We start from the raw sequence: 57,671 nt of genomic DNA on the forward strand, positions 1-57,671 counted from the left end.
ACTGCTCAGATCCTTCATTTAAAATCGTAAGAATGCGATCTGTTGCCCCTCTTGCTTTTTGGACATTTGTGAAGAACTCAGCAATTCGACTAAACGGAACAACAATTTGAAATAAATATAAAATAAATGCCACAAGCTCACCAGGCGTAATGTAACCATTCGACATACGAAAAACCCCGTATGCAATAATCAGGATAAAGACAATATTAAAAGTTAACCTCATTAATGGCATGAGATATGCTTGGATTTTTGATTCCTTAACACCAAAATAAAATAGCTTTTCAATATCCGCATTGCCATTTTCCTGTTCTATCTTTTCTGTTCCATATGCCTTAACTAGTCGGATTTCAGCTAATATTTGGGAAATTAACGCTGTAAAACCAGCCATTCGTTCTTGAGATGCCTTTGCTATTGCTCTCATTTTTCTTCCAATAGGAATAACAATGAGAAACATAATTGGAACCGCAAGCAACATCATGATCGTCATTTCCCAATCGATATAAAATAATATAATCACTGCACCGATAATTGCTACTATACTGGTTAGGAACGTAATCACTTGGTTAGACAGAACATTCATAATTGTTGTCGTATCATTTGTAATCCGGCTGATTGTTTCGCCCGAGCGGGTCCGGTCATAAAATGGAATCGGCAAGGTAAGGACTTTTGCCCATAAAAATTTACGTAAATTAGCAACAATTCTCTGTCCAATTAAACCTAATAAATAAATAGAAATACCTAGCGAAACAACCTGTAAAAGAAAGACAACGATTAATAGTATAATGAGTGTAAGATCTAAACTTTCTACTGTTAATATATCAATTAAATCTTTCGTGACCCAAGGAATAAATAGTCCTGCACCAGTTTGAATAAGGCTTAGAAAAAAGGCTGTAATGAAAAGAAGCCTAGGTGGTTCAGTCTTACGAATCAGCCAAAAAAACTCCTTCCATCCTCCCTTTATTTGATCACTTCTTTGTTTATCCATTGTATTCTCCTAGTTTACTTATTCATAATTTATCCATGATTATTGTTAAACATTTACAATCTTTTCATTCTCACATGAAGCAACATTCATTACTTTTCGTTCATCCTATCAATAATGATATACTAACTTTGACAAGGAGGCTATATTTTGAAACGGTTACTCGTCACTGGATACAAAGCACATGAACTCGGAGTATTTAATAAAAAACATCCTGGAATTCACTTTATAAAACAAGCACTGGAAAACCAACTAATTTCATTACTTGAAGATGGTTTGGAATGGATCATTATTTCAGGTCAGTTAGGTGTAGAAATTTGGGCTGCTGAAGTTGCTATCGAATTAAGGTTGGAATATCCACAGTTGCAACTTGCCGTTATCACACCGTTTATCGATCAAGAAAAAAATTGGAATGAAGAGAAACAAGAAGACTATCACTACATTTTAGCAGAAGCAGATTTTGTTGATAGCATTACAAAAATCCCTTATGAAGGTCCTTGGCAATTTCGAGAGAAAAATAAATTTCTATTGCGTAATTCTGATGGACTATTAATCGTTTATGATTCTGAAAAGGAAGGCTCACCTAAATATATCTATGAAGCCGCTCTTAAAGAGGTGGAATTTGAAAACTACACCTTGTTAACTATCAATTCATATGATTTACAAGTGATTGCTGAAGAGGAACAAATGAAACAATGGGATCAATAATACTACCACTTTTCACCTCCTTATTCTCAAATTATAAGGAGGGATTCTTTTATAATTTTACACACTTTTTTACACTTCAAGCTGTAATACTTTTGTAATAACCCTTCACGAGATCAAGTAGGACAAGGCTTCACCTCTTTCTTTCCAAAACTTCCCTAATGATATGACTCTAGAAAGCTGTTAGCCTAGTAAACGTATTCCCACGGGAATCAATTGGACATCTAGGAGGTTTTACAATTGAAAAAATTTATTCTTGCTTTGTCATTACTAATTTCAGCTACATTTATCGGTGAAACTGCTGAGGCTGCCACTACGCACACAGTAAAAAGCGGTGAATCTCTATGGAAAATTTCTATGAATTATGGAGTAACTGTCGATTCTATTAAAAAAGTTAACAATAGATATCATAATGAAATCTATCCTGGTGAACATCTGAAAGTTCCAAAAGCATTAACAGCGTATGAAAAAGATTTATTAGCTAGACTCGTAACTGCTGAAGCAAAAGGGGAACCGTATGCTGGTCAAGTTGCGGTTGCTGTCGTCGTGTTAAATCGAGTTGATAGTAATCTGTTCCCAAATACGGTACATGGTGTTATTCATGAAGTATCGAATGGTCACCATGCTTTTTCACCAGTTAAAAATGGTATGATTAATCAACCAGCAACAGCATCAGCCAAAAAAGCTGTTGAAGAAGCAATTGCATTTCGAGGACAAGGAAATGGTTCATTATTCTTCTATAACCCTGCAACAGCGACGAATAACTGGAATGCTACTAGACAAAAAACAGTAACGATTGGAAATCATGTATTTTCAAAATAACGAAGAAGGATGTCTCATAAGCGTAACTTATGGGACATCCTTTTTTTTATAAAAAACATCCCTTCAAGTTTATTCATTTCTAACTTAAAGGGATCTTTATCGAAGTTATAATTCTTTTTCAGTCTGGTTATTTTGTTCCGCTATAATCTGTGCTTCCTCTTCCTCATTCTTTTTGTTTGCTTTTCGTAATAAATGAACTGTAAGCCAAGCTCCCATCATAAATAAATACATGACGATAAAGGCATATAAATATCCACCTTCAGATGGATTTGGCGGAGAAAAAATATCCACTGAGAAACACTACCTTTCAGTCTAATAATTATGCATAGTCCTATTATAACAAAGCTATGTCTTGGATTCCTAGCTTAAACTATTTACAATATACATAATTTGATTCGATAAAGAATAGATACTGCAAAAGCGAGGAAAGATAAATTAGGTGCGTACTATGTTAGAGTGGGAGGAATAATAATGGAGACCAATGAACAAAGAATAAATGAATTTTTAAATAAAGCCCAAGCGACTGTTGATCGAGCTCTCAATGAGTTAATGGAAGTGAATATTATTCGAGAAAATGACCCTACTGAATATTCAGAAGCGCAACGTGATCTACAGTTATTAAATGATGAAATAGAAGAGCTAATGAACAATTATCCAAACGAACGTGAGAAGCTGCATGAAGTGAACCAACAAATTAACGAAATCCAGAAAGTTCTTGTCCGAGGGGAAATCATCAATGATAATGACTGAAGACTAAAAAAGACTCCTTATTAAGGAGTCTTTATGGTTTCAATTCATTATTTTGTTACGTTAGCAGCTTGTGGTCCACGGTTACCTTCAACGATTTCGAAGCTAACTTCTTGACCTTCTTCTAAAGTTTTGAAGCCTTCGCCTTGGATAGCTGAGAAATGTACGAATACATCTTCTTGTCCTTCTACTTCAATAAATCCAAAACCTTTTTCTGCATTAAACCATTTAACTTTACCTTGTAACATGTTTTTCCTCCTGTGTGGCTCTTGCCACAAATAAATTACTACCCTTGCTCTTAAAAATCTGTAAGACGAATAACTTCGAAGATTTAAACTTAAGAAACAAAAATAATTACCCTTAGTTTATCATAACAAAATCTAAATAACAAGTAGATCTTTAGAAACGATAGTAAGTTTTGAGTGTATTTCCATACATTGTTAATGTGATACTGATGGATGATTTTTGTTTTCTTTAGTAGCCAATTGCTCAGGTAAAAATTGTGTAGAGGAGCTCGTATCCCTTTCTCTCATAACAATATCTGATAAAAAGGATACATATCTTTCATCTCGTACCAGCCATGCAGAATAGTTTCTTTTTATAAACCTCTCTGCCTCCTCAAAGGACTGAAATTGCTGTTCCATTGTATTATGATTCATATCAATTGACCATTGTCCATCACTAACAGGGTAAATAAACAATAGTTCTTCTCCTATTCCGACATACAGCACGCCTTGATCTGACGTTTTTACATTATATTTATTCCGGAACGCATCTGTCCTTAACGGTTCAATTGTAAACGGCTTAGCGACATAAAGCTTATAAGCCTCTTCCGTTAGAGAGCACCCGGCTGCTTTTGCATGTCCTCCACCACCAAAACGATTCGCGATTTCAGACACATCTATATGATCATGGATTGTCCGGAGGCTTACTTTTTTTCCGCCAACATTAATGATTGCGATGTAATCTAAATGAATGTTTTCTTTTCCCAATTCATTTCCGAGCTCTGAGTGATACGATTCAGCATGAACAATACCGGCACATTGATCTTCAATAAAGGTTTGGACAAGTTCCCTTCTTTTTCTGCGTACATAACGCTCAATTTTATCTTCTTCCATTGCTAGGATCTTTTGTTCAAATTCATCAAAGAAAAATGTGTCTTGATTATTTTTTAATCTTGTTACCATTCTTTCTTCAAATTCATCAATCGATATCATAAAAAAAAGATCATTCAAACGCTTTGCATTCATGTTTCCGTTTTTATCCCATTCCCAAGTATCATACTGGCGTACCCATTCAACAAATTGGTCAACTGAGGGAGAACGTTGTATTAAACTATGCTGCTCCAAATATTCATAAAATAGTGAAGTTGCAGAAGCTAATCTTCCATCACTATATTCTACTTGAACGGCTCCCCAATCATGGTTATTTAGATGTAATGCGGTTTTATGATGATCAATTAATTTTACTTTACCTCCTTTTTTGGCAAACTCACTTAATCGTTTTTCATTACTTTCATTTACTGATAAATCTGTAATAAACAGAGTATCTGTTACATTTTCTGTTTCAAGAAATCGTTCAATTTGAAAGTCTAAGCCAGAAACAGAATTATAACGGATGTCAATCTCATCACCAAATGCTAATTTGGCAACAATCCCACATCCCACTCCATCTAAGTCATTATGAGAATACAACCGATACATCTTTATCCCCCTAATCCTCGAATTTGTATAGACATTTTTTACATCATATTGTTTTATTATGTTCAATATTGACGTAAATATCTTAGTATCTTTACAATCAGAGGATGGGAGAACATAATTGTCCTGATCATCTGCACAACAAAAATCTCCCTCCATTCTGTATGACTCACAGTAAACGGAGGGAGATTATTTTGTTAAGCCTTTTTCAAAAACGCTGAATTATAATGGAACTTAAATTCATTCATAATGTTATCAATAATTTGTTTGACTGGAAGAATGTCTTTAATTTCATGTACTCTTGAACCAGCAAACACTAAACCATTTTCCACATCACCATCAACTGATTTAATAAGAGAATCTAATGTACAAAAACGGTACGAACAATGTTTAAGGCAATCATAGCACTTGTCAATTTTCAACTTGTTATCTCCACTAATACTATCTGTAAAGGAGTTAATAATAGCTCTTCCTTGTAATCCAACAGTTGTTTTCACTAGCACGGTTTCACCTTCATTGCAATCAACATACTTTTGTTTAAATGATGAATGGGCATCACATTCAACACTGGCTACAAAGCGTGTCCCCATTTGAACTCCTGCAGCACCCATACTTAGTGCTTTTGCAACATCCTCACCAGTTAAAATACCGCCAGCAGCAATAACAGGGATATCTACTGCCTCAACAACCTCTGGGAGTATATCAAATAACGGGCGGTCTGTTCCTAAATGTCCACCTGCTTCAAATCCTTCGACAACAACAGCTGCTGCACCAAGTCTCTGCGACATTTTTGCAAGTTTTGCTGAGGATACAATAGAGATAACCGGAACATTATACTTTTTCCCCCATGTATACATATCTCTAGAAATACCTGCACCAGAAATAATAAAGTCTACTTTTTCTTCCATTGCTGCTTTAATTGTATCGGCAAAATCATTCATCGCATACAATACATTTACTCCGATATATCCTACACCCTTTGTTAATTCGCGCGCTTTGCGGATTTGAGCTTTCATCTCGTCAATCGAGATACCCGTTCCCGAAATAATACCAATACCTCCAGCATTTGCAACTGCGGATGCTAAACCGCTAAGAGAGATTCTAACCCCCATCCCTCCTTGGATAATTGGTACGCTTGGCTTCATATGGGCGATTTCTAATTGTGGAATATTCAAAAAAAACTCCTCCTCGTTATTGCTCATCCTTAATAACTACAGTTGTTTTGCTAGTAACAAGCTGGGAAGTAACTGTCATTAACCTTATCTCCATTCTAACCTTATTAAAGAAGTTTTAATATGATAAGAATCACACATTATGACCTAGTAATAAAAGGAGCCCCCTATAAACGATAAGAAAAATGAAAGCTTTCCCATAAACTGTATTTAAATAGATGAATTATTACATAATTATTTCTATCCCCTCATTAAACAATTTTTCGACAAAAAAAGAGAAATCCCTCCTTACATAGTAAGAAGGGATAAAATTAATTTTGCTATAGCGTCATTCAATCCGATCATTTTTTTAAATTAAGCTTTGCTAGCGCTTCAGCCATCGGATTATTAAAAGGCTCATCATCTTTGTTATTATTTTGCTTTTTTAAATATTTTGAGACATCTCTCTTTGTCGCTTTGTTCCCCATTTTTTTCTTTCTTTCATTAAATGTAGAAAGCTTTTCCCTGTGCCCACAGCTGCAAACAAAGATCTGACCTTCTCCTTCTCCACGCAGTTCCAGTTTTTTACGGCAATTTGGGCATCGGGCATTTGTTACTTTAGAGACATTTTTTCTATGACCGCATTCACGATCCTGACAGACAAGCATTTTCCCTTTCTTTCCATTCACCTCAAGCATCGGCTTCCCACAATCAGGACATGATTTGCCTGTAATGTTATCATGCTTGAATTTCTTGTCACTCTGCTTAATTTCTTGGACAACCGTCTTTGCATAGTCCTTCATTTCATTAATAAACATCTTTTTATTTAAGTTTCCTTTGGAAATTAATTCTAGCTTTTGCTCCCACTCAGCTGTTAATGATGGAGACTTCAAATCCTCAGGAACTAAGTCAAGCAGCTGCTTCCCTTTTGAAGTAATTATGATGTCTTTGCCCTTCCTTTCAATCAGGAAGCTGTTAAACAATTTATCAATAATATCAGCTCTTGTGGCTACTGTTCCTAAACCACCTGTTTTGCCTATTGTCTTAATCAGATGTTTATCTTCTCCAACCATATATTTCGCTGGATTTTCCATTGCTGATAAGAGACTTGCTTCATTAAAACGTGCGGGTGGCTTTGTTTCGCCCTTTGTTTGATTGACTGATGTAACTGTTAGTGTATCACCCTTAGTAATAAGAGGTAGCCTTTGCTCGAATAGTCCTTCCTTTTGCTCTTCATCCTCATATTGATTTTCGTACACTTCTTTCCATCCTAACGATTGAACGATTTTACCTTTGGCAATAAAACTTTCATCAGAAATGACTGCTTTCACCGTCGTCTGTTCATACTCAAACGGTGGATAAAGAACTGCGAGAAAGCGTTTAACAACAAGGTCATAAATCTTTCTTTCCTTATCTGTTAATTTACTCATTAATGGCGCTTGTTCTGTTGGGATGATTGCATGATGATCTGATACTTTGCTATTATCTACAAATGCTTTGTTCGCTTTAATTGGTTTCTTCGTGAGCTTAGAAGCGATTTTCGCATATGGACCAATCCCACATGCTTTCACTCTTTCTGCTAATGTTTCAACAATATCACTCGAAATGTACTTTGAATCTGTTCTTGGGTATGTAAGTACTTTATGCTGCTCGTATAATTTTTGCATAATTGATAATGTTTCTTTAGCAGAGTATCCAAAGATTTTATTCGCATCTCGTTGCAACTCTGTTAAATCATATAACTGTGGAGCATACGATTTTTTAAACTTTTTCTCTACCTCTACTACTTGTGCGGTTTTATTTTTTATTTTGGCCAAGATCTTGTCACTGATTTCTTTTGAAAACGTTTTGAAATCGTTTGTTTTAGAATCTTGCCATTGGAGCTTGATTTGATGATCTGTCCCAACATGAATGCCAAAATATAGTCTTGGCTTGAAATTTCTTATCTCTTCTTCTCTTTGGGCAATCATTGATAGTGTCGGAGTTTGCACACGGCCACATGACAATTGCGCATTAAATTTAGTCGTCAATGCTCTTGTTGCATTAATTCCAACGAACCAATCTGCTTCAGAACGTGCCGAAGCAGATGCATAGAGATTTTCATATTCCTTTCCGCTTCTTAACTTCTTAAATCCTTCTTTAATTGCTTTATCAGTAACTGAAGAAATCCATAATCGCTTAATCGGTTTTGTAACACGTGCTTTTTCAATGATCCATCTAGCGACAAGCTCACCTTCACGTCCAGCGTCGGTTGCTATAATGATTTCATTTACATCTTTACGGTTCATTTGCGCTTTTACAGCAGAAAACTGCTTCCCGCTTTGCTTAATCACTACTAACTTTAATGAAGGAAACAGCATTGGAAGATCTTCTAGTTTCCAAGCTTTATATTTATCATCATAAGCTTCTGGGTCAGCAAGAGTAACAAGGTGACCTAATGCCCACGTAACAATATATTTCTCACCTTCTATGAATCCATTTCCTTTTTTATGACAATTCAACACTTTCGCAATATCTCTTGCTACTGATGGTTTTTCTGCTAATACAACAATTTTACTCATGATAACATCCTTTCTCTTTCTACAACAGCTAACATCAACTATACCATAGAATAAAAATTAGTATCCATTCAGTTTATAATGGTGAACTTCTTCTACTTTGTCCAAAAATGACATAGACTCCATTGAGGTGATCGTTAATGGGTCGAAAATTTATCGAACAAATTATCACATTATTTACAGCTTCAGTTGGAGTTATGGCGGCACTCGCATGGAATGATGCTGTTCAGGCTTTATTAACAAAATGGTTTCCTTACGGGGAGGGAATTCGTGAACGCTTTCTCTTCGCGATTATCATTACAATAATTGCCGTCCTTATTACATCTCTGTTCGCTAGTTATTTAAGTGAAAACAACAAAAAATAAGCACTCTTCTACAACTAGAAAAGTGCTTATTACTTTGACTGTAGTGGTGTATAAGATTGTTCAGGCAAACGATCATGAACATATTCAATGGGGATTGCTAAACCAACAGAGGACTCTCCTGGTACCCTTCTTTTTGCATAAACAACACCAACGACATCGCCCTTTTTATTAATGACCGGACTTCCACTGTTCCCTTTGTAAATAGGAGCTGAAATCATGGTTACAGCTTTCTCACCGCTACTTTCCAAAATATGACCTTCATTTGCTATTTGCGTAAAAGACAATGGGTTACCAATCACATAAATATCTTCATCTACTGCACCTCTATGTTCGCTTAGTGGCAGCGTAGGTAAGTTCTTACCAGACACCTTCAAAAAAGCAAGATCAACATCCGTATAAGACTCAATAACTTCTCCTTCAAATAATTCCCCATTAGGAAAATTAACAGCAATACGTTCTTGATCTCTAATCACATGCTCATTCGTTACGATAAGACCATCCTCGGTAATTGAGAAGCCCGTACCTTTTGAACGTTCCCCTTGAATAGTCACAACTGCCTCTTTGTAACGGCTAATATCTTCCTGCTGCGATAACCGATACGATGTTTTTAGAAATGCAATGGCATCCAAATTAAACATATTAAATAATGATCCTACAACTTGAAAGACAAGCCCAAAAGCGATGGCTATTGCTGTTATTTTAATAAATTTTTGCCGTTTCTTTTTTCGTTTCTTCGTTTCTTCATCCTCTTCTTCATCAAGCAGAAAATCTTCTAAAGACGGTTCCTCGTATCGAGAGGATTCATTCCTATCTTCGTGATCTTTTGTCATTCATAACCCCCGCCACACTATCTATTAAAATTGATTCGAAAACAATTACATTGTACCATTAAATGGGAAAAATTCAATGGGAGTTCCTCATCTGTAATGGTCACAATCTATTCAAGTACATCCATACTATTTTAACCCAACACAGATCCACTCATGTCAATTCTCCAATCACCTTTCACTAAAAAGCAAGTTTTGTTATCGTTATATTGTGAAAGGAAGTGAAATAATGAATCATATTTTATTTATTGGTGCAGGGAGAATGGCAGAAGCAATTATTAGCGGAATCGTTCAACAAGATCAGTCAACGATTTCATCCATCACAGTTGCTAACCATTCAGATGCGAACCGGTTAAAGGAACTTGAAAATCGTTATGGTATCAATGCAGTAACCGACTGGAAGTCTCCGCTCGAGAATGTCAATATTATTATCTTAGCATCTCCACCCGACACACATGAAAGCCTGCTAACAGAACTATCTGCTTATCTTAATAAACAGTTAGTCATCACGGTTGCAGCTGGTATAGACCCAACTTTTATGGAACAGCAATTACCGGAAGGGACACCTGTCTGTTGGATCATGCCAAATACTGCTGCTCAAGTACAAAAATCAATGTCTACGTTTGTATGTGGGAAGAATGTTACAAATGAACACCGTAAGATTATCATCCACTTACTCAAGACATTTGGAACATATGAGGAATTAACCGAAGAACAAGTGCACAACTTAACTGCAATTACAGGTAGCGCCCCTGCATTCCTCTATTTATTTTGTGAAGCGCTTGAGGAAGCTGCAGTATCTTATGGGATCAGTTCAGCACAAGCCCGCAAGTTAGTGACAAATATGGTAGCTGGATCTGCTGCAATGCTTGAAGCCGGATATTCTCCATACGAACTTCGTGAGCAAGTCACATCACCAGGAGGCTCCACCGCAGCGGGACTCCAAGTTTTGAATGAACACGGTTATCGAGACATGCTCCAAGCTGCAGTAAAAGCGACAAACGAACATGCAAGAAAGAACATATGAGTTTAGAGTTTAGAGTTGGTGAAAGCCTCACTGAGAAGCAATCAATAACTCTAAACTCTTCATTTTATTTACTTTGCAGTACAATCCGAATTTCATAATACTCCACTTCTTCAGGGAGAGCTTCTTTAATTGGTTTAAGACGCTCTGCCCCTACTTGTTCAATCACTTCTAAAATTAGTACTTTATGTTCCGGGCTTACAAATTGTTCCAAATCAATATCTAGATCTTCTTCATGACACTTTATCAAGTGATTCATAGCCGTCGTTACTGTAATCTCACGTTCATTCGCTATATCATGTATAGACATTCCCTGCTTCACAAGTTCGAAAGTCGTATGATGACTTGGCTTTTTTGTTTCTTTCCTCTGTCCTGTTCCTTTTGCTGCATTAATTTTCACAGTGGATACTGTTTTCTTTTCTTTGAATGGTTCAAGAGCAGTTAAAAATGCTTCACCATACTTGTCCAGCTTCTGCTTTCCAACACCGCTAATTTCAATTAATTCATTTGTATCTAAAGGAATGACTGCACTCATTTCTCTTAATGTCTTATCAGAAAAAATAATATATGGTGGCACATTTTCCCGGGATGCAATTTCTTTACGAAGGTCACGTAAAACCTCGAATATTTCATTATCTTCTTGAATAACCTTTTTCACGATTTGTTCCTTCCGAAATACTTGTTCCTCACCTTTAAGGACGGAAACAGCCCTTTCCGTTAGACGAAGAACAGGGTAAGCATCCTCAGATGGTTGGATATATCGTTCAGCAATTAAAAAATCAATAAATTGTCCGACATCCTTTGCACTCCAATCCTTCAGTAATCCGTATGTTGATAACTTATCAAATTGAAACTGAATCACCTTTTTGTTAGATGAACCAGTTAACACTTGCGCTACTAACGTCTTACCGAATTTCTCCTTCATACGTTTAATACATGAAAAGACCATTTGAGACTCTTTTGTCATTTCAACTGTTTCACCGTCATTTTTACAATTGCTGCATTTTCCACATTTTTCTTCTGTTTCATCTCCAAAATAATGAAGAACATATTGCTGCAAACAAATTTCAGTATGGCAGTAATCGACCATTTGCTGGAGCTTTTGATATTCTTTACTTTTCAGATCATCAGTTACTTCAGATTGCTCAACGAGAAATTTTTGCGTTCGGATATCTTGCGGTGAGAACAATAACAAACATTCACTATCCTCGCCATCACGTCCTGCTCTTCCCGCCTCTTGATAATAGGCTTCTAGATTCTTTGGCATATTATAGTGAATAACATAACGGACATTGCTTTTATCAATTCCCATTCCAAAGGCATTTGTTGCGACAATCACTGTTACATTATCATTTAAAAAATCATCCTGATATCGAGAACGCTCGTCTTTGCTTAAGCCTCCATGGTATTTACCGACTTGAACACCTTTATTTAAAAAGTATTCATATAATTGTTCCACTTCTTTTCTCGTTGCGGCATAAATAATCCCAGTCTGCTTAGAATTTTCGGCAAGATATGATTCAGTAAAACGAAGCTTGTCTATCCCTTTTAAGACATTGAAACTTAAATTTTCACGTGAAAAACCTGTAATAAACGTATTTTCATCCTGAATATGAAATGATGAGCAAATATCTTCTTTTACAGCCGGCGTCGCGGTAGCTGTTAATGCCAAGATGATAGGTTTTGTCTTTAGACTCGCAACAAAACGTGGAATGTTCATATAACTAGGACGAAAATCATGCCCCCATTGGGAAATACAGTGAGCTTCGTCAATAGCAATCATTGATATATTAATGTGCTGTATCGCACGTTTAAATGACTCTTCTTCCAATCGCTCCGGGGCGACATAGACAAGCTTATACTGTTTTTGTCCAAGCTGATAAAGTCGATTCTGCTGCTCTGTTACGGTTAGAGCACTATTAATATAAGTAGCAGAGTAGCCTGCCTGGATTAACGTATCCACTTGATCCTTCATCAGGGAGATTAATGGCGAAACGACAATTGTGATACCAGGAAACATTAACGCAGGAATTTGATAACAAATCGATTTCCCTCCGCCAGTAGGCATAATACCAACCGTATCATTTCTGTCTAATACATTTTCAATAATCTCTTCTTGACCCTTCCGGAAAGACGGATAGCCAAAATACTGCTGCAAATATCTTTCAGCTGTTTGAATCATACATCCACCTCTTTCCTTTAAATAGTCTTATCTAGAAAATAATAACGTTCACGCTTTCTTTTGCAACTGATATTAATCTATCATTTTTCTCCTTCATAATAAAGGTCATTTCCAGTAATCATTTCATACATTTCACTATGAAACTGTGATTAATTTGTTTATAATCGAAACAGCGCTTTTTTAAGTTTAGAGTTTAGAATGTAGAATTTAGAGTTATTTTTTGTAATTCAAGGAGTCTGTTTCTTACAATAAAAGTTAAATTCATATATTAATCATTTAATAATAGAGGTGTTTTATAGTGAGTATTTTAACTGTACGTAATTTAAGTCATGGATTTGGTGATCGCGCGATCTTTAATGATGTTTCTTTTCGATTATTAAAAGGTGAACATATTGGCCTTATCGGTGCAAATGGTGAAGGAAAATCAACGTTTATGAACATTATTACCCGAAAACTAGAACCTGATGAAGGAAAAGTAGATTGGGCAAAAAACGTACGCGTTGGTTACCTTGATCAGCATACTGTCCTAGAGCGTGGCATGACGATCCGTGATGTCTTAAAAGGGGCATTTCAATATCTGTTTGACCTCGAGACACAAATGAATGAAATTTGTGACAAAATGGCTGAAGCAACCCCTGAAGAATTAGAGAAATTGCTTGAGGACATGGGTGTAATTCAAGATATGCTAACAAACAATGACTTCTATATTATTGATGCTAAAGTGGAAGAAATTGCCCGGGGGTTAGGGCTTGAAGATATCGGCCTTGAAAAAGATGTTCAAGATCTTAGCGGAGGACAAAGAACAAAAGTCCTCTTAGCAAAGCTCCTTCTTGAAAAACCTGATATCCTATTATTAGACGAGCCGACAAACTATTTAGATGAACAGCATATTATTTGGTTAAAACGTTATCTGCAAGAATATGAAAATGCTTTTATTTTAATCTCCCATGACATTCCGTTCTTAAACAGTGTCATTAACTTGATTTACCATATGGAGAACCAAGAGCTCAACCGCTACCCAGGCGACTATGACAACTTTATGAGTGTCTATGAAATGAAAAAGCAACAATTAGAATCGGCTTATAAAAAACAACAGCAGGAGATTGCTGAACTAAAAGATTTCGTAGCTAGAAATAAAGCACGTGTTTCAACAAGAAACATGGCAATGTCCCGTCAGAAAAAGCTTGATAAAATGGAAGTCATCGAGCTCGCAAAAGAAAAGCCAAAACCAGAATTTCGTTTTAAAGAGGCGAGAACCCCTGGAAAGCTTATTTTTGAAACAACGGAACTCGTTATCGGCTATGAGGAGCCACTTTCAAAGCCATTAAATCTACGTATGGAACGCGGACAGAAGATTGCCCTTGTCGGTGCAAACGGAATTGGGAAAACAACATTACTGCGAAGTATTCTTGGTGAAATCAATCCGTTATCAGGATCGGTTGAAAAAGGCGACAACCTTTACCTCGGTTATTTCGAACAAGAGGTAAAAGAAAAGAACAATAACACGTGTATTGATGAAGTATGGCAGGAATTCCCGTCACTTAGTCAATATGAGGTTCGCTCTGCTCTAGCAAAGTGCGGCCTAACAACGAAGCATATCGAAAGTAAAGTCATAGTCTTAAGTGGTGGAGAAAAAGCAAAAGTACGTCTGTGCAAGTTAATTAATAATGAAACAAATGTGTTAGTTCTTGACGAGCCGACGAACCACCTTGATGTCGATGCAAAAGATGAATTAAAGCGTGCCCTGAAAGAATATAAGGGAAGTGTTCTCATCATTTGTCACGAACCTGAATTTTACCAAGATGTTGTCACGGACGTATGGAACTGTGAGAACTGGACGACGAAATTAGTCTAATATTTTTCGCTTTTAAAAAGGGATGTCACTTTAAGACATCCCTTTCTTTGTTCTAATGAACAGAATGATGATTTGAAATGTACTGAATAACCTCATTAAGAGATTGGTATCCTCTTGTATCTCCAGCATCAGATTCAATGACCCATTCACGATTTACTGGTGTTAACTCACCTTGATTATTTTTTTCATATGGCTGGTGAACCATATACACCTCACCATTCTTTCGGATGGTGTACCCTAAATGATAATTGTTTCCTTCGCCTTCTTCCTCAAAAACACCGATGTCTTCCAAATCATACTTTTCAATCATTGAATGCAAAGAACGGTTCATCTCACGGATCACTGATTCTCTTGGTAAAAACTCCATTCTTCTTTCCCCTTTCATTGTCATACTATTAATATGGCTTAAATCAGGGATAATATGAAAAAAAGAGAACAATCATCAACAAATAATAAGAGCTACTTTTCCTTCGCCATCTTCTCTATCGTTACATAGTCGGTCTTCCCGCTACCTAATAACGGAATGTCGTCGATATATTCAATTTCAGCAGGAAGTAGTAATGGTGAGTATTTCTTTTCTTTTATAAATTTTTTGAGCTCCCGGCTATTTACATTCTCAACCTTTGTAAAGAGAACAATCTTTTCACCTTTCCGTTTATCAGAAATACTGACTGCTGCAAATCCAATGTCATTGTAGCACTCAGAAGCAATCTGCTCGACAAGGTTCAGTGACACCATCTCACCACCCACTTTGGCAAAACGTTTTAAACGGGACTTAATGGTTACATAACCATACTCATCCACTTCAACAACATCACCGGTGTTATACCACTCTTCTAATGGGATAAATCCTTTATTATGAATCAGGTATCCTTTCATTACATTAGGACCTTTCACAAGCAAACTTCCACCCTTATCAATTCCTTCAACCTGCTCAACTTTATAGTCAACTCCAGGAATAATCTTCCCGACAGATTGTGCTTTTGTGTACATTGGAGTGTTAAGTGACAATAGTGGTGATGCTTCTGTTGCACCATAACCTTCTAAGATACGAATTCCAAACTTCTTATAAAAAAGCTCTTTAATATCTTCTTTTACACTTTCTGCACCCGCGATTGCATATCGTAGCGTATGTAAATCATATGGTCCAGCATTTTTCCCATAACCATTCAAAAACGTCGGAGTACTTAGTAAAAGTGTAATATCTTCTTGATAAATAATTTGCGGAATTTCTTTATACTGAATTGGTGATGGATGAACAACCAATGGAATACCGGTCAATAAAGGTAAGAAGGTGCCAATCGTTAAGCCAAAACTATGAAACATCGGCAACGGATTTAACATTTTGTCCTCTGTATGTAAGTCCATCACTGCTAATGCTTGCTGGATATTTGCATAGATATTGTCATGAGTAAGAATAACTCCCTTTGGCTTGTTCTCGCTTCCAGAAGTAAACAAAATTATCTCATTGTCCGCATAACTCGAACGCTGTGAGCTGGCATGATTTTTCAGTCCCATAATTTTGTCAACCGAGCTAATGCTTTCTTTAATCTCTTCAAGATAAAGAATCGTTATTTTATTTTGTGTTAAAAACTCAATTAGATCATCTAAGCCTGCCTTCTCAATGAATACTTTTGATGTAACAACTGTCTTTACACTCGCTGTTTCACAGCAGTCCAACATTGTTTGATGACCCATTGTAAAGTTTAATACAGCAGGTGTGACTCCAATTTTAAAAAGCGAAAACAGCGCAATGGCTTGGCCAATCGATGAAGGTAATAACACCCCTGCTTTGTCCTCATGAAGAACGGTCTCCAACTTTGAACTTAACACTTGTATTCCCAGTAATAGCCGTTTATACGATAATTCGTTTGTTGGATCTTTAATCATGATTTTATTATTATCAAAATGCCTAGTAACATCGAGTAACTCATTAAAAAGGTTAACATTCTTTTTCATGCGTGTTTCAAGAAAAAGCTTTGTCAGCTCATGATAGATTGTCCAAGCAGCAAGCTCTTTATCATCTACTCCTTTAACCTTCTCATTCGTTAATGAAAATGGCGTACCAATTTTGACATAAGGGTCTTTTTCAATAAATAAATTCATATTTGTTAAACTAAATGAAGGACCTCTATCCTTAGAGCTATGAATGATCACTGGATAAACTGTTGCCTCGGTCCGGGAGGCTACAAAGGCAATTTCATGATAAATTTTCATAATATAACCATATCGTGTTAATCTCATTTCTGGAAACATTAAAACCGGTTCGCCACTTTCAATGATAGCAATCATCTTTTTTAAATTATCAGGAGAAAGTGTATCAAATAGGGTTACCTTTCTACCGATCAGTGATTTTTCATTTAATCGATATTCTTCTTCATTAAATACAAAGAAATGTACGTTACTTGGCAGTGCAGTATGTAAATAGGTTAAATCATATGTAGAGATATGGTTTGACATATAGATTACACTATTGCTTTTTACTTTCTGTACCTCTTGTTTCTTCCTCTTCTTAAAAAAACCTAACATCTTCATCCCCCTGTCATCAAAGACAATTTAAAGTTGAAAATTGAAAGTTACTGAAAGAAAGAGCTACGAAGCTTTTTTAAAGCCCTTCACTGAAGTTACCTTCTCCAACTCTAAACTCTAAACTCTAAACTTCCCTTTCAACTTTTAACTATAAACTCCATTATGATTATCTTACCTTAAAAAAGGTAATTCAGTACAATCATTTCCACCTTTATTCCTTTACTACTCGCTGCATACTATTTCTGAGGTGGTATTGAGATGTTTAATCGATGGTTTGTCGTTCTTGGTGCAATCATGGTGCAAATCTGTCTAGGCGCTGTCTATGCATGGAGTTTATTTAATCAACCATTAGCTGATGAATTTGGCTGGGATAGAGAAGATATCGTTGTAACCTTTTCAATTACCATTGCCGTTTTTGCTTTTAGTACAATATTTGCCGGTAAACTACAGGACCGAATCGGGCCGCGATGGGTTGCAACAATTGGCGGAGTGTTCTTAGGAATCGGTCTCATCCTTGCTAGTCGAGCAACGACCATTACTCAATTATACTTTTTTTATGGTGTAATCGGCGGGATTGGTATCGGTACAGCCTATGTTTGTCCACTCGCTGCCAGTGTGAAATGGTTCCCTGACAAAAAAGGTCTTATTAGCGGAATGGCTGTTGCCGGATTTGGAGCTGGGGGATTAGTATTTAAACCGCTTATCATATATTTTATCGAAAGTTTTGGGGTTTCAAATACATTTTTATATTTGGGGATGATATATTTCTTTCTCGTAGTTGGGGGAGCTCAATTACTCATTAATCCTCCCCAAGGATATAATGAACAGTTTCATTCAAGTACAGTTAGAGATCAACAACAGTTTTCACCGAAAAAAATGGTGTCAACCTACCAATTCTATTTATTATGGCCCATGTTTTTATTTGGAACAATGGCTGGGTTAATGATTATTGGATTTGCTGTAGATATCGGTGTACAACTGGCGAACCTGACAATAGAATCTGCCGGGAATGCAGTAATGGTGATTGCGATTTTTAATGCAGCCGGACGAATTTTGTGGGGGTTATTTTCAGATAAACTCGGGCGAAAAAACACTTTACTCATCATGTACACGATTACCGTTTTCGTTCTCCTTTATATGACTTATGGTTCGATGAACTATTTTACTTTTCTTCTATCAGTTTCAATTATTGGTTTCTGTTTCGGTGGCTTTCTTTCTGTCTATCCTTCGCTGACTGCTGATTATTATGGAACAAATAACCTTGGTATCAATTATGGAATTATGTATCAAGCTTATGGATTAGCCGCATTTTTCGGCCCTTTCATCGCAAGAACGCTCCCTTTTACCCAAGCCTTTCTGCTTTCAGCTATCTTTTCGGTGATCGGAATCATATTAGGCTTCTTTGTAACACTGCCAAAGTATAAAGAAAAGCTGTTACCTCAGTGGAATGAGTAATGTACAATGGGATGTCAAACTTTTTGGAATACTACTTTTTTGAATAAAAACAATCCCTTCCTCCCTATAAGATGCTCTTTAACGTAAATAATGGTATAATACGTTAGACTTTAATCTTGGAGGAACTGGATTCTATGATAACTGTAAGTAATGTAAGTTTGCGTTTTGCAGACAAAAAGCTGTTTGAAGATGTAAATATTAAATTCACACCTGGTAACTGCTACGGTTTAATCGGTGCAAATGGAGCAGGGAAATCAACATTTATTAAAATACTCTCAGGTGAACTTGAACCACAAACTGGAGACGTTCATATGAAACCGAATGACCGCCTTGCAGTACTTAAGCAAAATCACTTTGAATATGAGGAAGAAGAAGTACTCAAAGTTGTAATTATGGGACATGAACGTCTATACAAAATTATGCTTGAAAAAGACGCAATTTATATGAAGGAAGACTTCTCTGATGAAGACGGAATTAAAGCAGCCGAACTTGAAGGAGAGTTTGCCGAATTAAACGGTTGGGAAGCGGAATCAGAAGCTGCCATCTTACTAAAAGGACTTGGAATTACAGAAGAGCTGCACACTAAAAAAATGGCAGAACTTACTGGTTCAGAAAAAGTTAAAGTGTTACTCGCACAAGCCTTATTCGGTAAGCCAGATGTACTGTTACTTGACGAGCCGACAAACCATTTGGACATTAAAGCAATTCAATGGCTTGAAGAGTTCCTCATTAATTTTGAGAATACAGTCATTGTTGTCTCCCATGACCGTCACTTTTTAAATAAAGTTTGTACACATATTGCTGACTTAGACTTCGGAAAAATTCAAATCTATGTCGGAAACTATGACTTTTGGTATGAATCAAGCCAGCTTGCTCAAAAAATGGCTTCAGACCAAAATAAAAAGAAAGAAGAAAAAATTAAGGAGCTTCAAGCCTTTATCGCTCGCTTTAGTGCAAATGCTTCAAAATCTAAACAAGCAACTTCTCGTAAAAAATTATTGGATAAAATTTCTTTAGACGATATTAAACCATCATCAAGACGCTATCCTTATGTTCATTTTACACCTGATCGGGAAATCGGAAATGATGTTTTAATGGTTGAAGGATTAACGAAAACAATTGACGGTGTTAAATTGCTTGATAATGTCAGCTTCACCATGAACCGGGAGGATAAAATTGCACTTATTGGTGATAATGAAATTGCCAAAACAACACTTTTCAAAATCCTAATGGGAGAAATAGAGCCAGACAGCGGGACATATAAATGGGGTGTAACTACTTCTCAATCCTATTTTCCAAAAGATAACTCGAAATTTTTTGAAGGCTGTGATTTAACACTTGTTGACTGGTTACGTCAGTTCTCACCTCAAGATGACAGCGAAAGTTTCTTAAGAGGATTCCTGGGAAGAATGCTGTTCTCAGGTGAAGAAGCACTTAAAAAGGCAAGTGTTCTATCTGGAGGAGAAAAAGTTCGCTGCATGCTTTCAAAAATGATGCTAAGCGGCTCAAATGTCTTACTGCTTGACGAACCAACTAACCACTTGGATTTAGAATCCATTACATCTGTTAACAATGGTTTAATTAATTTCAAAGGAGCAATGATCTTTACATCGCATGACCATCAATTTATTCAAACAATCGCAAACCGAATTATTGAGCTAACTGAAGATAAAGTCATCGACAAACAAATGACTTACGATGAATACCTTGAAAACTACAAATTAAAAAATTAATACTACGAATGAAAAGCAAGGAACTGTACTCTAATGGTTCCTTGCTTTTTTTGGGACAAACACTTGCAGTTTTTTCACTACAGGTGTTCATCATCCTGCTGCTTCAGATTCAGATTTAAAATAGTAACAATCGGTAACAAAAATGCACCAACAAATACCATTAATTGAGCAAATTCACCTGTAGTCAAAAATATCACCTCTTTTTTCAAGTAATTGTCTAAATAGAGCAAGTGCCTATTATGGTAGTTATACCATAAAAAATAAATTATTTCAATATTTAAAAGATTCAGATATTTTGTCAAAATTAGTAGCTTTTACGTATTTTTTGATTACCACTTCTATATATTAGTACGGTGCCACTAAAATATTTATTATTATATATTAATGTTAACATTATATTAGAATACTCAGGAAATTATGAATTTCTTATTATATGTTCGTATTTTAGCTTATATTCCTTAATATATCCACCTTTTCTTCATTTTTATTATTTTCAACAAATTTTTTTCTGTAGATTTTACATCTCCATATACTATTCGAATAAAAAGTGTTCTCAGAGAAAAAGCTATACTTATCTTAAAGTGAAAGGAATCATGCAGATGAGACACTTAAATGCACTTTTGATAAAATTTTTAATGACATCTGTTCTCTTATTTTTCATATTAACATTAGGATATGGTGTGTCCTTTGGAATTACAATGACAATTAGCATCATAATAACACTATTTGCTTATGCACTCGGTGACATCGTAATCCTGCCAAAATCCAACAACCTTTATGCAACATTATTAGATTTTGGTTTTTCTTTTGTTGTCATTTGGTTAGTTCTATTTCTTTTCATACCCCAAACATTCCCATATATAGGCGCTGCGATTGTATCAGCTGCTGCAATCGCGATTGGCGAATGGTTTTTTCATAAATATATGGGAATGTTTGTCTTCATCGGAGAACTCGAAGACACTGCTGTCGCACCTCAGACACCTAATGTCAGTACTGAATTTAGCGAAGAATTTGATCACAGGGAAGAATTTAAAGAGACAACCAATAACGAAAAAGAGTGATTTGTTAACATTTTGTTAACATTTTTCAAACGATCCAATTATTCATTGAATAAATCAAATTATTGTAATAAAGTAGTTACTATAGAGAATTAGAAGTAGGGAGAGGAAGCATGTTAAATGATTTCCAGAAAAGTTTAATTGAAATTGTGGACCTTCTTAATCAATATGACTTAGATGCAATAATTTGCACTGAAGAAGAAGGCCGTTTTATTATACGAATAAATGAGTATATGAGTGATCCAGGGTTTGGCTATGACAATGCCGTACTGGGTTCTTTTATTGATGAGGATGAACGTGTTATGTTCATTGGAATGCTCCGCATTCCAAGACATTTACGAAAATCAGGAATTGGGACAGACATTATGAATTGTGTCATGGAATTTGTGAATCGCAATCATTTCTTTATCTATCTGGATGCATGTAACGACTCTGAGCCTTTTTGGAAAAAATTTGGTTTTGCACCGATGTTTTATAACTTTAACCATTTCCGTATTATGGGGTATTCCGCTGATCAGTGGGATATTTTTTGGGAATGGGAGGATTTCAAACGGACAAAAGTCTATCAAACGTTTCTTGCAGATGAAACAGAAGTATATTCATACTAACAAAAGACAAATAAAAGCCCAAAATCAAAAATTTATTGATTTTGGGCTTTTTAAATATAATTCAGCGACAATTGATAGGAAAATAACACATCTGTAAACAACATCTTGAGCTATTAGCCTATCCATATGCCCTCCTCCCTGCATAACTTATACTATCATTTCGTAAGGAGGGATTTTATGAGTAAAAAGAAAAAGAAAAAAAATAAAACCACTGATCTAAATCAAATTAATACTGAACCATTTATTGATTTATTCGTATCAAACGTGTTTGATAAAAATAATGTTAAATCAAAATTAAAACCATTATCAAAACAACAAAAGCAAGAAATTAAAGCTACAGTAAATGAAATCAAAGAACATGTTAATACATTTCTAAAAAACCAATCAAAAGTACAGACTGAAAACAATTCACAAGAATCAACTAGTAACGAAAATGCAGTTACAGAAAGCACGACTCAAAATGTAGAAAATGAAAATACAACAAGGACTGCCAGCGTGGTTTCTAACAATGATCCAAGCAAGATAAAATTCTTTCATCACCTTAATAAATAGATAATTACAGTGGGTAAGTTGTCCAACCAATTTCAATTTCCTTTCATATTCTAATAGCGAAAGGAGTTGAAAAATAAATGAATCAAGAATATTACAGTTCAAAACAACACTCAAGCAATGACTGGTCTGCACTAAGTGGTGAGCCACATCCATTCTGTAAAGCTGATGAAGAAGATATCGAACAAGAAGGCGTCCAGCAAAATAAAACACTTCAACTATCAGAAGAGCTGATTGTCATTAAAGACTCTTGTGATGTTACTGTTACAAGCACAGATACAAAAGCTGCTCTATCATTACAAGCATCATTACAGGTAGTGATCTCGATCATTATTAGCCTGTCTGTTGCAAATAATGAAACAGCAGAAAGAATCACACAAGAATTACTTCAATCATCAAAAATAAAGCAAATCACCCGCCAAAGAACAATCATCGAAAACTCAAAAAATGTAAATGTAACAACTACAGATGCACAAATTGCTGCACACATTCAAGTATTAGCACAAATCCTTGTAGCAGTAGTCGCTCGTCTAGAAATTGCTTAACTAAAGCTGAACGTTTCATGTGGTCAACCAACCCACATGAAACGTTTTTTCTAATTATTTTTTATTTATTTTTTCAGCATACAAATTAGCAAGTTCAAACGTTTTGAATCGTTCAATATAATAGCCTTTATGCTTGCGAATCCCCAAATCTTTCAACTTAGCAACATACCAACCTTTCGATCCAACATGTGACATTACTTATACTCCCCTTCCTTTACTAAAAAGAATGAATGCAATCTACATCACATATTTATTTTCGCAAATTGGTATTTAACACAAGTTCGTGAAAATACCTGCTTTATTTCTGTTAATATTTTGGTAATTTTAATTCACCGATTGCAAATGAATGTAAATAGGCGTACACTTATTTCTAGCTAAAATAATGACAGTGAATAGAGGAAAAACATAATGAATTTAGATACAAATGAACAGAAAAATGGGATCATTTCTGCACTATCAGCATATATCCTATGGGGAGTTTTACCTCTTTATTGGAAACTGATGGAAAGTATACCACCAGGGGAAGTACTTGCACACCGGATTATTTGGTCTTTAGGATTATTAGCGATTATCTTATTTTCAACTAGAAAACTTTCTTCCTTCTACCAAGAGTTTCATCGCTTACTAGTTCAACCAAAGAGTCTCATGATTCTACTATTAACATCTATTGTCATATCTATTAATTGGTTTATCTACATATGGGCAGTCAACAATGATCATATAATAGAGACTAGTTTGGGTTATTATATTAACCCGCTTGTAAATGTTCTATTAGGGATTCTATTTTTAAAAGAAAAGCTCTCGTTTTGGCAAATGGTTTCTGTCTTTCTTGCTTTTATCGGTGTCCTTATCTTAACGGTTCAATTCGGCTCAATACCTTGGCCATCTTTAATTTTAGCGATCACCTTTGGTATATACGGTCTATTAAAAAAGGTAACAAATCTCGGTTCAATCAGTGGACTAACTGCAGAAACATTGCTCATCATGCCCATTGCGGCCATCTACATTACTTATATCCAGCTTAATGGTCATAGCTCATTTGGTTTTGAATCGATTAGTGCATCAGTATTATTAATAGGTGGAGGAGTCGCTACTGCCATTCCGCTCCTTTTATTTGCAACCGGCGCGAAGAAAATCCCATTATGGATGATTGGCTTTTTACAATACATAGCGCCAACAATTACACTCTTTATCGGTGTATTTCTCTATCATGAACCCTTTACGAAAGTTCATCTGATCACTTTTATGTTTATATGGTCAGCACTTATCATTTTTACCCTGTCAAAAACGAAATTTATGGTTGGTTTAGAGCCCAAATTCCTACACAAAAACAAATCATTTGGCAGTTAATAAAAACAGGTGAGCAGTTGCGCCTCACCTGTTTTTTTATAATGTCTACCTGAAACAGTTACAGTTCCCTTCCCTTCCCAGAATCACTAATTTGAATCAGCTTTTCCGGATAAGGTTCAAAATAGCTTTGACTGAGTAAATATTCATTCTCAAAACGGATCGCCCATGATTTAAGAAGGCTTACGATCGTACTTAAGGGGATACGCTTTTCCTTATAATTCTCGATTAATTCTAAGAAATATTCTTTTTCCTTTGCCGAGAGGTCATTTGAAAAATACCCCATAATATGCTGACTGACATTAATATTTGACGTATATCGTGGTAAACGAGTAAACAGCTTGTTCAGTTGCTCCTCATATAATGAAAAGATTTCTTCTGCCTCTTTTTGATCATGATTTGCGACAATTTGCCCTAATTTTTTTAAGCGTAATTGATTATAGCCCATAAACAAATATTTGTTTTTCGAATGAAATTCGATTAATTTTTTTAATGACTGTTCACTTTTTAATTGTTTAAATTCCGCTATTGTAAACAATTTAATTAAAAAATGCTCGCGGATTCGAAAGTTTTTTAACCTGCCCTCATCTTCAATTACTGCATTACTATATTTCTCTTGTACCTTTTCAGCAAATAATCCACTGCTTTTTCCGATTGTTGGCCCCTTCTCTATACTGTTATACACTTTCACATCCTTAATCCCACAGCTTGGCGAACGACTTTTTAGAATAAACCCATCAACCGCTTCAAGAGAATCAACAAAGGCTGACGCAAATTCCACCATTGAATCTGTGACATCCTGCCCTTTTGACGGTTGAATCAATCTCTTCTTTTCGTCCATTTCAACGATTCGGATTACTTCCCTTGGTGTCCCTAGTCCAATTTCGACCTCTGGGCAAACAGGAACAAACTCAACATAAGGTTGCAGCATCGTAATAAAATCATCGCGGATCACATCACCATTATATCGGCAAGCTGCAAATTCTAAGCATTTACTAACGACAACGTTTGGTTTGACAAATGTTTTCATAGCGCCTCCAGGAGTAGCTCTATCGTTAATAGAGGTTGATTTACTTTGACTTTTATTTTAAAATTTTGCTTATTTTCACATCCATGTCAATATTATCGTCATTGACTACATGCACTATGTATTCGGAATATGTAATTTCAATGCAAGAATAACGAGATGGACGTTTTTAAGTATAAAAAATAGCCCCAAATAAAGGGACTATGATTTTTAATCTTATGTAGCACTTTTCTCTTATCCTTCAAAATACTCTTTGTAATATCCGCCAACTTCACCTGTGTTATCAATGATAAATAGAAATTCTTCAGTTTCATTTTTCACTTCATATGTTTTTCCAACAGTTAAAGCACGATCAACCATATATTTCGCAGCGTTTGTATGAATACACTTCACCGTCTTTAGTGTTTCATTATTTTTCCACTTTAAATGAATCATTCATTCCACTCCTCATAATAATCTATATCTTATTTTACATAACTATAACATTTCCGACAACTAGTTCCTCCAAGCCTTATTATCCCCACAGAAAAAGGCTGTCAAAATGACAGCCTTCAATGACTACTCTTCACGATTTTCATCAAACATGGTATTCAATTTTTCGTAGGTTGCAGGATAATGGTTTTCGTAATGTAAATACGATGGTACCGGGTATCTTACTCCACCTTTGTGAGTCCCCTCCAAGCCTTCAATAAAATCCTCAACCATTGAGTACGGAATTGTAAATGCCATTTCATGATCATGAGTCTGAGCAAACACTCGGTCACCATAACATGGTAGGATCACTTGCGGTTTTTCTGTTTGTTTCGTTCGAATAATGATATCCGCACAATCTGCTCGTGCCGAAAAACTTGATGTAATATCCCCTCCAGTTGTGTACAGTGCAGCCGCGACCATTCTCATTACCTGTGCTGAATTTCCGTAAACAACAATTAACTCTGGAACATAATTCGCTCTTGATAATGGAGCAACGACAACAGTTCCGGATTCGTCCTTAGAAAACTTTGGTACGGCTGCCTCAGTCTTTGCTCCAATTGTACAGGTTTTTGTGTACATTCCATCCGTAAGATTTCCGTCTGAATAATAATCGACTTCGTCCTCAAAAGCAAACGCAATTTTCGCGATTGGACAAGACTGATCCTCTGCCCCCATTGCCAGAGACCAACCATAACGTCTTGCCATTGTCACGCCTTGGCAAATACTAAATCGTTGTCCTAAATCCTGTTTCGGACGCTTTGCCTTTTGAGGAACTTCTTCACCTGGTTTTAAAATACGAATGGCGAGGGGGAACGTATCTGTTCTGACAAACTTTTGAATCGCCTGTTCTAACTCTACTAGTTTGTTAGCAACTGTTTTTTCCAAGATAAACTCTCCTATTCCTAGTTTATTTTTTTTGAATATTTATATATTTCTGAATCACCTTCATTAAACCCTTCTTTTAAAATAAATTTAACTAATATCACTTCAGAACAAAATCGCTAACGCTACTTAATCACGTCCCTAGGGCTATTCTTTAACACCGGGAGTTTCATTCACTTTTCATAATGTGCTATTATATTCTGGACACTCTCGCTCCCCTTCTTTTCCTTCTTTCTAAATCATACAAAAAATCCTAAATGTTGGTACTTTATATGTAATCCACAATTGATATATACAACACACTTATCCATAGGTTAAGACTTTTATAGTTTTTTTATTGATTACAGCCATTGAAATCTACCACCTCTGACAAAACATTTATGACCAAATGACAAAAAGCGTACTAAAGAAGGCCAGACTGTTTACCACTGCAATTCTTCTGGGGATAAAAGATATAAAACCATATTTTTGAGAAGCAATAATGTTATAAAAATTTGATTGATTTTCACTAAGATCAGTCTTTTACAAACGGGCTATATTAACTCTTGTATTACGTAGTAGACAATTATTGCGCAGCAGATGAAGTAATTTATTTTTTTCACATAAGAAGGGTGAAGTTTCAGCTTTTAATCTCTGAAACTTCACCTAAGATAATAACCAATAAAATTAATAATATTCGTGTTAGACGGTCTTTTGTAACAACTTTTAAAAGAGTAGTAAGAACAATCCCTATAATTGGATCGTCTTCAATCTGAATAATTACCAAAATGTCTAGCAAAGAGATAACAGTGTCAATAATGTGATCTTCATGTTGATTATTCATTGGAACTTTCCCTTCTGCTTTTGTATTAGCTTATTTCATTCAATACAAAAGGGTGTGTACTCTTGGAAGCAAAGGAATTTTTAATAAAAACAGTTATTTTATTATTGCGTAGCATTCCTGTAGTGCGTTAATTTCGACTTTTAAAAAAATAGATCTCTTCAGTAAGATATGTTATTGTTCCAGTTGGCTTTATGTTGGTATATCAATATTTCAGAACATGGAAATACTTTTTTGTTGCTTTAATATTTATGGCCACTACTTTTGCATTTATAGGTGAACCCTGAAGTCACTTTTTAGAAGTTGTCCAATATTTAAAATGGACTTATTTTTATTCGTTTGTTTATTACATCACAATTGGAATTTCATGGTTGTCTTATCTTATTTGACTAAATACTGCGAAAGAAAATAAGTCCTATTTGAATATGTAGTAAATCTTTGAAGAGAATATAGCTTGTACATGCAATTGTAAATACAAGTAAATATTAAATAGAGTTTAAAAAGGGGTTAATTTCAATGAGCCGCGATTCTTATTTGTCTTTTAGAAGCATGGAATGTTCAAATTGGAAAAAACAAAAGTGGTGGGTTTTTCATAATAAACCAAACTCATATCTTTTGGGGGAGTTTCCTTTTAATATTGGTCCGTTTTTAGTAGGTTCCATGTGGATATTAAAGTGGACTTACGGAAATTTTATAAAATTTATATCGCTTAACGCAATAGTAGACGGTTTATTTGTTTTTATTTTTATAAAGATTATGAATAAGCTAAAAGTTGCTCAGCTAGTTCGAGTAAATCATTTTCCCTTGATGTTATTCTATTGGTAAACACGTTTACAGAAAATGGTGAATTTCGCATTAAATGCTGGTAAAGAACTTGGCAGAGATGGTACATTCTTGTGACTGTGATCACTTTACAATTAAAAAGCACTCTCAACAACAAAGAGTGCTTAATCTACTATTCTATTCAGTACGCGTGACGAGATTAACCCTTCAATGTTATGATCTGTTTTTTGTAAATTTCATATTTAACTCCCGATCATAAATATATACTGTTGGAAACCTAATCATAGACAATAAGGGAGATTTTTGGTTACATTTCTAGTCATAAATCAAAATTTAAATCGATCACCCGCCCGATCACATAGTCTAAGGACTCCAGCTTCAAAAACTCCACAGTGATTGAACTAAACAGGATAATTAAAAAGACTAACAATTCCATTATGTTTTATGCAACACTTGTTAGTTTTATTAACTCCACTATATTATTTTCTCTGCCCGCAGCAACCTCTTTTTAAAATCGATCTCTTCTTTTTGATATTTTTCTTAATTAAAGCCGATTTCCTATTTGATGGTTTAACAGACTTAGATATTTTTCTTTTGTTAGATAAATTTCTAATTCTCAACATGAACATCTCCCTTTCCATTTATTTTATTTTAATCAAAGTCAATAAAAATTGATTGGGCTAAAAATTTGGTTTTATTAAAATGGAACATTCTTTAAATTTTCCATTGCGAACACTGTAACACTTTACTTTTGGAACTTTTGTTTTAAACGATATAATGATCATAAATATTTTAGAATCCGGGTGATAAACAATGTCATCATATGAAGGAACTGGAGCTGCTGTTGGATGTGAATGGTAAATAGCTAAAACTGTCTCATTTTGCTTTGAAATTTCCTCTAAAGTGCGCTCTACTATCTTCTTATCAACAAAATAATGTCTTTTTGACCGCACTTCACTTTCCAACTCCCAAATAGACTCGACTTTATTTTTCTTCCCAGCTAACATCCCACAAACTTCAAACGGCAGATTATAGCGACAATGTTTAATCATCTTTTCATAGTGTTTATCTAAAAAGATCAAGGTGTCATTCTCCATTGCACTTGTTCCTTTGAAGGAATGAAGACACTAACGACTTTTCTTCCCTATGTTTTTGTTCATTTCCAAGATCTTTTTGCCCTATTTCTGAGTGAGGAATTTCTGTAAGATCTTGTTTATTTAATTTGCTGTTTGTATCAATTGAATATTCCATCTCTTTTTCGTTTGCTCCTTCTGATTTTTTGTCCAACCACTACTAACTCTTTCTTACCTATCTAATTCATCGCTTTATTCACCATTTTATTTTTATCTGTTTTTCTGATTGTTTAATAACTCATAAACTTAGGTGAAGCTTGTTAAATTTTATTAGGACCTTCTCCTTTTACCTTTTTTTTTAATTTCATTTGATTCTTTGGTATAGCTTTTGAATAATGTAACTGGTTTCTATCTTGTACGAAGTGCTGTTCTCCATCTAATATCCGAGGAAAGCCCCCTTGCCAGTATGGTTGTTTAATTTGGGGTTGCTTTTGAACTAGACGATTTAATTCAGCCTTATTTTGATTTAAAGGGGGATGAATATTGTTTGAAGCTTTAATCATGTTTTGGAGTCTCTTGTAACTCGATGATGATTGTTGATTAGTTGTAGTTACTTGTTTTTTCAATTGGACATCTTCTTCTTTACGGAGATTTATTTCGTTGTTTTCCTCTGTTTCACAATCTAAAGCATGCTCCTTTTCTTTAAAGTTATTTTTTTCATTAAAAGAATGTGTGTTGTTTACATGGCTTAGTAAACTAGAAACATCTTGTTTTATTTGCTTTATGGAGATATTAACTGAATCGATCTTAGAAGATAAACTTTTCACTTGTTGATCATACCTAGTTAATTCTAATTGTTGCTTTTCTTTCAGCACTTTTATTTCCTCATTTAAAATAGTATTCTCTGTTTTTATTTCTTGGTACTCATTTTTCATCTGAAGATCGACTTTTAACGCTTCTAATGTTAGTTTATATATTGCGAGTTTTTGTTTTAATTTTTCAATTTCTTGAAAATTGTTCAAATGTTCTCGTTCCATCGCTCATCACCCTTTTTCTACAAATTCAAAACATGCCAAAAACACAAATCTCCGCACATTAACTAGAACCCATTATTACTAATCATCATATGCTACAAATGAAAAGAAATTAAAATATTTTTTTCGGAGGTGTTTGCATAATGCAAGCAAAAAACTTACAAGGGAGTCAAGAGATCCTTTGTATTAGTACAGACAAAGTATACGATTGGATCGTAAATGAAGCTACCTTTGATATTGTTGAAGATGATATTGATGTAGCTGGTCTTGGTTTAACCGCCGATAACATTGCAAATGTTACCTGTGAAGTCGTTGGTGTTGAAATAGAGGAAGTAGAAGGAGCAAGAGTAAATCGAGATGTTACGATTAATGGGACTGTTATCACCTTACAAGAAGTCACATTAGAAAAAACAATTGAATTTACTGTAACTGTAACATTGCTTGATGGAACTACTATAACTTTACCTGTGCCACCAGCGGCTCCATTCGCAGTTACGAGATTTGAACGAGTGTTATTATGCGCACCAGAAGGGACTACAATTGAAGGAACAGCAACTGATGTAGATTGTTTTGTAACGGCGTTTGATTTCGACGCCGTAGGTGATTTACTAGATGTGGATCTTTCCGTTCGCATTTGTCAAGATATTCGAGTAATTTTCCCTGTCGTAATTGAAGTGGAAGCGGAATTCTGTCAACCAAGAGATATCTTACCAACTGTTTGTCCTCCTGTTACTAGACCGCCACAATGTCCAGAATTATTTCCAGATAATGAGTGATAATGGCAACTAAGAAAGCATAGAGATGAAGAGAGGATCTCCTCTCTTCTTTTTTATCTTATTAGGAGTGATGTTTCAATGAAATATGATAAATTAGATTTTTTAAAGAAGAAAATAAAACAATTAAACCAAGAAACAGCCTCTTATTTAAAGGAAATAAAAGATTTATTACCTCAAATTAATCAAACACATGAAATGAATGTGATAAGCTATTTTACATATTCATTTAGTATTTCCCATGAAAAAGAAAAGGACAGCTTAATAATCGCTACTTATCACCTTCATAACCTAGGTACTACCCCTATCACAAATCCATATATATGCTTAAAACTTGCACCAGAATCACCTTTTAGCCTTTCAGGTAAATATATTCACAAAAACTCCAACCTTTCGATAAGAACCCCGGAAGCGTGGCAACGAATCAACGATCAATCTAATAAAGATGAATATTGGCTTAAACCAATTGGTATACAAATTGTTGAACCTTCTCAGATCATATCGTTTTCCAATTTTCAACTGACATGGCTCCCAACAAAATCTTATTCAGGTAGTGTGATGGGATTTTCATATTGTGATGAATACGGGAAAGGAATTCCGGCGATTAATCAAATCAACGTAAGTGGAACTTAAATCAATTGAGGTGAATACTTTTGAAAAATAAAGAACATCAAGAACAGGAGTTGCTATTAAAACAATTAACTAGACATTTTTTGAAAGAACAACTTAACCAGTTAAAAGGGGATAACGAAGTTAAAAATAACAGTTTTATTTATTTAGAAAGTAAGACTTTAAATATGCTTCTTGTTTATTTGTTAATGGATAAAATAACTTATAACAATCCTAAACAAACAAATAACGATAATAATGAGTTTTCAGATGAATTACTTGAAGAACTTGAACTTGTTATAACAAATAACAAAAAGGACTTTGAAGAGATTATTAGTCATTTAAAAAATAATTCATTTTCAAATTAACGCTGCTACAGACTAAAAAAATTAAAGTAACCTTACAATTTATCTCAAATTAATATTGTATTAACACTCCCCTATTGCATGGACAATATTATATTGGAGGTTTTTAAAGTGAGTAGAAAAAATATCCATATGATTGATACAATCCAACTCCAACAAAAAATCATCTATTTTAAAGCTGAACTTGATAAATATAAAAGAAAAGTTGATAATTATGAGAATAATTACCATTTTTCTCAATTAAAGAAACTAAAAGAAGAGAATCATCAATTAAAAGAAGAAAACGAGGCAATCTCCTTACAATTTAAAGCTACATGTGAAGAACTTGAAAAAAAGGTGACCGTTCTAAACGATAAAGTCAAGCTCTTAGCTGAGAAAGAAGAAAATTTAAATACGATTGTTTCAAATCAAAAGGTCGAACTTGATAAGCTACAAAAAGAAAAAGCTGATTATGAAGAAAAAATCACTAAACTAATGGATAATAAAAAAGAATTTAAAAGTAAGATCAATACATTAAATAAGGAAATTCGTTCTCTTAATGATCAACAAATAGAAACGATAAAAAAAAATCAAGTTATTCAAGAGGATTTACAATCAAAGATTAATAAGGTAAACAAAGAGAAAGAAACCGATTTAAAAAGAATATCCGATTTAGAGAAGCTTTCCAGTGAATTAAAAGCGAAAAATAAACAGTTAGATAACTATATTCAAAAATTAGAAAAACAGCGCAATGATAATAATCTTCATCAAGTAGAACTCAGTGAACAAATTAAATCTCTTCAAAATGAACTTAACGATTATAAAACAGCGAAAAATCTGCTTAAGAAGAAAGATTCTGAATTACAAAAAGAAAAACAGAATTTTTCATCCGTAGTAGAGAAACTCAATCAAGAGCGTAATAAAGTAAAGAATTTCGAGTTACAAGTTCAAGAACACCAGACGTCAATTGAACAATTAGAAGAGACTCTTTCTAATAAAAACCATGAAATTGAAAAATTTAAAGGTGAAAAATCCATTTTTGAAGATATAATTGCTGAAATGAAGGGTAACAAAAAAGACTTAGAAAGTAAGATCGATTCATTAAATAAGGTGATTTCTTCTCTTAATAAACAACAAAAAGAAACGATAAGTAAATCTCAAGTTATTCAAGATAATTATGAATCTCAGATTAAAACGTTAAAACAAGAAAAGCAAACTCATCAAAGAAGGATATCTGATTTAGAGAAGCTTTCTAATGAATTAAAGGAGAAGAACAAACAATTAGAAGCTAATATTCAAAAAATCGAAGAAAAGTATAATGCTGAGACTCTTAACCAAGCAGATATCAATGGGGAAATTGAAGTTCTCCAAAATGAACTTAACAATTACAAAAATGCGAAAGATCTGCTTAAGAAGGGAAATTCTGAATTAAAGGAAGAAAACAACTATCTAAAGTCCACAACATCTCAGTTAGAAGGTGAGCTTGCGGAGACTAAAAAATTGAATAAGGAATTATTTAAAAAATTAAAGGATATAGAGGAAAATAGTTCCAGTGATACGAATGAATGGTTAAAAGAAGAAGTCCTGAATATAATAAATAATCAAAAAATAATGTTCACAAAAATTGAAGAACTACAACTTAAAAGTATACCAAAAAGCACTCCCTTTAATAATCCTGAGAATATTGAACTAGCGGAACTACCTCAGTTTGAGCAGCAATTAATGGAGCTTCTGGACCAATCTTTTGATTATAAGGGGCAATTAGATTCAAAATTTATTATAATTAATGATTTAGAGAATAAATTACGAGACCTAACAATTGAAATTGATGAAATGCAAAATGCTATTAATAAAGAAGAATAAATGAGATTAAAAAGTAAACGAACGGTAATTAAAAAAGGCTGAAAACATATGAAAGCATCAAATAATCCCCATTTATTCAGATGGAGATTATTTGACGCTTTCGATGAAAGTGTTACCTGGCTGGAACAAGTCTATCATGATATTCTTAAAGTAAAAGATGTAATATACGTAAAGTGTTGATTTATTTAATTATAATACCTCGTAAGCAGCAACCTTTCTTCTTTTTTATTGGTGACTGTATTCTCGATTGATCTATTTGCACAACTGAAGGTTTTTGCTTGTTAGTCGTCCTTAAGTTTACTTTTTTTCCACTTGGAACACTTTTTACCCGTCTATTTGTATTTCTTGCTCTAAAAGATTTCAATTTATATCACTCCTAATTTTATTGATAGCAAGCATATTAGATGATGCCTATGATCAACCATGTATCGGCAACTGACTTTCGAGATAGAATGTGTTTGCCGTTCACCTCAGGGATTCAATGAAGCTACAAACTCTCATCGTTTTTACATTACCTTATTGAGCAGTGATTGAAACTCCTTATAATCCTAATACAGTCAAAGTTAGCCGTCTCTCCAATAAGGTATTCACTCTGTCTGACTTTTGCCTAGACTTTCGCCCTTTTCTATAGCCCATCATGATTACTCCCCCTGTTAAATTAATTACGATTTAGCTACGGCTACAACTAAATGCCTTTAATCAATATAAATCTCCTACAATATTCACTAAAGTTTCGTGATGTAATACTCATCTAATATGACATTTGCTCTTTTAGCATTTTGAAATACTTCAACCTAAATAATTTAATTAACTTGTCTAAAACCAACTTCTAATAACTCTCATATTATAATAATCAGAAACACTATAAAGCTTATAAAGGAGGTTTTTATTATGGCACTACAACTTATGAAGCTTCTTGTGACTGCTTCCACTACAACATCAGTAGATCCCACACCAGAAAAATTCTTTCATGTAACTACCGGAGAAACTGCTGCTGGGTCTACGCTTTCAATTGATACAGCAGACTTTTTCGATGATGCTGGACTGGTAGCAAATGATCTTCCTGCTTTAGCTACTAATAATAGCTATTTTAATGTATTTATTAACGGCGTTTTACAAATGGAAGGAATCTCAACATATACCCCAGGTGCAACAACAGTTGGATCCCTTGCTATTGATGTTCCTGCAGGAGGAGATCCAATTTTAGCAGGTTCACCTATTGTTTTAGAGGTTATAAATTATTCTCCAACATCAACCACTGATGTAGCAACTTAAACGTAAAAATGTAAGGGATTCTTTATATTGAAACCCTTACATTTTTTAGTGATAAATTGTAATAAACTGAAGAATAATAGGTGTATTTCTTTGAGGAATATCATTTGTTTTTAACCGAAGATATCCTTCTTTTACCTCATAAGTATTTGGAGGTTGTAACACCCCATTGATAAATAGGTTTATATAAGAAACCGTTTTAGGATCTAAGATACCTCTTTCCCCATATTCCTTCAGTTCGTTTTGATTTGTATAGATTGAGCTAACTCCATCAGATAAAGCATTGTACTGATAAGTATCTACTTCAGAAACTTTCTTATCTTGCCTAATTGGTACTTTTATTCGATCTTGAGTAATTAACGTTTTCCAATCATAAATTTGCCGAGCAGAAATAATGTGTTTTTTATTTTTTGAATTCATTTGACCACCTAATGCTTTTTTTTATTATATGTCTTCCTATGATAATTGGTTATAAGAAAGTTATAGGTTTAATTAATAAAATACTTTCTTCTTAAGTTTAGTTGTAAGTGTTTTTAGGGTTCGCTGTATTGTAAAAAACAGAAAAAAAGTTTCCTCATTTTCATACTTATAAAGAGTCAACTTTACACCAATTAAAATTCGGTTTTTGATTGAATAAAAGATGCCGCCCCTGATATAGCCAGTACTAGTAGAAAAAAATTAAACAGAGGAAAGTAAAAAAAAAGCATAACAATTCCAAGTGATGCCCAAATACCCACACACCAATGACAGCTGAGCAGTACTCCAAACCAATACCGTAAACCTTTACCTTTAAATTCAATATTTTCAACTAACTGTCCGTCTTCATTCTCTTGATATGTCACAGTTAAAAAAGGTTTTCGAATAAAAGAAGTAATTTCATCAAATACTATTAATCGTGTAAGTCTAAAAGAAGCGAGAATTAAGATTACTAAGTCAATCCACTCGATTCCTATCATTTATACCGTCCTTTCAATTCAATTATATATGTTCTATATTTCGAGAACTCTGTCTATTAAGATTTTAAAAAAATTACATTTAAAAACTTTACTTTTCTATACATCTCCCCTATAACTTATGATACGATCTATGTTCCATTTTAGAACCCTAAAAAATCATTGTTATTATAATTCACCTAAATAAAGTATCGAGCTTGGCGTTTACGTAAGTCGCCAAATCGTTTAAAATGAATTCACCTCTACATTAAATAAATGAAAAGAGGCAATGAAGCAATGATGGTAGATCTTAGCTCACTAGACCATAATTATAGAACCAATCAAAAACCTGGTAAGGAGTCACCAAACTCCCTCACCAGGTTTTATTCTTTAGGGCTTTTGTGACGGCCCTAGTTTTATAGTGTCACTATTTGATTATCCGTAACAAAATATAAAATTACTTCTTTCACACGTTCTCCAGTCATCTTCTCCCACGTATCTTTATACATGTTCAGTTGTTTTGCGTAGTAGTTCGTTAACTTTTCAACATCTTCCCCGCGCTTAACATGATCAGTTTTATAGTCGACAATCACCCATTGATCATCTTCTTTAAAGATCAAATCAATGATTCCTGTTAAAAGAAGATCTTGGTTCTCATTATCACTTTTTGTTTTATACGTAAACGGCAGCTCAGCAAAACATTGTTCAACCTGCCTACTGCGCTCCCAAATCGATGTTTGCTTAAATTGCTCTATAGCAGTGACTACATCATCATAACGGTCTTTTGAAATATTGAATTTTTCCAATAGTCGGTGAATAATATGCTCGAGAGCAACTATACCATTCATGCATGCTTCAAATGTTTCGTGAATTAAACTTCCCCAATCCTTCCCACCACCAGCTTCTCTTTGTACATCTCGTAAATTAATTTGTTCTGTGCTCTCCGTTGGTGTATTAATTTGATATGTTGGTGTAGTTAATGATTCACTCCAACTAGGTAAGGTTGTTTTTATTTCAATATACTCAGGGAGCGAAACACTCTCAGACTCTGTTGATCTTGGCTTTTCGACGTTTTCTGGAATGGCTAATTCTTCAAGTTGTAACCCAATCAATAACTCATACCAAGGATTATTCTTTTCATTGTTTTTGTCCATACCGCTAATGACGAGCATTTTCTCTGCACGTGTTGCTGCAACATAGACAAGTCTTGTTTCCTCAGCTTTTAAATACTCAAACTCTTCAGTTTGGTACATCTCCCAATCAACTGGTTGTGCAAGACGGTCGCCTTTTTCATTTGTAAAAGTGAAATAACCAATCGAATCGGTTTCCTCCCTTTTAATGTGCTGACTTATTTTATCAGACTGCTCGACGACTTTATTTGGATGAGCCAAAAACACAATCGGTGCTTCAAGTCCTTTTGATTTGTGGACATTCATTACTCTGACGGCATTCTCTTCATCTGGTAATGACATTTCCTCAATCTCTTCTTCTTCAATCAGTTCTCTTAGTCTTAAAACGACTTCATGAAATTCACTATGACCGTTCGCCTCATACGCACGGACTTTTTCCAACACCTGATAGAGCCGGGCATATTCGCGTTTGCTTTTTCCAAGACGAACATACAAAGCGAGAATTCCCGCGTCTGTTAATACTTTTTCAATGACAGTTGATGGTAAATCATTGATCCGCCATTGATAATAACGTCTTAGTTTTGTAAATGCCTCATCGAAAGTAGAACGATCGTTCTCATCCAATGATTCTGGAATATTTGCAAATAACGAAAACACACCACCATTCATTTTGTAATGATACAGTTGTTTATCACTAATACCAATCAACGGACTTCTAAGTACGGCAACCATATATAATGATTGCGTTGGCTGGGCAAGCAGTGTGAGCAATTGTAAGATCGACTGAAGCTCACGGTCTCCTGCAAGCGAGATTTGCCCAGTGGTGATGACGGGGATCCCGTATTCTTCCAGTTTTCCTGCATACACATCAAGACCATCATTATAACGGGTCAAAACCATAAAATCACTTGGTTGAGCCGCACTTTGATCAACTTGTTCTTTAATATAGCGGGCAATTGCATCAGCATCGGCATCGATGACGTCAGCTTTTTTTCGAGCATATGGAACGGTGATTTTCTTTAAGCCAATTCTCTCCCCTGCACCATCATCGGCCTTCTTCACCGAGTTAAGCGGGCGGTATGCTGCTTGGTAGGTCGATTCTTGCTCTGGTAAATGCTGCTGAAATACTGTATTTAATGGCTCTGTGATTACATCTAATGTTCGGAAATTCATCGTTAAGTTCAGTGCCTGTCCGCCAGTGCTGGCAATCATATCTTTCACTCGTTGATAGATATCAATATCGGCACGCCGAAAACGATAGATCGATTGCTTCGGATCACCAACAACGAACAAAGAACCTTGCCTTGGGGTTAGCTTTGTCCAATTTTTCTCTTCTATTTCAAGACCGGTTAAATACAACATCATTTCTGCTTGAATTGGATCAGTGTCTTGAAACTCGTCAACAAGGAGACAACGGTATTTTTTTTGAAAATAACTGCGAACTTCACTATTTTCCTTCAACAGTCTCGCTGTGTTTGAAAGGAGATCCTGAAAGTTTAGTTGTGAACGTTCCTTTTTTAACTTTTCATAGTAAGAGAGTGCTGGTTTTAAAAACGGAATCAGTCTGCCGTGACAGTATTCATACCAGCTTTGTAATGATGGTGCGACAATTTCTGCTAATTCAATTTGGACACTATCTCTAATTTCTTTTGCATCATCTTTAGATTTCCATTTATTTAACGTAACAGTGCTTTTTTTCTGATAAGGACGGAGCATCGCCACTTTAAATTTTTCCTTGCTATGATCGGTATATTTCAGTTGCATGATCGTTCGCAGCAATTTTTTTTGTAATGTATCGTACCCTTTATCTGGTTCAGTATCAGGCAACGAAGGCTTACAGTAGTTAACAAACTTCACAAGCGCTTGAAATGCTTCATCAAGTGAAGGCTTTTCGATTGTTTCGGATTGCCATTCAACATCTGCATATTCTCGTAAATGATGGAGGTTGTTTCTCAACTCCGCAACATCAATTCCTAACAACTGCAACTCTTCTAGCTGCTCAGGCGTTTGTAATCGAACTTGTTGAATGTAGCGGTCCCATGCTTCATCGGTTAATAAGCGGTCTTCATTTTCATCAAGCTCGTTAAAGTCAAAATCAAGTCCAGCTTCGATTGGTCGTTCTCTAAGTAATCTTGCACAAAAGGCGTGTACAGTTCCTAAATAACATTGGTCAAAATCCTCTAAGGAGCGTTCAATGCGCTCCCTTACTGTAGTATCTTCTGTTTCGATTCTTGTTTGTTCAAGTTTTGAGCGAAAACGTTCTTTCAGTTCATCGGCTGCTTTTCGGGTAAAAGTGATCGCAACGATTTCACCGATCCGATATGTCCCCGTGATAATGAGATTAACCATCCGCTGGACAAGACTAAATGTTTTTCCTGAACCAGCTCCCGCTTCAACAAGGAAGTTTGTGTTTAATTCGTTGGCAATCAGTTCGCGTTCCTTTTGGTCAACAAGCTGTAACTCAGTCATATGAACGCACCTCCTTAAAACGATGTAAACTTAGAGCACTCTCGTCTTTTCTTTTCTCTTCTAACACTTGTTGATCATAATTATGACGCAAACAGACAGCTTGATAATCACAATATTTACAATCATCTTCGTGATCGGTATAAGGGAAATGACCTTCTTTTAACAGTTCACATAAATGATTAATAATCGTTAAAAAGGCCTCCTTTTCACTTTCACCGTGCTTTCGTACAATCCGCTCTCCTTGCCCCTTTAACGTTGGAAATACGTATACACTTGAATGTACATTAAATCCTTGATCGGCAAACAGTGTTTCAAAGGCTAACGCATAAAGACTATGCTGTAACTTCCGTCCACCATTAAAATAATTCTTTTCATGATAACCGTAGCTGCTTCCAGTTTTGTAATCGATAATGGCAAACATACCATCTAAAAGACGGTCAACTCGGTCAATTTTCCCGCTAAGTAACAATGTATCTTCGTCATTTAAACGGATCGCCGCCGGTTCATATTCACCTAAACCAAATGAATATTCAAAATATAGCGGATCTCCTTCCCTACTCGCCTCTTCCTCTGCTTTTAAAAAAAGGGCACACGATTCCATTAACTCCTGCCGTTCTAATTCGTAAATGACTTTACTAGGCGGCGGATTTCCTTCCTGTTCAGCGATCAGCGCTTGATCGCACAGTTCTGTAATCAGGTCGAGATGCTGTTCAAGACTTGGCTTCTCACCGTTTTCACTGAGGATCTGATAAAACTGTTCAAACACATTATGGAGAATAACGCCTCTAGTTGGAGCGTCCAGCCATTTATAAAGATCATATTCATCTTCTTTTTCGGCTTCGACACCTAACATATATTTTAAATAGTATGAATACGGACATGTTCCTAGCCGTTCCAACTTGCTCGTTGTCATTGTCAGGTGGTCATTGTTTCGTGGGTCATGATGCGCATGATCATAATCGACTCTTCCATCATACTCAGTAAATTGGCCTTGTTCTCTTGCCTTTTGGGCGCGCATACCCTGAAGTATATTCACATAGTCTCCTGCTTCTAGAACCGCAATATCTAGCTTCTTCTCGTTCCAAATTTGCAATCCCCACCACTCACGCTCCGTTAACATTTGACTTTGAACCTGTTGGATGAAATGCACATCTTTCTTTAGCGCTTGGACCATTTCTTCTCCTGTAACATGAGGATTCTTTGTCACAAGGCGGAACATTTGTAAAAATAAATGGGCTGGTGTAGTCAAGCGATTGTCAACCGTATCCATAAACGGGTAACTCAGATGGACCCTGCCTTTAGCAGAGAGCAGCAATTGCATAAACTGAAATAAGTTTCTTTTGACAAAGGCTTTGCCTAAGGTCATTTCTGGATGAATCGCTTTACGCTCTATATCTAACAGAAAAGGATCTTCTTTTTGACGTCCAGGAAAACGATTGCTATCAACACCAACGATGTACATGTTCGGTCGATCAATGTACCAACCGATTCGATGCGGAGAAACATGGACGTGCCCTGGCTGTGGCATCGATGCTCCAACTGTGATCGTTAATAACCAAGATTCACAATGAGAAATCGCTTCGGCAACTGTCATCTGTTGGGTTACGAGAGGAGCAACCTCATCGATTTGCGCAAGCACTTGTTCCTTGGCAGAGTAATCAAAGTTATCAGCACAAATGCTATATTGTTCCAATAATGTTTTTAAGCCATAAAGCCATTGTTGATAGTCAATGCTCTCACGGAAATGACGACTAGGAAAAACAGTAAACCATGTTTCAAACCAATGTTTAAGCCGAGTGTACTCTTCTAACCGTTTTTCATATTTTGATTCAGTTGCTTGCTGCTGCTTTTCGGTTAATTGGGCAATTTTTTCGGTTATATTTGTTAGATAGCGGTCTTTCCCCCAATGGATCTCGGCATCACGGAGTAACGAAATCATTTTTTCTTTTGACAGCCCCGCATCCTCAAGATTCAAGCTCCCTTCACGAATAAGCTTCGAGAATGTTGCTGTACTAAATTTTTCTCTATGCCAACGAAACACACCTTTCAGCAATTTCCCAATCTTCGTGTATTCAATTGGAATACCTTCAGCAAAGGTAATTGGTACTTTTTGTTGTTGTTGCACTCGTAACGCACTTTCAATGTACGGTTTTTGACTCGTATAAAAGATGACGGATTGATCAAACGGAAGTTGCTTGTTCTTTATTGAACGGAAAACAGAAAGAATTTCTTCGTCATCACTAATCTCTGCTTTTAACTCAACATTCGGAACATCTTGGATCTCTTCCATTAAGAAGAGGTGGCGAAATGGACTTTCACTCTTTATTTCCGCATCTGGCTTTCTCATTTGTGGCGGCATCTCCACCCCTGGTACTTCCGGCAGTGAGAGAATGTAGAGCTTCGTATCTTTTAAATATGAAAGAAAAAACTCTTTTTCTAAATAGTGATACGTCTCATGTGGAAAAAGTATATAAATTTTATTCGATTGATGTTGCGGAATAGTCTCTTTGGCAATGCGAAAAAGATCAGCACTATCTACAAAACCGTTCTGAACCCGTTCATTTTCATACATTGAAAAAATCTGCCTCAGATCTTCTCCCTTTTCTTTCTTTAAAAAAGCATCGAACGGAAATGTTTCCATCGTTACTCCAGTCTGTTTCAGATCAAGTATTGCTCGGTAAAGGGTATTGCTAAACGAAGGAGTTAATTGAATTGTGTTAAAATAGTGAAGCTTATTTTTTCTCTTTAACTCTTTTACCTGTGTGAAAATCATTTGTTTTCCAATCTCATAAGGTAACTTCATAAGATTGTCTTTATCTAACTTTGACTGAGCGACCTCCATCGCCAAATCATCGAAGGTTTTTATTTTGACATTGACCATTGGCTGATCTAGACGAGCTAATCCTTGAACAGTTAGCTGTCCATCTCGATGCGAAGGGACAACAAACACTTTTTCAGTTAACAAATGCTTACTTACAATATCTTTTACTTGCTGAAAAATAGCCTGCACCTGACAGTCCTCCTCTACTGTTTTTTCATTCTTTTTTACATTAACATATTTTTACTTTGTGACAAACAAACAAGCTATCTTAAAAGTTTATCTATTAATTTTGAAAACATATGATAAAATAGTATGAAAAATCAAAAGACTACAAACAAAGGGAGGAAGAGAACGATTATGATTAAAGCGGTTGTATTTGACTTAGATGATACATTATTATGGGATAAAAAGAGTGTACAGGAAGCATTTGTCGCTACTTGTAAAGCAGCACAGGAAAAATATGGTGTTAACCCTGAAGAATTAGAGGAAGCCGTTCGTAAAGAAGCAAGAGAATTATACGCATCATATGAAACGTTTGATTTCACACAAATGATCGGCATTAATCCGTTTGAAGGTTTATGGGGAGATTTCACTGATAAAATTAATGTTAACTTTCGCAAAATGAAAGACATCGTTCCTACATACAGGAAAGAAGCTTGGACGAAAGGCTTAAAAGCATTAGGAGTTGATGACCCAGCATTTGGTGCAGAGCTAGGTGAATTATTTCCAGCAAATCGCAGAAAAAGTCCGTTTCTCTATGAAGATACGTTTAAAGTACTGGATGAATTAAAGGACAAGTATCAGCTCATTTTATTAACAAATGGCTCACCGACATTACAAAATGAAAAGCTTGATATGACACCTGAGCTTGTGCCATATTTTGATCATATTATTGTCTCAGGCGCATTTGGACGTGGTAAGCCTGATCCAGCAATTTTCGAACATGTTTTATTTTTACTTTCAATAAATAAAGATGAAGCCGTGATGGTCGGGGATAATTTACATACCGACATCTTAGGTTCAAACCGCATTGGTATGCGCAACGTTTGGATTAACCGTGACGGTAAAGACATCGTTGACGACATCCACCCAACTCACGAAATCAAACAACTAAGCGAACTGCCAAAGCTGGTAAACTCGCTATCATAAATAAAAAACAGCAGTGACCCCTCACTGCTGTTTTTGTATTTTAACTTTCAACTTTCCACCATATAAACTTAATACCCCACTTCCACCGAAGCATTCACAACATAAATCAAATCATTTTTATCGTTCTTATCAGGCAGGACTACGCCACTAGTCGTCAGCATACCGCCATCGACAACTTCCACTGTAACCGTACCGTATGGTAACACTTCTTTCACCTTCTCAACGTCCAACTGATCATGATCACATGGCAATGCTAAGCGTACATTGACTTTCATATTATGTATATCGTTATCAGGTAACACTGAACGAAGTCCTGGCATTGAATTATGGTGTATTGCATTTTTGACTGCGCGTATTGAAGCCTTTGTAATGTCTTGTCCGTGCAGATCGGCACCCATTCCAATTTCAATAAAAAATATCTTCTCCATCAATATCCACTTCCTTCTATTATTTCATCTACCATTACCTATTCTCCACCAAAATAAAAATCACCTTTCCCTTTTAAGAAAAGATGATTGAACTATGTCACTAATTTCATTTAACTCGCTTCTCCTTATTCTCTAATACATTATCTACTAAATGAGTTTTCAGTATGATATAGTGATTGCTGCTCATGCTGCTCGACAACCTTTGCGTGATTTTCTCCTCTGCTCACTTCAATTTTTACGATGAAATAACCGGCTAACAAATATCCAATCGCAACAATAGGCCACCAATCAAATAACCATCCTTCCAAAATAACAGCCCCTTTCATTCAAATGTAAATTATCAATATCAATAAGGTTCATTAAATAGACAAATCTGATACTTGACTATATCATATCATATTATCCGAATATTTAGTATGTTAATTATTGTTATAAATAAAAAAGGTGCTACACCATTTTGGCAGCACCTTTTTTCATTCGACAATTTTAGACAGCGTTTTCATTTCTTGAATAATTAAACACCAACTCTTCCAACAATAATTCTAACCTTCTTAGATCACTAGATACATTTTCAATCTGCTTTCGACGAATATCATTTATGTTTTGACGATCATTTAGATTTTTATCAAAATACATTGAGAATAGATAGATTTTACTCGGTACATCTATCATTTCCCTTATATTTTGTAATAACGTATTCGAGAAAAACTGATACAATTCAAGTTCATCTATTACATTCATTAATTCCTGCAATTGTTTCGTTTCAATCATTGCTTCATCATATACTATAGTACCAACATAAGTAAAGCAATCTTCTTTTAGATTAGTATAAATTTCTTCAACTCTCTCAAGTAATTCTTTTTCAGTTCCCATTTTGTTCACTCCCTATGCTGACAATTAATATAACTCTATTCTATACGATTTTACTTAAATTTACATCACTTTTTTCCAAATTCTCAAAAAAATCATAATATATAATCTTGTAATCGTTAACAAATTGTTGACAAATTATAGAAATTACATCTTGACTTTAAACTTTTATTGTAAATTTAGCCATGAATTAGGTTGGAATCTGTAAATCTTTGTCGGAAGTTTTAATATTCAAAAATAGCAAAATGTGAACATTTTGTGATATAATCTATAAATGTAAGCGTATACAAATAGGAGGTATTATTAATGAGTTTGGAAGAATTAATTCAAAACTTTATTAGCCACAAGAAAAGTAAACCGGAAGACGTTAACGAACTATTAGACTATGTGCAAAGAAATTATATTAGTAATAACTTATGCATTGTTCAATATCGCGAATTGTTCCGTGAACTGCATGAGCGAGGGGCATTAAAGCCGGACTACACCCTCAACCCTAATTAATTCGTCCATACTCCAATACTTTCTACTATCTATGAAAAAAGGTTTTGTTCTTTCAATGAACAAAACCTTTTTCATATTTCCAATTAGTAGTCTTACTGCTTAAACATTTCTGGATACACTTGTAAATCTACTCCCCATACTAGTGGTAACAAGAAATAAACAGCCAGTACGATAAATACGATTGAAATAACGTTAATCCAAAAGCCGGCACGCGCCATATCAACATTTTTAGATGTCCTGAGGCAAAGACAACCGCATTTGGCGGTGTTGCTACTGGTAACATAAATGCACACGATGCTGCAATTGCAGCCGGAATCATTAATGCATATGGATGCACACCAATCGCAAGTGCTAGCGATGCCATAATCGGTAAAATCATTGTAGCTGAAGCTGTATTCGATGTAATTTCCGTTAAAAACATAACTAATGCCGTAACAATAACTAGAATCAGTACAAAATGAACACCTTCGACAACTGTTAATTGTGTTCCAATCCATTCAGCCAATCCTGACTCTTTGAAACCAGCAGCGATCGCTAAACCACCACCGAATAATAATAGAATTCCCCAAGGAACTTTTATCGCAGTTTCCCAATCTAATAGAAATGTTCCTCTTTTATTTAATGACGGAATAACAAACAACAGCACAGCCGCAGTAATCGCAATCATTGTATCATTAACTGCCGGAATAAATTTTGATAAGAAAAACGATGAAGTAATCCAACAGAATGCCGCGAATAGAAATACACCTAAAACCGCCTTTTCTTCAAAGCTGGCCTTTCCTAATGCTTTCTTTTGATTTTGAATTAAACTTTTTCCACCTGGAAGTGCTTTCATTTTCATTGGATAAGCAACTTTTACTAAATAAAACCAAGCTAAGATTAATAGAATCGCTGAAAGCGGAACGCCAAATAACATCCAACCAGCAAAGGAAATGTTGTATCCGTATAATTCACTTACAACCCCTGCTAAAATCATGTTAGGCGGCGTTCCAATTAATGTTCCTAACCCACCAATTGAAGCAGAATAAGCGATACCTAGCATCATTGCTTTTCCGAAGTTTTTGTCTTCTTTTGCAATCCCAACATTCTCATCTTTTAATGAGCGGGAAACCTGATAGATGATCGCCGCTCCAATTGGCACCATCATCATTGCAGTTGCTGTATTCGAGATCCACATTGATAAAAATCCAGTGGCTACCATAAAGCCTAGAACAATTCCTTGTGTACTTGTCCCCATTACAGAAATAATGGTTAAAGCGATTCGTTTATGCAAATCCCAGCGCTCCATCGCTAAAGCAATTAAAAATCCACCTAAGAATAAGAAGATAATTGTGTTTCCATACGAAGATGTCACTGCTCCGCCATCTAGCGCACCTGTAAGCGGAAACAATACGATTGGTAATAACGAAGTCGCTGGAATCGGAATTGCTTCTGTAATCCACCATACTGCAATCCAAACCGTACTTGCTAATACAGCTTTCGCTTCAGGGCTCATCCCTTCACGAGATAGAAATAACATAATTATTGCGAATAATACCGGTCCCAGAAGTAAGCCAACCTTTTGCGAATTGCTATATACAGGTTTTCTCTTATTGTTATCCTCATGTTGTACCGTCTCTTTCCCCTTTTCCTCTTTAACTGAACCAGTCTTGTCCGGAAGAGAAAAAGTAAGGATCCGTTTTACTTGGGAGTGAGAGCTCCAAAGATGATTCCAAATTGTTGCAAAGAATTGAGTATTCATTACTATCACACCCTTAAGAATTTTTTAACTATTTCTACTATAAACCGCTTTCATTGTTTTTTCTGCATTTGTACTTTTTTATCTTTTTGTTCTTTAATGATCACATTACGCTGACTTTTCATGAACAAAAAAGCACGCCCTCACCACTTATGGTAAAACGTGCTTTTCACTTCATATATATATTAGTTTAAATGGAAGGTATTTTTGACTTAATAAGAAGCCCGCAATTGCATATGCTTCTATTTGATCTCTTACCTTTTCAGTCCCTTTTGGTACATTAACTACACGAATAGCAAATGGTGCAGGTTCAATTTCATCCGCAAAAGCTTTTTTTAAAAACTGTGTAGATTCCTGCATCCCATGTTTTCCTTTATACATCACTTCGTAAAAGGAAATAAATCCGTGCATTGTACCTTGATACCGAACAGTTTCCACTGGTACACCAAATTCATATAACCGCTCTGCATATGCCTCTCCTTCATCACGCAGAGGATCGAACTCTGCAGTAATAATAAATGCCGGTGGTAAATTCGTTAAATCCTGAGCATTTAATGGTGAAGTATATGGGTTTGTCCACATTGATTGATATGGTGTATAACTATCTCTTGCTTTGTGCATCACTTGACGAGATAACAAATAATAACCGCTATCATACATCTCACGAGTCGGCAACTCAAGATCTTGAAAGGTCGTTAAAGGATAATAGAGAACTTGAGCCTTCAATACTGGTCCATTTCGGTCACGTGACATTGCTGATACTACTGTAGCAATATTCCCACCCGCACTATCACCAGCAACAGCCATTGTCATCGGATCTCCGCTAAATTGCCGGGCATGCTTAGCTGTCCATACTAATGCGTCATAACTATCCTCAATTGCCGTTGGAAAGACATATTTTGGGGCTACACGATAACCTACTGACACAACGACACTTTTTGTTTGGATTGCTAATGAGCGAGCAACATTATCATGAGTGTCAATGCTTCCATATCCCTCCATAAATGCTCCTCCATGGTAATACATAATCATCGGAAAAGGACCTTCACCAATCGGTTGATAGGCGCGTGCGGGGATTGTTTTTCCATCACTAGTTGGAATCTCAATATCGATACGGTTGAATGTTTTTCCACCTGATTTAGTTAGAAAACGAGGAGGTGTCATATCTGTTGTGATTAAGTTCTGATCAATCGCATGTAAAATCACAGCAGTCTTTGCGGGAAGCACCCCCTCCTCCCTTACAGACCAATTTTGAACAGACAAAATGATAAGTAACAAAAGAAGTAATGTTAGCAGAATTAAAAAAAGAGCCATTTTTTTTACTAGTACGGTCATAATGTTACAACTGCAAGCATAGTACCGGCAGCTTAGTGCTCCTTTCTAGATATCATTCTTAAGCTATGTAGTAAAGGAAAATAAAAACGCACGAAAAAAAATGCGCTACCTTTATAATGTGAAGGAGCGCATCTGATCATGTATTAAGGATTCTTAAAAATAGTAAAAGTTACATTTTAACCCTTATACATTAAAAACTCTTTTTCTATCCAATAATGACTCTTTCTTTCGGATAATGATAATATTCTTTAGCCTCTTTTCCTTTGATCAAGAATAAAAGCGAAAAGATTCCAATTCTTCCGACAAACATTAACACAATAATGATTTGTTTCCCAAGTGTACTTAACTCAGGTGTAATCCCCATTGATAATCCAGTTGTCCCAAATGCTGAACACACTTCAAAAATGATCGCAATAATTGGGAACGGCTCCAAATAGGAGAGGATAATAACAGCAGTCGCACAAATAAGGATCGCGAAACTGATAACAACAAACGATTTAATAATGTCCTCTTGATCCAGTTCTTTTCCAAATACTTTAATAGATTGCCTTCCGCGAGCAAATGTAAAAATAGAAAGAAGAACAATCGCAAAAGTTGTTGTCCGAATACCACCGCCAACACTACTCGGTGATGCTCCAATGAACATTAATGAGCTCATCATTAATTGTGTCGCTTCAGAAAATTGACTAACATCCATTGTCGCAAGTCCGCCATTCCGTGTTGTTACCGATTGAAACAATGAATAAAACAAAGATTCATGCCATGATTTATTCACAAAGAAATGATTACGGTCAAAAATGTAAATCAGGATCGTGCCAAATAGTGTTAACCCAAAAAATGTGATGGTCGTTAATTTTGTAAATAATGAAAATCGGTATTTTTGTTTTCTCCTTCTCGTTACAAAATAATCTTTTACTTCAATTAAAACAGGAAAACCAATTGCTCCCAAAATGAGTAAAATTATGTTGACTAATTGTACAAGATAATCATTAGCAAATGGTTTTAGTGAAGCACCGGTAATATCAAAGCCCGCATTGGTTGTTGCGCTTACTGAGGCAAAGAAAGCATGGAAAAAAGCTTCTTGCCAAGTAGAAAAGTGATCTAAGAATAAGATACCTAGAATCATCGCACCAATGGCTTCGATCACAAGAATTAAAAGTAATATTTGTTTCATTAACTCCACAAGTCCAGCAAATGTCCCTCGGTTTTGATCTATCATTATTAATTGACGTTCCTTAAGTCCAATTCGCCGACCAAATAGTAACCAAATGAACGTCCCCAGTGTCATAATTCCGATGCCACCAAATTGCAGGATGAAAGCTAAAACAAATATACCGAACTCACTAAAGGTGTCAGCTGTAGAAACAACTGTTAGCCCCGTTACACTAACCGCACTGACAGCTGTGAATAATGCGTCGGTAACCGTCCACTCGACTCCAGGCTTATGCGTATAAGGTAAACTGAGCAGGATCGTTGATACAATTACTGCACCAAGATAAAACAAAACAATTAACTGAACAGAAGTTAAGTTTACTAGATTCGATTTCTTTGGAGTGAACACGACACTTATAACCCCTCGTCTTCAAATCGTTTGAGGTCATTTTTGTGTCCAATCACAATTAAAATATCTCCTTCAAAAAGTGAATCACTAGGTAATGGTGAAATGTTCACATCATTATTACGTTTAATACCTAAAACAGTACAACCATATTTTGCCCGTATATTTAATTCAACAAGCGATTGATTGGCCACCTTTTCGGTTGCCATTAATTCTACAATACTATAATCCTCTGATAGTTCGATATAATCGACAATTTTTTCAGAGGCTAAATGTTGAGCAATTCGAACTCCCATATCGTGTTCAGGATGAATAATTCGATCTGCACCAATTTTTTCTACAACTTTATGGTGATAGTAGTTTTGCGCTTTCACCCAGACGTGCTTTACCCCTATTTCATTTAACAACAACGTAGTTAGGATACTTGCTTGAATATTGTCACCAATTGCTACGACAACATAATCAAAATTGCGGATACCTAAACTATTTAATGCTCTCTCATCTGTGGAATCGGCAACAACTGCATGTGTTGATACATTCGAGTGATCATTTACCCTGTCTTCATTAATGTCGATCGCTAATACTTCATGGCCATTTTTGTACAGTTCCTTACAAATACTCCCTCCAAATCTACCTAAGCCAATGATCGCAAATTGCTTTTTCATTTTCTCCTACTCCTTCTTTGCACCAAAAAAAGACCATCACAAAGAATGGTCGATAGCTTCTATCTATCTGACCTTTCTCTCTTGTTACGGTAACGCTTACGAGGTTAGCTGTCGGATTAGGGACTGAGAGTATCCCCTCTTACAACATGTAAGATTCACCCCAGACTGTTATGATCGTACAGTCAAATTGGTTCCCCCGCTCAATTAAGATTCAGCGATTAAAAGGTGCTAATTTATATTTATTGAATGAGTTTAATTTACTCCTGTTACAATTCTCTGTCAATATATTTTTTAAACCATTATTATCAATAATATTTTTATACGTAAAAGGTAATAATAGTAACGCTTTTTAATGCTTGCTTAAAAGAGAGGTTGATTAGAAATGCTGTTCATTTTTGAAGTCATGAAGATGGCAATAAAAATAAGGAAATTAACCCTATTTTTGATTACAATCATCTTTCTCATCAGTAGCTCTTTTATTATTCACTGGTTAGAACCGACTATGTTCGAAACTCCTTTTATTGGCTTATGGTATGTCATGACTACAGTAACAACAACTGGGTATGGTGATTATGTTCCTGAAACACTAGCAGGCAGACTTTTTGGGTTGTTCCTCTATCTGTTTGGAATAGGTTTAATTGGAATTGTAATCGGAAAAATTGTTGAAAGCTTTGGAGTTTATCGGAAGTTAAAGGAGGAAGGGAAATTGAGCTTTAAAGGAAATGGTCATTATGTCATCATCGGTTGGTCAAATAAAGCAAGACATGCCATGAATGAAATTATGGCCATTGATGATCAAACAAAAATCCTATTAATTGATTCACTTCCAAAAGCACCGATGGATCATGAAAAGGTCTATTATTTACAAGGAGACCCTGCAGACAAAAATATATTAGACAAAGCAAATATCCTTCACTCAAATGCCGTACTTATATTTACTCAAGACAACAATATTGATCCTGCTGCCGCTGACGGTAAGTCCCTTTTGATTGTTTCAGCGATTGAAAGCTATGCAACGGAAAATAGTAAGGAAATTTATACAATTGTAGAAATACTAAAAGAGAAGCATATTCCAAATTTTAAACATGCCAACGTTGATGAATTCGTTCTTGCAGATGAGGCATTATCTGATCTAATGGCTAAATCAGCAATACATAAGGGGACAAGCAAGTTTATTATGAAGCTTCTTAGTAGAAAAAGCGGAGTGGATATATGGAAAATAAAAAAACAACAAATGTGGAAAACGTATAACGATGCATTTGAAAATTTAAAACGACTAGGCGCACACTTAATATCTGACCGAGATGATTTTTTGATCTTAAACAAATTAGAAGAACCTATTCCGCCAGAAGCTGAACTATATATCATATGTGACAAAAAGACATACCAACGATTCCACGAGAATAGCCGATAATTACCACTTACCTGTAAGCATTATACGAGAATGGTAAAATATTTCTTAACGAGGGTGTCCCAAAAGTCATCGCTATTGGTGACACCCTCGTTTTAAAACGCAGAGTTTGTTTCATGATAATTCCTTTACTAATTATAAAATTCCATAATGTTGATTGTAATAAATATTTTTATGATTTATATTTATAATTTAAAATGAAATATTTACCACTTGCACCGCGCTTTTAATCTAAATAATATGCTATATTAGAGATTCTATATTTAGTTTTAGCAGTTGTTATATATTATTTCACACTATTGCAGTAAAGGAGGTGAGGCATATGGAGTCTAGTGAATTTTCACATTCTCTTATTAACTTTTGGAAATTTATAGGAGGCGAATCTTTTTATGTACCTTAGAGTACAGAGAGGAAGTCAAAGTATATGAATACAATACGTAACCCCATAACATTGTTAGCTGGGTTTCAATGGCTATTTTTTATGTTTGCCAATACGGTTGTTATTCCCATTTCCATTGGTTTCGCCTTTGACCTGGAACAAATCGAAATTGTTTCAGCACTTCAACGTTCATTTATTTTTACGGGTGTTGCTTGTATTTTGCAAGGTTTGATTGGTCATCGATATCCTCTTATGGAAGGACAATCCGGGTTGAGGTGGGGTGTAATTTTAAGCTTAGCCGCTACTGCAAGCACGTTAAATATGGATTTAGCTACAGTTAGTGGAAGTATAGCTGTTGGTGCAATCATTTCAGGGATTCTTGTATCAATATTAGGGATGCTCGGGCTTGGGAATCTATTAAAAAAATGGTTCACACCTGTTGTGATGTTTGTCTTTTTATTACTCCTTGCAAATCAGTTAATCTACATATTCCTAAAAGGCATGCTCGGCTTAAACAGCAGTGAATATATTAATATTAAAGTAGCCAGTTTTTCTATTATCCTAGCAGCCATTACAATCATTCTAAATGTTAGAGGTAAGGGTATTATAAGTAATTTATCTTTACTCATCGGGATGGTCATTGGCTGGATTGGGGCAGTAATGTTCTTTCCACAAGAGACGACCACTTCTATAAAAACAACACCTTTTCTTACTTGGTTTCCTTGGGGAGAACCAACTCTAGAGTGGGGAATCGTACTTACTGTCGTTATAACAGGATTATTAAACACAACAAATACAATCGCTACCCTCAAAGGTGCAGAGGATATTTTTAAAACAAAAACGTCACCAAAACAGTATCGTTCTTCTTTAATTCTTTCAGGTGGATACACTTCATTAGCAGGGATGCTCGGTCTTGTCCCTTATGCATCTTCACTCGGTTTCTTGCAATCAACCGGGATTAGAGAGCGTTTACCGTTTTTTATTGGATCTTTTTTATTTATTGTGTTAGGCCTAATTCCATCATTAAGTTCGTTCTTTTCTACTATACCCCATAGTGTCGGGAACACGATATTATTTGTTGCTTATTTACAGCTATTTGGATCTGCATTAAAAAATCTGGAGGGCTTACAATTTACACCAAAAACCATATATCGAATTGCCATACCCGCATTACTGGGGCTTTCCATTACCAATCTTCCAAAAGAAGCGTTTACCACACTGCCGCCTTTAATTCAGCCGCTTATTTCTAATGGGTTACTAATGGGAATTTTGTTAGCATTAGTAATGGAGTCAGTTTATTATTTTAGAATGTTTAAAAGTAAAATGTTTTTGTTAAATTTAAGTAAAAATAAATAACCCCTTGCTGCCAAGGGGTTTTACATGCGTTTCTGTTGTGAACTTTACTAAGATTAAACGAGTGACCTTTATAAGGTATCAACAAGTTCATGAATTATTCAACAGTTTCTTCACTGCTATCAACATCAACCGTCTTTTCACTTTCATACCAATTATCTAACACTTTGGCATCTAAGATTTTTTTCTCAATGTAGTCAACTTGCTTTTTCAAGAATCCTTCTTTCCAATCAATTTCTAATTCATTGGCTAACTTTACAACTGTTAATAACTCCTGCCAAGCTACATAACGCTTATACCAAAAGAATTGAGGCTGCTCACTCATGTACGGGTACAGATCATCGAATTCGGTATATTTACAATCGATCGTACGTTCAAACTGAACTTTTGCATCTTTTACTTTATTCGTAAAAAAAACTGCCATTTCCTGACTATTCATAATAGCTCCACCTTCCCATATTGTTTGCGTCACTAAGGCAAACTTTTATTTATCTTACTATAATTTTAGTCTAAAAAAACATGAATTCATTAAGTAATTTTTGAAAATTGTTTAAACTTTATATTTATTTTGACACATTTTTAATTGATAAGCAAAAGTTTTCACTCAGTAAAATTTACATTATTTATGCACTTAGCAGGTTTTATTGTATTCTTTTCGTATAATCCTTACTTATGCTGCTTTTGCCTTTCCTTTAAACCACTTTCTGTAGACAAACAATACAGTCAAAATGAAGACAACATAGATACATAAACCTAGGATTAATGTTTGTAATGATGAAAATACTTGATCCCCGCTAAATGCAAAAATAAACATACTTGGAATTTGACCGATAATCGTCGCCCACATATAAGTACGGAAAGGCATCTTACTTAAACCAGAGTAAATATTAATGACTGGTGTCGGCACGATGGGGATCAGCCTGCCTAATAATACGGCTATAAAAGCATTTCTTTCAATCATTGCATTAAATTTATTCAAACTTTTATAGTTCATTATGTAGTTTCTAAAGTAATTAGCAAACGTATACCTCGCCATGAAAAAAAAGATCATTGCCGCTGTAGCAGCACCAAACCAATTAACAAGGCCCCCAAGGAACATTCCATACTTTGCCCCCATCACTCCTGCAAATAAAGTGAATGGAATAACAGGAAATAATGCCAAGAATAATGAAATCACAAACATGAATGGTAAATGGGAAATATTACTTTCATTTAGCCAATAGAAAAATACATCACGATTTTGAAACGAAAAATAAATAACTAACAGATAAATAATAACTAAAATCAACCATTTTCTCATAGCAATACTCCAGATCCAACAAAAGTTTCTTTTATTATTTGCTATTGGCGAAATATTAAACTGATAAATAAAAGGGCTTACGAACACTCATAGCCTCATCCCCATATATTAAAGCAAATAGTAAAGGTGGGATAGTGGTGTACCGTTATTATCATGATCGAAATCAAGCCCATAACAATGGGGTTAGAGACTATTTTCAAATGAAGATTGAAGGGATTGGCAAGGCAAATGCTGAACCCGATCAAGCGATTGTATCTGTCGGCATTAAAACAGAAGACCCAGAAATACTTGTTGCTCAACAGGAAAATGCGCAAAAATCAACCGACGTCATTAACGCGCTAATTGCAATCGGTATTAGTGAGGAAGATATCGAGACAACAGACTACTACATTAATATTCGTTATGACTACCAGGATGGACAACAAATTTTCAGAGGATATGTTGTTGGTCATATTCTGCAAATTACTGTTCGTGATATTTCTCAAGTCGGTACCGTTATTGATACAGCCGTATCAAGTGGAGCAAACCTTATTCAAAATATAAAATTTACAGTTGAAGATCCGGACTATTTTTACAATCAAGCTTTAGCAAATGCCATTACCAATGCTAATGAAAAAGCCACTGTCATTGCCAATTCAATTTCTGTTACCGTTCAACAACCCCCGATCAAAATCATTGAGAATAAAGAATTGCAGGAAGTGCCCTTTCCCAGAGTACTTTCACTTGAAGCACAAGCACCCGGAATACAAACACCGATTGAACCGAGAACATTAGAATTTCAAGCGAAGATATCGATCATCTATCAATATCATCGCTAATTGAACTCATTCAGTCGTCTTCAAAACAAAAAGAACAACCTCATTCTATTTTTGTGATATAATCTTTCGCAGATTGAATTTTCAATAGATATGAGGTTGTTTTATGCAGCAAACTGTTGGTTACAAACAAAAAAGTAAAGTTTTTTTATCAATTCTTTTGCCAATCCTAATTACTCAAGTCGGTTTATTTGCAATGAACTTATTTGACACTATGATGTCCGGGAATGTAAGTGCAGAGGATTTAGCAGGTGTTGCCATTGGCTCTAGCATATGGCTTCCTATATTCACCGGGATAACTGGGATTCTTATGGCAATTACTCCAATTGTTGCTCAGCTCGTTGGGGCAAAAAGGAACAATGAGGTATCCTTTTCAGTGATTCAAGGAATTTATGTTGCAGTAGTTGTTTCTATCATTGTTGTAATTTGTGGAGTGTTTTTACTTGAGCCATTATTATCATTAATGAATTTAGAGAATGAGGTAAGAAGAATTGCCAAACAGTATCTTATCGCTTTATCGGCAGGGATTGCGCCACTCTTTATCTATACCGTATTACGCTGTTTTATTGATGCCCTTGGTCATACAAGAATTACAATGATCATTACGTTACTTGCCCTGCCAATTAACTTCTTCTTTAATTATGTATTGATTTTTGGCCACTTCGGTTTTCCAAAACTCGGTGGTGTCGGAGCGGGTGTGGCTACTTCGATAACCTATTGGTGTATTACAATCATGACAATTGTTATTGTTCTAAAGCAAACACCATTTATACAGTATGAAGTACTCAGACGATTTCCTCGTATTCATTTCGCAAGTTGGAAAGAAATCTTAACGATTGGTTTACCGATTGGTTTTGCAATTTTTTTTGAATCAAGTATTTTTGCAGTTGTCACTCTTCTTATGAGCACTTTTGATACAACTACAATTGCTTCACACCAAGCTGCCATTAACTTTTCAACCCTTTTTTATATGGTACCGCTAAGTATTTCTATGGCCCTCACTATTGTTGTTGGATTTGAAGTAGGGGCGAAACGGTTAACTCATGCAAGGCAATACAGTGTTTTGGGGATTGTCATCGCAGTACTTTTATCTCTATTATGTGCGGCATTTATCTATCTCT

55 protein-coding genes, 1 pseudogene and 1 riboswitch (2 of these 57 cut by a window edge) are annotated in these 57,671 nt (G+C 35.3%); of the genes and pseudogenes, 25 read left to right on the plus strand and 31 right to left on the minus strand.

Going from position 1 to position 57,671, the window contains the following annotated elements; translation table 11 throughout:
- Positions 1–985: the 5' portion of an ABC transporter ATP-binding protein gene (locus tag ACJ2A9_RS03710; RefSeq protein WP_441420249.1), read on the minus strand. 764 nt of this gene lie to the left of the window's left edge; 985 of the gene's 1,749 nt are visible here — the first part of the coding sequence; the start codon lies at positions 983–985; its stop codon lies off the left edge, out of view.
- A gap of 144 nt (positions 986–1,129) precedes the next feature.
- Between ACJ2A9_RS03710 and ACJ2A9_RS03715 the strand changes: the two genes are divergently transcribed.
- Together ACJ2A9_RS03715 and ACJ2A9_RS03720 are read left to right on the plus strand one after the other, a co-directional pair.
- Complete coding sequence (locus tag ACJ2A9_RS03715; protein WP_441420398.1) at positions 1,130–1,690, plus strand: DUF1273 domain-containing protein; 561 nt, start codon at positions 1,130–1,132, stop codon at positions 1,688–1,690.
- A gap of 237 nt (positions 1,691–1,927) precedes the next feature.
- Entirely contained in the window at positions 1,928–2,509 is a 582-nt protein-coding gene (locus tag ACJ2A9_RS03720) for a cell wall hydrolase (RefSeq protein ID WP_441420250.1), read from the plus strand.
- A gap of 105 nt (positions 2,510–2,614) precedes the next feature.
- Here the strand turns inward: ACJ2A9_RS03720 and ACJ2A9_RS03725 are convergent, their stop codons facing one another.
- Entirely contained in the window at positions 2,615–2,800 is a 186-nt protein-coding gene (locus tag ACJ2A9_RS03725) for a hypothetical protein (protein WP_441420251.1), read from the minus strand.
- A 180-nt stretch (positions 2,801–2,980) separates the two neighbouring features.
- Between ACJ2A9_RS03725 and ACJ2A9_RS03730 the strand changes: the two genes are divergently transcribed.
- On the plus strand, positions 2,981–3,259 hold the full coding sequence (locus ACJ2A9_RS03730; RefSeq protein ID WP_441420252.1) for a DUF2524 family protein: 279 nt from the start codon (positions 2,981–2,983) through the stop codon (positions 3,257–3,259).
- A 47-nt stretch (positions 3,260–3,306) separates the two neighbouring features.
- Here the strand turns inward: ACJ2A9_RS03730 and cspD are convergent, their stop codons facing one another.
- The 4 genes from cspD to ACJ2A9_RS03750 all read right to left on the minus strand — a co-directional run bounded on the left by cspD (position 3,307) and on the right by ACJ2A9_RS03750 (position 8,668).
- Positions 3,307–3,504 (minus strand): cold-shock protein CspD, encoded by a 198-nt coding sequence (gene cspD / locus ACJ2A9_RS03735; RefSeq protein ID WP_441420253.1) that lies wholly within the window; start codon positions 3,502–3,504, stop codon positions 3,307–3,309.
- 192 nt (positions 3,505–3,696) lie between these two features.
- A complete protein-coding gene (locus tag ACJ2A9_RS03740; RefSeq protein ID WP_441420254.1) occupies positions 3,697–4,959 on the minus strand; it encodes a DHH family phosphoesterase in 1,263 nt (420 codons plus the stop codon).
- Between the two features lie 194 nt (positions 4,960–5,153).
- The gene (locus ACJ2A9_RS03745; protein WP_441420255.1) at positions 5,154–6,158 is read right to left on the minus strand and encodes an NAD(P)H-dependent flavin oxidoreductase; all 1,005 of its coding nucleotides are present in this window, start codon (positions 6,156–6,158) and stop codon (positions 5,154–5,156) included.
- Positions 6,159–6,469: 311 nt separating this feature from the next.
- Positions 6,470–8,668: a DNA topoisomerase III gene (locus tag ACJ2A9_RS03750; protein ID WP_441420256.1), complete on the minus strand. Its 2,199-nt coding sequence runs from the start codon at positions 8,666–8,668 to the stop codon at positions 6,470–6,472.
- Between the two features lie 137 nt (positions 8,669–8,805).
- Between ACJ2A9_RS03750 and ACJ2A9_RS03755 the strand changes: the two genes are divergently transcribed.
- Entirely contained in the window at positions 8,806–9,030 is a 225-nt protein-coding gene (locus ACJ2A9_RS03755; protein ID WP_441420257.1) for a DUF5654 family protein, read from the plus strand.
- 29 nt (positions 9,031–9,059) lie between these two features.
- Here the strand turns inward: ACJ2A9_RS03755 and ACJ2A9_RS03760 are convergent, their stop codons facing one another.
- Entirely contained in the window at positions 9,060–9,860 is an 801-nt protein-coding gene (locus ACJ2A9_RS03760) for a S1C family serine protease (RefSeq protein ID WP_441420258.1), read from the minus strand.
- A 226-nt stretch (positions 9,861–10,086) separates the two neighbouring features.
- On the opposite strand from ACJ2A9_RS03760, the gene proC reads away from it, so the two are divergent.
- Positions 10,087–10,884 carry a pyrroline-5-carboxylate reductase gene (gene proC, locus ACJ2A9_RS03765; protein ID WP_441420259.1) on the plus strand — a complete coding sequence of 266 codons (798 nt, stop codon included), beginning with the start codon at positions 10,087–10,089 and terminating at the stop codon, positions 10,882–10,884.
- Between the two features lie 64 nt (positions 10,885–10,948).
- On the opposite strand, the gene recQ is transcribed toward proC, so the two are convergent.
- On the minus strand, positions 10,949–13,063 hold the full coding sequence (gene recQ, locus ACJ2A9_RS03770) for a DNA helicase RecQ (protein WP_441420260.1): 2,115 nt from the start codon (positions 13,061–13,063) through the stop codon (positions 10,949–10,951).
- 298 nt (positions 13,064–13,361) lie between these two features.
- Between recQ and ACJ2A9_RS03775 the strand changes: the two genes are divergently transcribed.
- The gene (locus ACJ2A9_RS03775; protein WP_441420261.1) at positions 13,362–14,918 is read left to right on the plus strand and encodes an ABC-F family ATP-binding cassette domain-containing protein; all 1,557 of its coding nucleotides are present in this window, start codon (positions 13,362–13,364) and stop codon (positions 14,916–14,918) included.
- Between the two features lie 52 nt (positions 14,919–14,970).
- Here the strand turns inward: ACJ2A9_RS03775 and ACJ2A9_RS03780 are convergent, their stop codons facing one another.
- Both ACJ2A9_RS03780 and ACJ2A9_RS03785 read right to left on the minus strand, forming a co-directional pair.
- Positions 14,971–15,285: a DUF5634 family protein gene (locus ACJ2A9_RS03780; protein ID WP_441420262.1), complete on the minus strand. Its 315-nt coding sequence runs from the start codon at positions 15,283–15,285 to the stop codon at positions 14,971–14,973.
- A gap of 92 nt (positions 15,286–15,377) precedes the next feature.
- Positions 15,378–17,447, minus strand: coding sequence for an AMP-binding protein (locus tag ACJ2A9_RS03785; RefSeq protein ID WP_441420263.1), 2,070 nt, complete (start codon positions 17,445–17,447; stop codon positions 15,378–15,380).
- A gap of 258 nt (positions 17,448–17,705) precedes the next feature.
- Here ACJ2A9_RS03785 and ACJ2A9_RS03790 point away from each other — a divergent pair, with 258 nt between their 5' ends.
- The 6 genes from ACJ2A9_RS03790 (at position 17,706) to ACJ2A9_RS03815 (ending at position 23,395) form a co-directional block, all read left to right on the plus strand.
- The gene (locus ACJ2A9_RS03790) at positions 17,706–18,902 is read left to right on the plus strand and encodes an L-lactate MFS transporter (protein WP_441420264.1); all 1,197 of its coding nucleotides are present in this window, start codon (positions 17,706–17,708) and stop codon (positions 18,900–18,902) included.
- A 134-nt stretch (positions 18,903–19,036) separates the two neighbouring features.
- Positions 19,037–20,635 carry an ABC-F family ATP-binding cassette domain-containing protein gene (locus ACJ2A9_RS03795; RefSeq protein ID WP_441420265.1) on the plus strand — a complete coding sequence of 533 codons (1,599 nt, stop codon included), beginning with the start codon at positions 19,037–19,039 and terminating at the stop codon, positions 20,633–20,635.
- Positions 20,636–21,234: 599 nt separating this feature from the next.
- Positions 21,235–21,696, plus strand: a complete 462-nt coding sequence (locus ACJ2A9_RS03800) for a DUF2512 family protein (RefSeq protein ID WP_441420266.1) — start codon at positions 21,235–21,237, stop codon at positions 21,694–21,696.
- A gap of 110 nt (positions 21,697–21,806) precedes the next feature.
- A complete protein-coding gene (locus tag ACJ2A9_RS03805; protein ID WP_441420267.1) occupies positions 21,807–22,301 on the plus strand; it encodes a GNAT family N-acetyltransferase in 495 nt (164 codons plus the stop codon).
- Positions 22,302–22,478: 177 nt separating this feature from the next.
- Positions 22,479–22,853 (plus strand): hypothetical protein, encoded by a 375-nt coding sequence (locus ACJ2A9_RS03810; protein WP_441420268.1) that lies wholly within the window; start codon positions 22,479–22,481, stop codon positions 22,851–22,853.
- 77 nt (positions 22,854–22,930) lie between these two features.
- Positions 22,931–23,395: a spore coat protein gene (locus ACJ2A9_RS03815; protein ID WP_441420269.1), complete on the plus strand. Its 465-nt coding sequence runs from the start codon at positions 22,931–22,933 to the stop codon at positions 23,393–23,395.
- 54 nt (positions 23,396–23,449) lie between these two features.
- Here the strand turns inward: ACJ2A9_RS03815 and ACJ2A9_RS03820 are convergent, their stop codons facing one another.
- Positions 23,450–23,590 carry a DUF2639 domain-containing protein gene (locus ACJ2A9_RS03820; protein WP_441420270.1) on the minus strand — a complete coding sequence of 47 codons (141 nt, stop codon included), beginning with the start codon at positions 23,588–23,590 and terminating at the stop codon, positions 23,450–23,452.
- 213 nt (positions 23,591–23,803) lie between these two features.
- On the opposite strand from ACJ2A9_RS03820, the gene rarD reads away from it, so the two are divergent.
- On the plus strand, positions 23,804–24,745 hold the full coding sequence (rarD, locus tag ACJ2A9_RS03825; protein WP_441420271.1) for an EamA family transporter RarD: 942 nt from the start codon (positions 23,804–23,806) through the stop codon (positions 24,743–24,745).
- A 58-nt stretch (positions 24,746–24,803) separates the two neighbouring features.
- Here the strand turns inward: rarD and ACJ2A9_RS03830 are convergent, their stop codons facing one another.
- From ACJ2A9_RS03830 to ACJ2A9_RS03845, 4 genes are all read right to left on the minus strand, one after another.
- Positions 24,804–25,772 (minus strand): YbgA family protein, encoded by a 969-nt coding sequence (locus ACJ2A9_RS03830; protein WP_441420272.1) that lies wholly within the window; start codon positions 25,770–25,772, stop codon positions 24,804–24,806.
- 231 nt (positions 25,773–26,003) lie between these two features.
- Positions 26,004–26,204: a DUF6501 family protein gene (locus tag ACJ2A9_RS03835; RefSeq protein WP_441420273.1), complete on the minus strand. Its 201-nt coding sequence runs from the start codon at positions 26,202–26,204 to the stop codon at positions 26,004–26,006.
- 123 nt (positions 26,205–26,327) lie between these two features.
- Positions 26,328–27,128, minus strand: a complete 801-nt coding sequence (locus tag ACJ2A9_RS03840) for a DUF169 domain-containing protein (RefSeq protein WP_441420274.1) — start codon at positions 27,126–27,128, stop codon at positions 26,328–26,330.
- A gap of 616 nt (positions 27,129–27,744) precedes the next feature.
- On the minus strand, positions 27,745–27,948 hold the full coding sequence (locus ACJ2A9_RS03845; protein WP_441420275.1) for a hypothetical protein: 204 nt from the start codon (positions 27,946–27,948) through the stop codon (positions 27,745–27,747).
- A gap of 513 nt (positions 27,949–28,461) precedes the next feature.
- On the opposite strand from ACJ2A9_RS03845, the gene ACJ2A9_RS03850 reads away from it, so the two are divergent.
- A complete protein-coding gene (locus ACJ2A9_RS03850; protein ID WP_441420276.1) occupies positions 28,462–28,770 on the plus strand; it encodes a hypothetical protein in 309 nt (102 codons plus the stop codon).
- Between the two features lie 638 nt (positions 28,771–29,408).
- On the opposite strand, the gene ACJ2A9_RS03855 is transcribed toward ACJ2A9_RS03850, so the two are convergent.
- The 3 genes from ACJ2A9_RS03855 to ACJ2A9_RS03865 form a co-directional block, all read right to left on the minus strand.
- Entirely contained in the window at positions 29,409–29,810 is a 402-nt protein-coding gene (locus ACJ2A9_RS03855; protein WP_441420277.1) for a Mov34/MPN/PAD-1 family protein, read from the minus strand.
- A 4-nt stretch (positions 29,811–29,814) separates the two neighbouring features.
- Positions 29,815–30,015: a hypothetical protein gene (locus ACJ2A9_RS03860; RefSeq protein WP_441420278.1), complete on the minus strand. Its 201-nt coding sequence runs from the start codon at positions 30,013–30,015 to the stop codon at positions 29,815–29,817.
- A 106-nt stretch (positions 30,016–30,121) separates the two neighbouring features.
- Positions 30,122–30,838, minus strand: a complete 717-nt coding sequence (locus ACJ2A9_RS03865; protein WP_441420279.1) for a hypothetical protein — start codon at positions 30,836–30,838, stop codon at positions 30,122–30,124.
- A gap of 140 nt (positions 30,839–30,978) precedes the next feature.
- On the opposite strand from ACJ2A9_RS03865, the gene ACJ2A9_RS03870 reads away from it, so the two are divergent.
- The 5 genes from ACJ2A9_RS03870 to ACJ2A9_RS03890 all read left to right on the plus strand — a co-directional run bounded on the left by ACJ2A9_RS03870 (position 30,979) and on the right by ACJ2A9_RS03890 (position 35,699).
- Positions 30,979–31,611 (plus strand): hypothetical protein, encoded by a 633-nt coding sequence (locus tag ACJ2A9_RS03870; RefSeq protein WP_441420280.1) that lies wholly within the window; start codon positions 30,979–30,981, stop codon positions 31,609–31,611.
- 78 nt (positions 31,612–31,689) lie between these two features.
- Positions 31,690–32,241: a hypothetical protein gene (locus ACJ2A9_RS03875; RefSeq protein ID WP_441420281.1), complete on the plus strand. Its 552-nt coding sequence runs from the start codon at positions 31,690–31,692 to the stop codon at positions 32,239–32,241.
- A gap of 20 nt (positions 32,242–32,261) precedes the next feature.
- Positions 32,262–32,585, plus strand: coding sequence for a hypothetical protein (locus tag ACJ2A9_RS03880; protein WP_441420282.1), 324 nt, complete (start codon positions 32,262–32,264; stop codon positions 32,583–32,585).
- Positions 32,586–32,693: 108 nt separating this feature from the next.
- Positions 32,694–34,424 carry a hypothetical protein gene (locus tag ACJ2A9_RS03885; RefSeq protein WP_441420283.1) on the plus strand — a complete coding sequence of 577 codons (1,731 nt, stop codon included), beginning with the start codon at positions 32,694–32,696 and terminating at the stop codon, positions 34,422–34,424.
- 891 nt (positions 34,425–35,315) lie between these two features.
- A complete protein-coding gene (locus ACJ2A9_RS03890) occupies positions 35,316–35,699 on the plus strand; it encodes a DUF4183 domain-containing protein (protein WP_441420284.1) in 384 nt (127 codons plus the stop codon).
- 45 nt (positions 35,700–35,744) lie between these two features.
- Here ACJ2A9_RS03890 and ACJ2A9_RS03895 read toward each other — a convergent pair whose 3' ends face one another.
- From ACJ2A9_RS03895 to ACJ2A9_RS03910, 4 genes are all read right to left on the minus strand, one after another.
- Entirely contained in the window at positions 35,745–36,116 is a 372-nt protein-coding gene (locus tag ACJ2A9_RS03895; RefSeq protein WP_441420285.1) for a DUF4183 domain-containing protein, read from the minus strand.
- Positions 36,117–36,307: 191 nt separating this feature from the next.
- A complete protein-coding gene (locus tag ACJ2A9_RS03900) occupies positions 36,308–36,652 on the minus strand; it encodes a DUF1360 domain-containing protein (protein WP_441420286.1) in 345 nt (114 codons plus the stop codon).
- Between the two features lie 392 nt (positions 36,653–37,044).
- Positions 37,045–40,227: a UvrD-helicase domain-containing protein gene (locus ACJ2A9_RS03905; protein WP_441420287.1), complete on the minus strand. Its 3,183-nt coding sequence runs from the start codon at positions 40,225–40,227 to the stop codon at positions 37,045–37,047.
- Positions 40,220–43,237, minus strand: coding sequence for a PD-(D/E)XK nuclease family protein (locus ACJ2A9_RS03910; RefSeq protein ID WP_441420288.1), 3,018 nt, complete (start codon positions 43,235–43,237; stop codon positions 40,220–40,222). Before ACJ2A9_RS03910 ends, ACJ2A9_RS03905 begins: the two co-directional genes overlap by 8 nt.
- Positions 43,238–43,405: 168 nt before the next feature.
- Here ACJ2A9_RS03910 and ACJ2A9_RS03915 point away from each other — a divergent pair, with 168 nt between their 5' ends.
- Positions 43,406–44,197 (plus strand): HAD family hydrolase, encoded by a 792-nt coding sequence (locus tag ACJ2A9_RS03915; RefSeq protein ID WP_441420289.1) that lies wholly within the window; start codon positions 43,406–43,408, stop codon positions 44,195–44,197.
- 68 nt (positions 44,198–44,265) lie between these two features.
- Here the strand turns inward: ACJ2A9_RS03915 and ACJ2A9_RS03920 are convergent, their stop codons facing one another.
- The 3 genes from ACJ2A9_RS03920 to ACJ2A9_RS03930 all read right to left on the minus strand — a co-directional run bounded on the left by ACJ2A9_RS03920 (position 44,266) and on the right by ACJ2A9_RS03930 (position 45,498).
- On the minus strand, positions 44,266–44,625 hold the full coding sequence (locus ACJ2A9_RS03920; RefSeq protein ID WP_441420290.1) for a Lin0512 family protein: 360 nt from the start codon (positions 44,623–44,625) through the stop codon (positions 44,266–44,268).
- A 140-nt stretch (positions 44,626–44,765) separates the two neighbouring features.
- Positions 44,766–44,933, minus strand: coding sequence for a hypothetical protein (locus ACJ2A9_RS03925; protein WP_441420291.1), 168 nt, complete (start codon positions 44,931–44,933; stop codon positions 44,766–44,768).
- 178 nt (positions 44,934–45,111) lie between these two features.
- On the minus strand, positions 45,112–45,498 hold the full coding sequence (locus ACJ2A9_RS03930; protein WP_441420292.1) for a hypothetical protein: 387 nt from the start codon (positions 45,496–45,498) through the stop codon (positions 45,112–45,114).
- A gap of 303 nt (positions 45,499–45,801) precedes the next feature.
- Here ACJ2A9_RS03930 and yppF point away from each other — a divergent pair, with 303 nt between their 5' ends.
- Positions 45,802–45,996: a YppF family protein gene (gene yppF, locus ACJ2A9_RS03935; RefSeq protein WP_441420293.1), complete on the plus strand. Its 195-nt coding sequence runs from the start codon at positions 45,802–45,804 to the stop codon at positions 45,994–45,996.
- A 92-nt stretch (positions 45,997–46,088) separates the two neighbouring features.
- Here the strand turns inward: yppF and ACJ2A9_RS03940 are convergent.
- From ACJ2A9_RS03940 to ACJ2A9_RS03955, 4 genes and pseudogenes are all read right to left on the minus strand, one after another.
- Positions 46,089–47,737: pseudogene (locus ACJ2A9_RS03940) on the minus strand (SLC13 family permease).
- Between the two features lie 171 nt (positions 47,738–47,908).
- The gene (locus ACJ2A9_RS03945; protein WP_441420294.1) at positions 47,909–48,961 is read right to left on the minus strand and encodes an alpha/beta hydrolase; all 1,053 of its coding nucleotides are present in this window, start codon (positions 48,959–48,961) and stop codon (positions 47,909–47,911) included.
- Positions 48,962–49,274: 313 nt separating this feature from the next.
- Positions 49,275–50,630, minus strand: coding sequence for a TrkH family potassium uptake protein (locus ACJ2A9_RS03950; RefSeq protein WP_441420295.1), 1,356 nt, complete (start codon positions 50,628–50,630; stop codon positions 49,275–49,277).
- A gap of 5 nt (positions 50,631–50,635) precedes the next feature.
- Positions 50,636–51,292, minus strand: coding sequence for a potassium channel family protein (locus ACJ2A9_RS03955; protein ID WP_441420296.1), 657 nt, complete (start codon positions 51,290–51,292; stop codon positions 50,636–50,638).
- Positions 51,293–51,370: 78 nt separating this feature from the next.
- A riboswitch (cyclic di-AMP (ydaO/yuaA leader) is annotated at positions 51,371–51,519 on the minus strand.
- A gap of 155 nt (positions 51,520–51,674) precedes the next feature.
- Between ACJ2A9_RS03955 and ACJ2A9_RS03960 the strand changes: the two genes are divergently transcribed.
- Together ACJ2A9_RS03960 and ACJ2A9_RS03965 are read left to right on the plus strand one after the other, a co-directional pair.
- Positions 51,675–52,706, plus strand: a complete 1,032-nt coding sequence (locus tag ACJ2A9_RS03960; RefSeq protein WP_441420297.1) for a potassium channel family protein — start codon at positions 51,675–51,677, stop codon at positions 52,704–52,706.
- A 421-nt stretch (positions 52,707–53,127) separates the two neighbouring features.
- Positions 53,128–54,438 (plus strand): uracil/xanthine transporter, encoded by a 1,311-nt coding sequence (locus ACJ2A9_RS03965; protein WP_441420298.1) that lies wholly within the window; start codon positions 53,128–53,130, stop codon positions 54,436–54,438.
- Between the two features lie 94 nt (positions 54,439–54,532).
- Here ACJ2A9_RS03965 and ACJ2A9_RS03970 read toward each other — a convergent pair whose 3' ends face one another.
- Positions 54,533–54,874 (minus strand): hypothetical protein, encoded by a 342-nt coding sequence (locus ACJ2A9_RS03970; RefSeq protein WP_441420299.1) that lies wholly within the window; start codon positions 54,872–54,874, stop codon positions 54,533–54,535.
- Between the two features lie 231 nt (positions 54,875–55,105).
- Complete coding sequence (locus ACJ2A9_RS03975; protein WP_441420300.1) at positions 55,106–55,735, minus strand: TVP38/TMEM64 family protein; 630 nt, start codon at positions 55,733–55,735, stop codon at positions 55,106–55,108.
- Positions 55,736–55,872: 137 nt separating this feature from the next.
- Between ACJ2A9_RS03975 and ACJ2A9_RS03980 the strand changes: the two genes are divergently transcribed.
- Positions 55,873–56,553, plus strand: coding sequence for an SIMPL domain-containing protein (locus tag ACJ2A9_RS03980; protein WP_441420301.1), 681 nt, complete (start codon positions 55,873–55,875; stop codon positions 56,551–56,553).
- Positions 56,554–56,656: 103 nt separating this feature from the next.
- Positions 56,657–57,671 carry the 5' portion of an MATE family efflux transporter gene (locus ACJ2A9_RS03985; protein WP_441420302.1) on the plus strand. Its footprint extends 359 nt past the window's final position, so the window shows 1,015 of its 1,374 coding nt (coding positions 1–1,015); it begins with the start codon at positions 56,657–56,659; its stop codon lies beyond the right edge, outside the window.

It is taken from the genome of Anaerobacillus sp. MEB173 (assembly GCF_052119505.1).
GTDB lineage: Bacteria > Bacillota > Bacilli > Bacillales > JBJMAU01 > JBJMAU01.

What these genes read in the sequence shown, in the direction of transcription:
- ACJ2A9_RS03895 (WP_441420285.1), bottom strand. Translation starts at nt 36,116, where the DNA reads ATGAATTCAAAAAATAAAAAACACATTATTTCTGCTCGGCAAATTTAT.
- ACJ2A9_RS03830 (WP_441420272.1), bottom strand. Translation starts at nt 25,772, where the DNA reads ATGAAAACATTTGTCAAACCAAACGTTGTCGTTAGTAAATGCTTAGAA.
- ACJ2A9_RS03815 (WP_441420269.1), top strand. Translation starts at nt 22,931, where the DNA reads ATGAATCAAGAATATTACAGTTCAAAACAACACTCAAGCAATGACTGG.
- ACJ2A9_RS03755 (WP_441420257.1), top strand. Translation starts at nt 8,806, where the DNA reads ATGGGTCGAAAATTTATCGAACAAATTATCACATTATTTACAGCTTCA.
- ACJ2A9_RS03875 (WP_441420281.1), top strand. Translation starts at nt 31,690, where the DNA reads ATGAAATATGATAAATTAGATTTTTTAAAGAAGAAAATAAAACAATTA.
- ACJ2A9_RS03760 (WP_441420258.1), bottom strand. Translation starts at nt 9,860, where the DNA reads ATGACAAAAGATCACGAAGATAGGAATGAATCCTCTCGATACGAGGAA.
- ACJ2A9_RS03890 (WP_441420284.1), top strand. Translation starts at nt 35,316, where the DNA reads ATGGCACTACAACTTATGAAGCTTCTTGTGACTGCTTCCACTACAACA.
- ACJ2A9_RS03745 (WP_441420255.1), bottom strand. Translation starts at nt 6,158, where the DNA reads ATGAGCAATAACGAGGAGGAGTTTTTTTTGAATATTCCACAATTAGAA.
- ACJ2A9_RS03850 (WP_441420276.1), top strand. Translation starts at nt 28,462, where the DNA reads ATGAGCCGCGATTCTTATTTGTCTTTTAGAAGCATGGAATGTTCAAAT.
- ACJ2A9_RS03800 (WP_441420266.1), top strand. Translation starts at nt 21,235, where the DNA reads ATGAGACACTTAAATGCACTTTTGATAAAATTTTTAATGACATCTGTT.
- ACJ2A9_RS03740 (WP_441420254.1), bottom strand. Translation starts at nt 4,959, where the DNA reads ATGTATCGGTTGTATTCTCATAATGACTTAGATGGAGTGGGATGTGGG.
- ACJ2A9_RS03805 (WP_441420267.1), top strand. Translation starts at nt 21,807, where the DNA reads ATGTTAAATGATTTCCAGAAAAGTTTAATTGAAATTGTGGACCTTCTT.
- ACJ2A9_RS03955 (WP_441420296.1), bottom strand. Translation starts at nt 51,292, where the DNA reads ATGAAAAAGCAATTTGCGATCATTGGCTTAGGTAGATTTGGAGGGAGT.
- ACJ2A9_RS03835 (WP_441420273.1), bottom strand. Translation starts at nt 26,204, where the DNA reads ATGATTCATTTAAAGTGGAAAAATAATGAAACACTAAAGACGGTGAAG.
- ACJ2A9_RS03900 (WP_441420286.1), bottom strand. Translation starts at nt 36,652, where the DNA reads ATGATAGGAATCGAGTGGATTGACTTAGTAATCTTAATTCTCGCTTCT.
- ACJ2A9_RS03905 (WP_441420287.1), bottom strand. Translation starts at nt 40,227, where the DNA reads ATGACTGAGTTACAGCTTGTTGACCAAAAGGAACGCGAACTGATTGCC.
- ACJ2A9_RS03750 (WP_441420256.1), bottom strand. Translation starts at nt 8,668, where the DNA reads ATGAGTAAAATTGTTGTATTAGCAGAAAAACCATCAGTAGCAAGAGAT.
- recQ (WP_441420260.1), bottom strand. Translation starts at nt 13,063, where the DNA reads ATGATTCAAACAGCTGAAAGATATTTGCAGCAGTATTTTGGCTATCCG.
- yppF (WP_441420293.1), top strand. Translation starts at nt 45,802, where the DNA reads ATGAGTTTGGAAGAATTAATTCAAAACTTTATTAGCCACAAGAAAAGT.
- proC (WP_441420259.1), top strand. Translation starts at nt 10,087, where the DNA reads ATGAATCATATTTTATTTATTGGTGCAGGGAGAATGGCAGAAGCAATT.
- ACJ2A9_RS03870 (WP_441420280.1), top strand. Translation starts at nt 30,979, where the DNA reads ATGCAAGCAAAAAACTTACAAGGGAGTCAAGAGATCCTTTGTATTAGT.
- ACJ2A9_RS03730 (WP_441420252.1), top strand. Translation starts at nt 2,981, where the DNA reads ATGGAGACCAATGAACAAAGAATAAATGAATTTTTAAATAAAGCCCAA.
- ACJ2A9_RS03960 (WP_441420297.1), top strand. Translation starts at nt 51,675, where the DNA reads ATGCTGTTCATTTTTGAAGTCATGAAGATGGCAATAAAAATAAGGAAA.
- ACJ2A9_RS03915 (WP_441420289.1), top strand. Translation starts at nt 43,406, where the DNA reads ATGATTAAAGCGGTTGTATTTGACTTAGATGATACATTATTATGGGAT.
- ACJ2A9_RS03970 (WP_441420299.1), bottom strand. Translation starts at nt 54,874, where the DNA reads ATGAATAGTCAGGAAATGGCAGTTTTTTTTACGAATAAAGTAAAAGAT.
- ACJ2A9_RS03795 (WP_441420265.1), top strand. Translation starts at nt 19,037, where the DNA reads ATGATAACTGTAAGTAATGTAAGTTTGCGTTTTGCAGACAAAAAGCTG.
- ACJ2A9_RS03780 (WP_441420262.1), bottom strand. Translation starts at nt 15,285, where the DNA reads ATGGAGTTTTTACCAAGAGAATCAGTGATCCGTGAGATGAACCGTTCT.
- ACJ2A9_RS03975 (WP_441420300.1), bottom strand. Translation starts at nt 55,735, where the DNA reads ATGAGAAAATGGTTGATTTTAGTTATTATTTATCTGTTAGTTATTTAT.
- ACJ2A9_RS03790 (WP_441420264.1), top strand. Translation starts at nt 17,706, where the DNA reads ATGTTTAATCGATGGTTTGTCGTTCTTGGTGCAATCATGGTGCAAATC.
- ACJ2A9_RS03965 (WP_441420298.1), top strand. Translation starts at nt 53,128, where the DNA reads ATGAATACAATACGTAACCCCATAACATTGTTAGCTGGGTTTCAATGG.
- ACJ2A9_RS03845 (WP_441420275.1), bottom strand. Translation starts at nt 27,948, where the DNA reads ATGAATAATCAACATGAAGATCACATTATTGACACTGTTATCTCTTTG.
- rarD (WP_441420271.1), top strand. Translation starts at nt 23,804, where the DNA reads ATGAATTTAGATACAAATGAACAGAAAAATGGGATCATTTCTGCACTA.
- ACJ2A9_RS03930 (WP_441420292.1), bottom strand. Translation starts at nt 45,498, where the DNA reads ATGGGAACTGAAAAAGAATTACTTGAGAGAGTTGAAGAAATTTATACT.
- ACJ2A9_RS03865 (WP_441420279.1), bottom strand. Translation starts at nt 30,838, where the DNA reads ATGGAACGAGAACATTTGAACAATTTTCAAGAAATTGAAAAATTAAAA.
- ACJ2A9_RS03785 (WP_441420263.1), bottom strand. Translation starts at nt 17,447, where the DNA reads ATGTTAGGTTTTTTTAAGAAGAGGAAGAAACAAGAGGTACAGAAAGTA.
- ACJ2A9_RS03920 (WP_441420290.1), bottom strand. Translation starts at nt 44,625, where the DNA reads ATGGAGAAGATATTTTTTATTGAAATTGGAATGGGTGCCGATCTGCAC.
- cspD (WP_441420253.1), bottom strand. Translation starts at nt 3,504, where the DNA reads ATGTTACAAGGTAAAGTTAAATGGTTTAATGCAGAAAAAGGTTTTGGA.
- ACJ2A9_RS03820 (WP_441420270.1), bottom strand. Translation starts at nt 23,590, where the DNA reads ATGTCACATGTTGGATCGAAAGGTTGGTATGTTGCTAAGTTGAAAGAT.
- ACJ2A9_RS03810 (WP_441420268.1), top strand. Translation starts at nt 22,479, where the DNA reads ATGAGTAAAAAGAAAAAGAAAAAAAATAAAACCACTGATCTAAATCAA.